Origin of the sequence: Aquamicrobium lusatiense, assembly GCF_014201615.1 — a bacterium.
GTDB classification, from domain to species: Bacteria; Pseudomonadota; Alphaproteobacteria; order Rhizobiales; family Rhizobiaceae; genus Mesorhizobium; species Mesorhizobium lusatiense.
Genome location: NZ_JACHEU010000001.1, coordinates 777,480 through 834,373, shown reverse-complemented (window position 1 = coordinate 834,373; position 56,894 = coordinate 777,480). Strand labels below are relative to the sequence as shown.

General features: G+C 63.8%; 52 protein-coding genes and 1 tRNA gene (2 of these 53 cut by a window edge). 27 read left to right on the top strand and 26 right to left on the bottom strand.

Annotated elements, in window-relative coordinates:
* From argH to HNR59_RS04045, 4 genes are all read left to right on the top strand, one after another.
* Positions 1-367: the 3' end of an argininosuccinate lyase gene (gene argH, locus HNR59_RS04060; protein ID WP_183826327.1), read on the top strand. The gene continues 1,034 nt to the left of window position 1, outside the view; the window shows 367 of its 1,401 coding nt (coding positions 1,035-1,401); the start codon falls outside the window, past its left edge; it ends in the stop codon at positions 365-367.
* Positions 368-434: 67 nt separating this feature from the next.
* Positions 435-641: a lipoprotein gene (locus HNR59_RS04055; protein ID WP_183826324.1), complete on the top strand. Its 207-nt coding sequence runs from the start codon at positions 435-437 to the stop codon at positions 639-641.
* 16 nt (positions 642-657) lie between these two features.
* The gene (gene lysA / locus HNR59_RS04050; protein WP_183826321.1) at positions 658-1,923 is read left to right on the top strand and encodes a diaminopimelate decarboxylase; all 1,266 of its coding nucleotides are present in this window, start codon (positions 658-660) and stop codon (positions 1,921-1,923) included.
* 156 nt (positions 1,924-2,079) lie between these two features.
* Positions 2,080-4,665 carry a TIGR02302 family protein gene (locus HNR59_RS04045; RefSeq protein ID WP_183826318.1) on the top strand — a complete coding sequence of 862 codons (2,586 nt, stop codon included), beginning with the start codon at positions 2,080-2,082 and terminating at the stop codon, positions 4,663-4,665.
* Here HNR59_RS04045 and HNR59_RS04040 read toward each other — a convergent pair whose 3' ends face one another.
* From HNR59_RS04040 to HNR59_RS04030, 3 genes are read right to left on the bottom strand one after another with little or no spacing between them, the layout of a single operon-like run.
* The gene (locus tag HNR59_RS04040) at positions 4,666-5,049 is read right to left on the bottom strand and encodes a response regulator (protein ID WP_183826315.1); all 384 of its coding nucleotides are present in this window, start codon (positions 5,047-5,049) and stop codon (positions 4,666-4,668) included.
* Between the two features lie 59 nt (positions 5,050-5,108).
* Positions 5,109-5,651, bottom strand: a complete 543-nt coding sequence (hpt, locus tag HNR59_RS04035; protein ID WP_183826313.1) for a hypoxanthine phosphoribosyltransferase — start codon at positions 5,649-5,651, stop codon at positions 5,109-5,111.
* 37 nt (positions 5,652-5,688) lie between these two features.
* The gene (locus HNR59_RS04030) at positions 5,689-6,354 is read right to left on the bottom strand and encodes a hypothetical protein (RefSeq protein WP_183826311.1); all 666 of its coding nucleotides are present in this window, start codon (positions 6,352-6,354) and stop codon (positions 5,689-5,691) included.
* A gap of 183 nt (positions 6,355-6,537) precedes the next feature.
* On the opposite strand from HNR59_RS04030, the gene ftsE reads away from it, so the two are divergent.
* The 4 genes from ftsE to HNR59_RS04010 all read left to right on the top strand — a co-directional run bounded on the left by ftsE (position 6,538) and on the right by HNR59_RS04010 (position 9,912).
* Positions 6,538-7,197 carry a cell division ATP-binding protein FtsE gene (gene ftsE / locus HNR59_RS04025; protein WP_183826308.1) on the top strand — a complete coding sequence of 220 codons (660 nt, stop codon included), beginning with the start codon at positions 6,538-6,540 and terminating at the stop codon, positions 7,195-7,197.
* Positions 7,190-8,182, top strand: a complete 993-nt coding sequence (locus tag HNR59_RS04020; RefSeq protein WP_183826305.1) for a cell division protein FtsX — start codon at positions 7,190-7,192, stop codon at positions 8,180-8,182. Before ftsE ends, HNR59_RS04020 begins: the two co-directional genes overlap by 8 nt.
* Before the next feature lie 110 nt (positions 8,183-8,292).
* Positions 8,293-8,979, top strand: coding sequence for a YdcF family protein (locus HNR59_RS04015; RefSeq protein WP_425291475.1), 687 nt, complete (start codon positions 8,293-8,295; stop codon positions 8,977-8,979).
* 141 nt (positions 8,980-9,120) lie between these two features.
* The gene (locus HNR59_RS04010; protein ID WP_183826299.1) at positions 9,121-9,912 is read left to right on the top strand and encodes a lysophospholipid acyltransferase family protein; all 792 of its coding nucleotides are present in this window, start codon (positions 9,121-9,123) and stop codon (positions 9,910-9,912) included.
* A gap of 84 nt (positions 9,913-9,996) precedes the next feature.
* Here HNR59_RS04010 and HNR59_RS04005 read toward each other — a convergent pair whose 3' ends face one another.
* Positions 9,997-12,531, bottom strand: a complete 2,535-nt coding sequence (locus tag HNR59_RS04005) for a heavy metal translocating P-type ATPase (protein WP_183826296.1) — start codon at positions 12,529-12,531, stop codon at positions 9,997-9,999.
* A 161-nt stretch (positions 12,532-12,692) separates the two neighbouring features.
* Between HNR59_RS04005 and HNR59_RS04000 the strand changes: the two genes are divergently transcribed.
* The 5 genes from HNR59_RS04000 to HNR59_RS03980 all read left to right on the top strand — a co-directional run bounded on the left by HNR59_RS04000 (position 12,693) and on the right by HNR59_RS03980 (position 19,825).
* Positions 12,693-15,488 carry a [protein-PII] uridylyltransferase gene (locus HNR59_RS04000; protein WP_183826293.1) on the top strand — a complete coding sequence of 932 codons (2,796 nt, stop codon included), beginning with the start codon at positions 12,693-12,695 and terminating at the stop codon, positions 15,486-15,488.
* 167 nt (positions 15,489-15,655) lie between these two features.
* Entirely contained in the window at positions 15,656-17,242 is a 1,587-nt protein-coding gene (murJ, locus tag HNR59_RS03995; protein ID WP_183826291.1) for a murein biosynthesis integral membrane protein MurJ, read from the top strand.
* Between the two features lie 161 nt (positions 17,243-17,403).
* Positions 17,404-18,471, top strand: a complete 1,068-nt coding sequence (gene trpS / locus HNR59_RS03990) for a tryptophan--tRNA ligase (protein WP_183826288.1) — start codon at positions 17,404-17,406, stop codon at positions 18,469-18,471.
* An 86-nt stretch (positions 18,472-18,557) separates the two neighbouring features.
* Positions 18,558-19,049: a universal stress protein gene (locus HNR59_RS03985; protein ID WP_183826285.1), complete on the top strand. Its 492-nt coding sequence runs from the start codon at positions 18,558-18,560 to the stop codon at positions 19,047-19,049.
* Between the two features lie 206 nt (positions 19,050-19,255).
* A complete protein-coding gene (locus HNR59_RS03980; protein ID WP_183826281.1) occupies positions 19,256-19,825 on the top strand; it encodes a NifU family protein in 570 nt (189 codons plus the stop codon).
* A 139-nt stretch (positions 19,826-19,964) separates the two neighbouring features.
* Here the strand turns inward: HNR59_RS03980 and HNR59_RS03975 are convergent, their stop codons facing one another.
* Positions 19,965-20,579 (bottom strand): L,D-transpeptidase, encoded by a 615-nt coding sequence (locus HNR59_RS03975; protein WP_183826278.1) that lies wholly within the window; start codon positions 20,577-20,579, stop codon positions 19,965-19,967.
* 199 nt (positions 20,580-20,778) lie between these two features.
* On the opposite strand from HNR59_RS03975, the gene cueR reads away from it, so the two are divergent.
* Entirely contained in the window at positions 20,779-21,183 is a 405-nt protein-coding gene (cueR, locus tag HNR59_RS03970) for a Cu(I)-responsive transcriptional regulator (protein ID WP_183826275.1), read from the top strand.
* A 54-nt stretch (positions 21,184-21,237) separates the two neighbouring features.
* Positions 21,238-21,738 carry an MmcB family DNA repair protein gene (locus HNR59_RS03965; protein ID WP_183826272.1) on the top strand — a complete coding sequence of 167 codons (501 nt, stop codon included), beginning with the start codon at positions 21,238-21,240 and terminating at the stop codon, positions 21,736-21,738.
* A 9-nt stretch (positions 21,739-21,747) separates the two neighbouring features.
* On the opposite strand, the gene HNR59_RS03960 is transcribed toward HNR59_RS03965, so the two are convergent.
* From HNR59_RS03960 to HNR59_RS03925, 8 genes are all read right to left on the bottom strand, one after another.
* Positions 21,748-22,311 (bottom strand): ActR/PrrA/RegA family redox response regulator transcription factor, encoded by a 564-nt coding sequence (locus HNR59_RS03960; protein WP_183826269.1) that lies wholly within the window; start codon positions 22,309-22,311, stop codon positions 21,748-21,750.
* Between the two features lie 183 nt (positions 22,312-22,494).
* Positions 22,495-23,817, bottom strand: a complete 1,323-nt coding sequence (locus HNR59_RS03955) for an ActS/PrrB/RegB family redox-sensitive histidine kinase (RefSeq protein WP_183826266.1) — start codon at positions 23,815-23,817, stop codon at positions 22,495-22,497.
* Positions 23,814-24,320 carry a GAF domain-containing protein gene (locus HNR59_RS03950; protein ID WP_183826263.1) on the bottom strand — a complete coding sequence of 169 codons (507 nt, stop codon included), beginning with the start codon at positions 24,318-24,320 and terminating at the stop codon, positions 23,814-23,816. The genes HNR59_RS03955 and HNR59_RS03950 overlap by 4 nt, the downstream gene beginning before the upstream one ends.
* Positions 24,321-25,235: a DMT family transporter gene (locus HNR59_RS03945; RefSeq protein WP_183826260.1), complete on the bottom strand. Its 915-nt coding sequence runs from the start codon at positions 25,233-25,235 to the stop codon at positions 24,321-24,323.
* A gap of 164 nt (positions 25,236-25,399) precedes the next feature.
* Positions 25,400-25,651, bottom strand: coding sequence for a hypothetical protein (locus HNR59_RS03940; protein WP_183826257.1), 252 nt, complete (start codon positions 25,649-25,651; stop codon positions 25,400-25,402).
* Positions 25,652-25,781: 130 nt separating this feature from the next.
* A complete protein-coding gene (gene ilvD / locus HNR59_RS03935; RefSeq protein WP_183826254.1) occupies positions 25,782-27,617 on the bottom strand; it encodes a dihydroxy-acid dehydratase in 1,836 nt (611 codons plus the stop codon).
* A 220-nt stretch (positions 27,618-27,837) separates the two neighbouring features.
* Positions 27,838-30,936: an efflux RND transporter permease subunit gene (locus tag HNR59_RS03930; protein ID WP_183826251.1), complete on the bottom strand. Its 3,099-nt coding sequence runs from the start codon at positions 30,934-30,936 to the stop codon at positions 27,838-27,840.
* The gene (locus HNR59_RS03925) at positions 30,933-32,147 is read right to left on the bottom strand and encodes an efflux RND transporter periplasmic adaptor subunit (RefSeq protein ID WP_183826248.1); all 1,215 of its coding nucleotides are present in this window, start codon (positions 32,145-32,147) and stop codon (positions 30,933-30,935) included. Before HNR59_RS03925 ends, HNR59_RS03930 begins: the two co-directional genes overlap by 4 nt.
* Before the next feature lie 125 nt (positions 32,148-32,272).
* Here HNR59_RS03925 and HNR59_RS03920 point away from each other — a divergent pair, with 125 nt between their 5' ends.
* Positions 32,273-32,860, top strand: a complete 588-nt coding sequence (locus tag HNR59_RS03920; protein ID WP_183826245.1) for a TetR/AcrR family transcriptional regulator — start codon at positions 32,273-32,275, stop codon at positions 32,858-32,860.
* A gap of 36 nt (positions 32,861-32,896) precedes the next feature.
* On the opposite strand, the gene HNR59_RS03915 is transcribed toward HNR59_RS03920, so the two are convergent.
* From HNR59_RS03915 to HNR59_RS03885, 7 genes are all read right to left on the bottom strand, one after another.
* Complete coding sequence (locus tag HNR59_RS03915) at positions 32,897-33,133, bottom strand: formate dehydrogenase subunit delta (RefSeq protein WP_183826243.1); 237 nt, start codon at positions 33,131-33,133, stop codon at positions 32,897-32,899.
* Positions 33,123-34,010, bottom strand: a complete 888-nt coding sequence (gene fdhD, locus HNR59_RS03910; RefSeq protein WP_183826241.1) for a formate dehydrogenase accessory sulfurtransferase FdhD — start codon at positions 34,008-34,010, stop codon at positions 33,123-33,125. The genes HNR59_RS03915 and fdhD overlap by 11 nt, the downstream gene beginning before the upstream one ends.
* 68 nt (positions 34,011-34,078) lie before the next feature.
* On the bottom strand, positions 34,079-36,952 hold the full coding sequence (gene fdhF / locus HNR59_RS03905; RefSeq protein WP_183826238.1) for a formate dehydrogenase subunit alpha: 2,874 nt from the start codon (positions 36,950-36,952) through the stop codon (positions 34,079-34,081).
* A gap of 41 nt (positions 36,953-36,993) precedes the next feature.
* Entirely contained in the window at positions 36,994-37,215 is a 222-nt protein-coding gene (locus tag HNR59_RS03900) for a DUF4287 domain-containing protein (RefSeq protein WP_183826236.1), read from the bottom strand.
* On the bottom strand, positions 37,212-38,768 hold the full coding sequence (locus tag HNR59_RS03895) for an NADH-ubiquinone oxidoreductase-F iron-sulfur binding region domain-containing protein (RefSeq protein WP_183826234.1): 1,557 nt from the start codon (positions 38,766-38,768) through the stop codon (positions 37,212-37,214). The genes HNR59_RS03900 and HNR59_RS03895 overlap by 4 nt, the downstream gene beginning before the upstream one ends.
* Positions 38,765-39,244, bottom strand: coding sequence for a formate dehydrogenase subunit gamma (locus HNR59_RS03890; protein ID WP_183826233.1), 480 nt, complete (start codon positions 39,242-39,244; stop codon positions 38,765-38,767). Before HNR59_RS03890 ends, HNR59_RS03895 begins: the two co-directional genes overlap by 4 nt.
* 152 nt (positions 39,245-39,396) lie before the next feature.
* Positions 39,397-40,296, bottom strand: a complete 900-nt coding sequence (locus HNR59_RS03885) for a LysR family transcriptional regulator (protein ID WP_183826231.1) — start codon at positions 40,294-40,296, stop codon at positions 39,397-39,399.
* Between the two features lie 182 nt (positions 40,297-40,478).
* Between HNR59_RS03885 and HNR59_RS03880 the strand changes: the two genes are divergently transcribed.
* From HNR59_RS03880 to HNR59_RS03870, 3 genes are all read left to right on the top strand, one after another.
* Entirely contained in the window at positions 40,479-41,120 is a 642-nt protein-coding gene (locus tag HNR59_RS03880) for a DUF47 domain-containing protein (protein ID WP_183826228.1), read from the top strand.
* A 6-nt stretch (positions 41,121-41,126) separates the two neighbouring features.
* Entirely contained in the window at positions 41,127-42,131 is a 1,005-nt protein-coding gene (locus HNR59_RS03875) for an inorganic phosphate transporter (RefSeq protein ID WP_183826225.1), read from the top strand.
* Between the two features lie 190 nt (positions 42,132-42,321).
* Positions 42,322-43,488: an Mrp/NBP35 family ATP-binding protein gene (locus HNR59_RS03870; protein WP_183826223.1), complete on the top strand. Its 1,167-nt coding sequence runs from the start codon at positions 42,322-42,324 to the stop codon at positions 43,486-43,488.
* 39 nt (positions 43,489-43,527) lie between these two features.
* Here the strand turns inward: HNR59_RS03870 and HNR59_RS03865 are convergent, their stop codons facing one another.
* A complete protein-coding gene (locus HNR59_RS03865; RefSeq protein WP_343060641.1) occupies positions 43,528-44,367 on the bottom strand; it encodes an ABC transporter substrate-binding protein in 840 nt (279 codons plus the stop codon).
* A gap of 245 nt (positions 44,368-44,612) precedes the next feature.
* Here HNR59_RS03865 and HNR59_RS03860 point away from each other — a divergent pair, with 245 nt between their 5' ends.
* Positions 44,613-45,308 carry an SH3 domain-containing protein gene (locus HNR59_RS03860; protein WP_183826217.1) on the top strand — a complete coding sequence of 232 codons (696 nt, stop codon included), beginning with the start codon at positions 44,613-44,615 and terminating at the stop codon, positions 45,306-45,308.
* 53 nt (positions 45,309-45,361) lie between these two features.
* On the opposite strand, the gene HNR59_RS03855 is transcribed toward HNR59_RS03860, so the two are convergent.
* Entirely contained in the window at positions 45,362-46,108 is a 747-nt protein-coding gene (locus HNR59_RS03855; RefSeq protein WP_183826214.1) for an SDR family oxidoreductase, read from the bottom strand.
* Positions 46,109-46,371: 263 nt separating this feature from the next.
* Between HNR59_RS03855 and zwf the strand changes: the two genes are divergently transcribed.
* From zwf to edd, 3 genes are read left to right on the top strand one after another with little or no spacing between them, the layout of a single operon-like run.
* Positions 46,372-47,841: a glucose-6-phosphate dehydrogenase gene (gene zwf / locus HNR59_RS03850; protein WP_183826211.1), complete on the top strand. Its 1,470-nt coding sequence runs from the start codon at positions 46,372-46,374 to the stop codon at positions 47,839-47,841.
* A gap of 2 nt (positions 47,842-47,843) precedes the next feature.
* Positions 47,844-48,581 (top strand): 6-phosphogluconolactonase, encoded by a 738-nt coding sequence (pgl, locus tag HNR59_RS03845; protein ID WP_183826208.1) that lies wholly within the window; start codon positions 47,844-47,846, stop codon positions 48,579-48,581.
* Between the two features lie 60 nt (positions 48,582-48,641).
* Entirely contained in the window at positions 48,642-50,468 is a 1,827-nt protein-coding gene (gene edd, locus HNR59_RS03840; protein ID WP_183826205.1) for a phosphogluconate dehydratase, read from the top strand.
* Between the two features lie 9 nt (positions 50,469-50,477).
* Here edd and HNR59_RS03835 read toward each other — a convergent pair whose 3' ends face one another.
* Positions 50,478-51,395, bottom strand: coding sequence for a bifunctional methylenetetrahydrofolate dehydrogenase/methenyltetrahydrofolate cyclohydrolase (locus tag HNR59_RS03835; RefSeq protein WP_183826202.1), 918 nt, complete (start codon positions 51,393-51,395; stop codon positions 50,478-50,480).
* 109 nt (positions 51,396-51,504) lie between these two features.
* A complete protein-coding gene (locus HNR59_RS03830; RefSeq protein WP_183826199.1) occupies positions 51,505-52,458 on the bottom strand; it encodes an AI-2E family transporter in 954 nt (317 codons plus the stop codon).
* Between the two features lie 241 nt (positions 52,459-52,699).
* Here HNR59_RS03830 and HNR59_RS03825 point away from each other — a divergent pair.
* Positions 52,700-52,784: transfer RNA gene (locus HNR59_RS03825), tRNA-Leu, on the top strand.
* A 139-nt stretch (positions 52,785-52,923) separates the two neighbouring features.
* Here the strand turns inward: HNR59_RS03825 and HNR59_RS03820 are convergent.
* Positions 52,924-53,661, bottom strand: coding sequence for an SIS domain-containing protein (locus tag HNR59_RS03820; protein ID WP_183826197.1), 738 nt, complete (start codon positions 53,659-53,661; stop codon positions 52,924-52,926).
* Positions 53,662-54,094: 433 nt separating this feature from the next.
* Between HNR59_RS03820 and HNR59_RS03815 the strand changes: the two genes are divergently transcribed.
* Positions 54,095-54,766 (top strand): ankyrin repeat domain-containing protein, encoded by a 672-nt coding sequence (locus HNR59_RS03815; protein ID WP_183826195.1) that lies wholly within the window; start codon positions 54,095-54,097, stop codon positions 54,764-54,766.
* 37 nt (positions 54,767-54,803) lie between these two features.
* Here HNR59_RS03815 and HNR59_RS03810 read toward each other — a convergent pair whose 3' ends face one another.
* Complete coding sequence (locus HNR59_RS03810; protein ID WP_183826193.1) at positions 54,804-55,442, bottom strand: helix-turn-helix transcriptional regulator; 639 nt, start codon at positions 55,440-55,442, stop codon at positions 54,804-54,806.
* Positions 55,443-55,586: 144 nt separating this feature from the next.
* On the opposite strand from HNR59_RS03810, the gene HNR59_RS03805 reads away from it, so the two are divergent.
* Both HNR59_RS03805 and HNR59_RS03800 read left to right on the top strand, forming a co-directional pair.
* Positions 55,587-56,768 carry an amidohydrolase gene (locus HNR59_RS03805; protein WP_183826191.1) on the top strand — a complete coding sequence of 394 codons (1,182 nt, stop codon included), beginning with the start codon at positions 55,587-55,589 and terminating at the stop codon, positions 56,766-56,768.
* Between the two features lie 109 nt (positions 56,769-56,877).
* On the top strand, positions 56,878-56,894 hold the beginning of the coding sequence (locus HNR59_RS03800; RefSeq protein ID WP_183826189.1) for an ornithine cyclodeaminase family protein. Its footprint extends 955 nt past the window's final position; only the first 17 of its 972 coding nucleotides appear in the window; the start codon lies at positions 56,878-56,880; its stop codon lies beyond the right edge, outside the window.

Here is a 56,894-nt window from a genome sequence, read left to right as displayed (position 1 = left end):
GGCGGCGATGACGGGCATGGTCCGCGACCTGACGGTCAACGAAGCCGCGATGAAGCGCGCTGCCGGTTCCGGCTACTCCACCGCCACCGACCTTGCCGACTGGCTGGTGCGGGAACTGGGCATTCCCTTCCGCGAGGCACATCATGTCACCGGGCGTGCGGTTGCGCTGGCCGAAGAGAAGAAATGCGGCCTCGAAAAGCTGACGCTGGAGGATCTGAAGTCCATCCATGAGGGCATCACCGCCGATATCTTCTCCGTGCTGTCGGTGCAGAATTCGGTGAAAAGCCGGCAGAGCTTCGGCGGCACCGCCCCCGCCGAGGTGCGCCGTCAGGTGCGTTACTGGAAAAAGCGACTGGCCAAGGCTTGAAGCCGGGTGCATTGATCGCCAAACTTGGATAGAACCCGGTCAAGGGTAATCACGGACGGATGAAACGATGACCGCAGGCAGACTGGTTACGATGCTGGCGCTGGTCGCCACGATGGCGACTGTTTCAGCCTGCGGGCGCAAGTCGGGCCTCGACACGCCCTATGAGGCAGCCGTCGAAGCCCGCAAGGAAGCGCAGCGCAACAAGGAGCCGCTGCCGCCGGAACCGCAGAAACCGGACAACGACAAGCCGTTCATCCTCGACAAGCTGATCTGATTTCCGGAAGCTCGCCTTGAACCATTTTGAATATCGCGACGGCATTCTTCACGCCGAGGATGTTTCGATCCCGGCGATTGCGGCTGCGGTCGGCACACCGTTCTATTGCTATTCCACGGCAACGCTGACCCGTCATTTCAACGTGTTCAGCCAGGCTTTCGCCGGGCTCGACACGCTGGTTTGCTATGCGCTGAAAGCCAATTCCAATCAGGCCGTTCTGAAGACGCTGGCAAAGCTCGGCGCAGGAGCCGACACGGTCTCGGAAGGCGAGATCAGGCGCGCGCTTGCCGCCGGGATACCGGCCAGCAGGATCGTGTTCTCTGGCGTCGGCAAGAAGGCCGGCGAGATGGATTTCGCGCTTGAGGCCGGCATCTACTGCTTCAACGTGGAATCCGAGCCGGAACTGGAGCTTCTGTCGCAACGCGCCACGGCGCTGGGCAAGGTGGCTTCCGTCTCGTTGCGCATCAACCCCGATGTCGATGCGCGTACCCACGCCAAGATCTCCACCGGCAAGTCGGAGAACAAGTTCGGCATTCCGATTTCCCGCGCCCGCGAGGCCTATGCCCGCGCAACAGCCCTTCCCGGCATCAGGGTGAGCGGCGTCGATGCACATATCGGCAGCCAGATCACCGACCTCCAGCCTTTCGACGACGCCTTCACGCTGATGGCGGAACTGGTTAGCCAGCTCAGGGCAGACGGCCATGACCTGACCCATGTCGATATGGGCGGGGGACTTGGCGTTCCATATCAGCACGACAATTCCCCGCCGCCGCTTCCCGTGGCCTATGCGGAGATCGTGCGCAGGCATTTCGCCGATATCGGCGCCAGGCTGGTGTTCGAGCCGGGGCGGCTGATCGTCGGCAACGCCGGCATCCTCGTCACCGAGGTGATTTACCTCAAGGAAGCTGAAGCCAAGAATTTCCTGATCGTCGATGCGGGCATGAACGACCTGATCCGCCCGACGCTCTACGAAGCCTATCACGACATCCGCCCGGTGACGGAACCGGCCGCCGATGCCGAATGGCTCAAGGCCGACGTGGTCGGGCCGGTGTGCGAGACCGGCGATTATCTCGGCCTCGACCGCAACCTGCCGCGCATGGCACCGGGCGATCTGGTCGCCGTCTACACCGCCGGCGCCTATGGGGCGGTGCAGTCGGGCACCTACAACACCCGCCCCCTCATCCCGGAAGTTCTGGTCGATGGCGACCGCTTCGCCGTCGTGCGCAGACGCCAGACCTATGAAGAACTGATCGGCCTCGACACACTTCCGGACTGGCTCTGAAAGCGGACCGGAACAGTGCGGGACGCCGTGCCGGAGGGGCGGCGATCCGATCACGTTTTCGGGAACCCGCCTCGCCTTCGCCGTCTTTGCTGGTAAACTCGGCAAGCTATCACTGGCAAAGAGGCCATGCCTTCGTGGCCGGCAGCGGAAAGGCCGATGACTGACCGTCCCGATGCAAGCACCCCTGCGAGACTGACCCCGGGATTACCGGGGCGTCTTGTTCTGAGCCGCATGGGCACCCGCGCGGCCATGATCGCGGAGCGGTTCTGGCCGCTGGTGCTGCCGCTCGTTCTGGTCGCCGGGCTGTTCGTCAGCCTGTCTTGGTTCGGCCTCGTGGCCAGCCTTTCCGATTGGCCGCGGGTCGCGGTGATGAGCGCGTTCGCCCTCGCCGCGCTGGTTGCGCTGTGGCCGCTGCGCTTCTTCCGCCTGCCCTCGACCGCTGAAGTCGATCGCCGCATCGAAGCGGCGAACGGGCTTGCGCACAGTCCGTTGCGGACGCTCACCGACCGGCCGAGCGGAACGCAGACGGCCTTCAGCGAAGCGCTGTGGCGCGAGCATCAGAAACGCATGGCCGGCCGGCTCGGCAATCTCGATGCCGCCCTGCCCGTTTCCAGAGTGCCGGATCGCGACCCATGGGGCCTGCGCGCCGTGGTGGCGCTGTTGCTGTTCGTATCCTACGCCTTTTCGCTCGGCCCCATGGGCGGCAGCCTTTCCGACGGTTTCCGCCCGACTGCCGTGCGTGAAGCGCTGGCGGCGCGCATCGACGCCTGGGTGACGCCGCCTGCCTATACCGGCAAGGCGCCCATGTTCCTGAATGCAGACGCCAATCGCGCTGTTTCCCTGTTCACGGTGCCCGCCGGGAGCACGGTTTCGCTGCGCGTCACCGGCGGATCGGGCTCGGAGACGCTGAGCTTCATACCTGCCGACGGCAAGGAAACGCCGATCGAGCCGGCTTCGCCGGCAGCCGGGGATGGGAACGGGAACGTCGGGCCGGCTGCTGACGGCGTGAGGCAGTTTGCCGGAACGCTCGGTCAGGACGGCGAACTCGTTCTGCGCTCCGGGCGCAGCGAGGTCGCGCGCTGGACCTTCGCGGTCACGCCGGATACCCCTCCGACCATTCGCTTTGCAGGCGAGCCGAAGCGGGCCGCCAATGGCACGCTCGAACTGCAATACGAGATCGAGGACGATTACGGCGCAGCCTCCGCGGCGGTCGAGTTCAGGCAGGCCGCGCCGCCGGCGGCCGGGGCGCGTCCGCTCTATGACGAGCCGGAGATGGCGCTGAACCTGCCCCGGCGCGGCTCGAAGGCCAATGCGGCGAAAACCTCGAAGAACCTCACCGAGCATGTCTGGGCCGGCCTGCCCGTCACGCTGACGCTGGCTGCCACCGACGACGCCGGGCAGACAGGGCGCAGCGAGACCGTCACCATGACGATGCCGGAAAGGACCTTCACCAATCCCCTGGCCCTTGCGGTGATCGAGCAGCGCCGGCTGCTTGGCCTCGACGCCAATGCGAAGCAGCGCGTGCTTGACCTGATGGACGCCGTGACCCTTCGCCCCGAGGATACGTTCGACAGTCCGACCGCCTATCTGGGCCTGATGAGCGCGCGCAGCCGGCTCCGGCTGGCGTCCGGCGACGATCAGCTTCGCGACGTCGTCTCCTATCTGTGGCATGTGGCGCTCGGCATCGAGAATGGCAGCCTTTCGGATGCGGAACAGCGCCTGCGGCAGGCGCAGCAGGCCTTGCAGGATGCGCTGCAAAACGGGGCATCGGATGAGGAAATATCGCGGCTGATGCAGGAACTGCGTCAGGCCATGAATGATTTCCTGCGCGAATTCGCCCAGCGCAACCAGAACCAGAACAATGCGCGGGCGCCACAGAACGGGCAGGAGCTGCGCCAGAGCGATCTCGACCGCATGATGGATCAGATCGAGAATCTCGCCCGCTCCGGCAACAGCGAACAGGCGCAGGAACTGCTGTCCCAGCTTCAGGAGATGATGAACAACCTCCAGATGGCGCAACCGGGCCAGCAGGGTCAGGGCCAGCAGGGCGACGAGTTCAGCCAGCAGATGAACAAGCTGGGCGAAATCATGCGCCGCCAGCAGGAGATGATGAACGAGACGTTCCGCATGGACCAGATGCAGCGGGGCGATAATGGCCGGATGGGAGACGACCAGCAGGAAGGGCTGGACGGCAACCAGAACCAGCGTGGACAGAGCGGCCAGCAGGGACAGGGCGGCATGACGCCCGAGGAACTGGCTGACGCGCTCAGGCAGTTGCAGGAGGGGCAGGACCAGCTCCAGAAAGACCTGCAGCAGCTCGGCAAGGATCTCGAAGGCATGGGCATGCAGCCCAATGAGGGGCTCGGGCAGGCCGACAAATCCATGGGGCAGGCCGGCGAATCGCTCGGCGAAGGCGAAGGCGACCGCGCCGTCGGCCATCAGGGCCGGGCGCTGGAAGCCCTGCGTCAGGGCGCACGCGACATGATGCAGCAGTTGCAGGCCATGCAGGGCGAGGACGGCCAGCAGGGGCAGGGCCGGCGCCAACAAAGCGCGGACCGCGATCCGCTCGGTCGGCCGCGCGGCACGCAGGGGCCGGACTTCGGCAATTCGGTGAAGGTGCCGGACGAGATCGACGTTCAGCGCGCCCGCGAAATCCTCGACGCCATCCGCAAGCGGCTGGGAGAAGCGATGTCTCCGGAGGTCGAGCGCAGCTATCTGGAAAGATTGCTGGAACTGAAGTGATCAGGCGGCGCGGGTCAGCTCGACGCAAAGCGCTGCTTCGACCCGGCTGCGGATTTCCGCCAGCGAAAACGGCTTGTTGACGACATCGATGATGACGCTGCTGAGGTCGTCGGCTCGCTCGCGCTGGTCGGCATAGCCGGTCATCAGCAGGATGCGAAGGCCGGGACAGGCCCGGGCAGCACACATCGCCATCTCGATGCCGTCCATCTCCGGCATGCGGATATCGGACACGACCAGATCGTAATCGCTGTCGGCGGCGCAGATCATGTCCAGTCCCTGCGCCCCGTCTGCAGCGACATGAATCTGGTGCCCGGCGCGTTCCAGCGCACGGGAGACGAACATACGGACGGACTCATCGTCCTCAACGATCAGAAGCTTTGCCATGGGCAGGACTCTGACCGCCAAAAGTTAATTTTGCCGAATCCGGCATGGTAAGAAAAAGGTTACGCGTCGCCCTTGACGATTCCGACGAAAGGCAGCTCGCGGAAAGCGTGGCCGACATCCATTCCGTAACCGACGACGAAATGGTCAGGGCAGTCGAAGCCGACATAATCGGCTTCCAGATCGATCTGGCGGCGCATGCGCTTGTCGAGCAGGACGGCCAGCGAACAGCTCTTCGCGCCGCGCGACAGCATCAGGTTGCGCGCGAATTGCAGCGTCTTGCCGGACTCCAGAATATCGTCGATCAGCAGCACGTCGCGCCCGGCAACTTCATTGTCGATGTCGCGCAGGACGCGCACCTGACCGCTTTCCGTGCCCGCGCCATAGGAGGAGATGAAGATGAATTCCACCTCCGGGGCGAGCCCCGCATCATGCATGGCGCGAATCAGATCGGCGGCGAAGATGAAGGACCCTTTCAGGATCGAAATCACCAGAAGGTCGTTGTATTCGCGACCCGCTATGTCCTTGGCGAGCTCAAGGTTGCGGCGGGCGATCGCCGAAGCCGAGAACAGGACTTCAATGTCCTTGCCGCGCACGATTGGCATTTGGCGATACTCCCGCTGGGTGCTTTCTGGCTCTGTACTATCCGGTAAAGGCTACGGATACGGATTTCACTCCGCTTCTAGGCACCTCGACCCGCCCGGAAAAGCTGAATCTTTCGCCCGGGGCGAGCGAGCGCCCGGATGTCCCCAGCCTGTAGCGGGTGATGCGCCCGTCTTCGCCGGTGACGCGGATCTCCAGCGGCGGCACTTTTGCGGCGCCTGCGCCGTCATTTCCCGCTTCACCATCGACGAGGAGAAGCGGCCGGGCACCCGAATCATCGACCCTGGACGTGACGGCGGAGATCGAAAGTGCTGTCTGCGGCGCCTCCCTGAACATCTCCATGTCCATGACCAGCGCATGCCCGCCGCCGATCCAGAATGCGGTGCCGGCAATCAGAATTCCCGCCAGCCAGAATACCGGCCCGCCACGTGTGGAAAAGGGTCGGGCATGCGATCGCCTGTCCTTGCGCAGCACGGCCATGCCCTGCATTTGCGCGGGTTCCAGACCGATGGCCGCGCTGCAATCCTTCGCGGCGGCATCCTTATGAGGGGCGCGATGAGGCGGACCGGACAAGGTGACGAAATCGGCATCCACGATGTCGCGCGAAAGCCCCGCCGGCAGAGGGCGCATCCCTCGCGCGTCACCTTCGTCCGGGCCGGTCATGATTTCGCCGGAAACCGGTCGTGCCATCGTCTGGGCGGCCATGCTGGTCCCCGTTCGCACTCTCGTTTTCTTCTGGTAGACGAAGAATGGTTAATGCTTCGCGACCCGAAGCCACAGACTGGTAGGGATTGTGCCGGAATTTAACTTGCTGTTAACCACGCCTGACGATTTTCGCCGTGAGGAAACGGTCGGTGCTTCGCCCGTTCAGCATTCAGGTCGTTCAACGTGATCCGCTTCGAAAATGTCGGCCTGCGCTATGGCATGGGTCCGGAAATTCTCCGCGATATCTCCCTGCACATACCGGCGGGGTCGTTCCAGTTTCTGAGCGGGCCTTCCGGTGCCGGCAAGACCACGCTTTTGCGCCTTCTGTTCATGTCGCTGCGGCCGACGCGCGGGCTCATCACCATCTTCGGCAAGGACCGCGCCCGCATCTCGCGCGCCGAACTGCCGCTGCTGCGCCGCCGCATCGGCATCGTGTTCCAGGACTTCCGCCTGCTCGACCACATGACCACCTATGAGAATGTGGCGCTGCCGCTGCGCGTGCGCGGCCGCGAGGAGGCCAGCTACCGCACCGATGTGATCGAGCTGCTGAAATGGGTGGGTCTGGGCGAGCGCATGCATGTGCTGCCGCCGGTGCTGTCGGGTGGAGAGAAGCAGCGCGCGGCGATCGCGCGCGCGCTCATCGAGCAGCCCGAAATCCTGCTCGCCGACGAGCCGACCGGCAATGTCGACCCCCAGCTAGCCCGCCGACTGCTCAGGCTGTTCATCGAGCTGAACCGGCTGGGCACGGCCGTGGTCATCGCCACCCATGATCTGGCGCTGATGGATCAGGTGGATGCCCGCCGCCTGATTCTCGCCAATGGAAGGCTGGACATCTATGATTGACGCTCCTCAGCCTCGGCCGGATGAAGAAGAAGGTTTCGAGCGCCCCGCGCCGCCCGAGCGCGCGCCGCGCAAGACCGCGCCCATCGTACCGGCGCAGAACATTGCCGGCCGGGCGCTCGTCGTGGTCATCGCCATCATGACTTTCCTGTCCTGCGTCACCTTCGGTGCGGTCACGCTGGTGCGCGATACGGCATCGGTGTGGGAAAACCAGATCTCGCGTGAGGCGACGATCCAGATCAAGCCCACCGAGGGCCTCGACATGGAGATCGCACTTGCCACCGCCGCCGGCCTCGCCGCCGAATTCGACGGCGTGAAAGGCACGCGCATTATCGACAGTGCCGCCACCATGCGCCTGCTGGAGCCATGGCTGGGGTCGGGCTTCGACATCGGGCAGCTTCCGGTGCCGCGCCTCATCATCGTCACCATCAACGAGGACAGCCCGCCCGATTTCAAGGACATGCGCGAGGCCATCACAACCGCCGTGCCCAGCGCCACGCTGGACGATCACCGCACATGGGTCGACCGGCTCGTCGCAATGGCCCATACGACGGTAACCATCGGCATTGCCGTGCTGGGCCTGATGCTGTCGGCAACGGTAATGACCGTTGTGTTCGCCACACGCGGCGCCATGGCCGGCAACGGTCACATCATCGAGGTTCTGCACTTCGTCGGCGCCGAGGCGCAGTTCATCGCGCGCCAGTTCCGCACCCGCTTCCTGTTCACCGGCATGAAGGGCGCTGCGGCCGGCGGGGTCGCGGCCATCGTCGTCTTCATCCTGTTCTCATGGTGGTCTTCGCGCAACATGGCCACGCCGCAGGGCGATCAGGCCGCCGCCCTGTTCGGCAATTTCGCTATCGGCTCTGCCGGCTATCTGGGCGTTCTGATGATGGTCATCATCATCGGCGCGCTTACGGCAGCCACCTCTCACGCCACGGTGGTCGCCTATCTCAGCGACCTCGAAGGAGGGCAGACGGATGGCGGCTGAGAAAGATCACAAACCGAAATAATCGGTAATGCAATGTGTGACGGTGGCTCCGCCAAAGCGCGCGAATCACGGTTTACCATACACGCATGATTGGGAAGGAACTGGGTGTGATGGCCGATATGGTGCCAGCATCGCGCATAGGGAGGCGCGCGCGGGGTCGCGTGCGCCATGCCGTGCGCATTGCGGCCATACTCATGCTTGGTTTCGCGACCTGTTTTCTGGCCGGCTTTGGCTGGTTTTCAGGCCATGTCAGCCGCCTCAGCACGCCGGCCGACCCGCAGGCCGCCGACGCCATCATCGTTCTCACCGGTGGCCAGGCACGCCTCGATGCGGCGATGGGGCTGCTCGCATCCGGCAAGGGGGAGCGGCTGCTGATCAGCGGGGTTCACCCTGCCGCGAGCCGCAAGCAGCTTCAGATTGCCATGGGTGGCGACAGCGCCCTGTTCGACTGCTGCGTCGACATCGACCGCGCCGCGCTTGATACCATCGGCAATGCCGAGGAAAGCGCCAAATGGGTCGAGGAGCATGGCTATGGCAGCATCATCATCGTCACCAACAACTACCATATGCCGCGCAGCCTTCTGGAAATGGGGCGCCTGCTGCGCGACGCGCGGCTGGAGCCTTATCCGGTCGTGAATTCCAAGCTCGATGATGGCCGCTGGCTGGTGAAGCCACAGGCGCTCAGGGTGCTGTTCACCGAATACAACAAGTATCTGGTCGCGCTGGTGCGCAGCGTGCTGCCATTGCGGCTGCAGCATGGCGGCTTGTCGCTGGCGGATGCTTCCCTGAAGGAATGACCTGAGCCCCTGCTGGCTGTTTCCTTTTTCTGCGCAGCTGGTGTAACGAAGGCGCCTGTTTCCGCGCATTCATGCAGGTGCGGGCGCGAGGGCACCATCTTGCCTTTCCCGAACTGCTCAGATTACGGGCTTGCTCCGCCTATGCTTCAACTTCGCTCGCTGGCTTTCAATGCCGCCTTCTATGCCAGCCTGATCTTCCAGATGTTCTTCTGGGCGCCGTTCTATTTTCTGGCACCGCGACACAGAGCCTGGCTGGTGCCGAGGTTCTGGTCGCGCTCGAGCATGTGGCTCTACGAAAAGATCGCGCACACGCGCAGCGAGATCACCGGACAGGAAAACCTGCCGGAAGGGTCCTTCATTCTCGCCCCCAAGCACCAGTCTTTCTGGGATACGATCGCGTTCTTTCCCTATCTGAAAGACCCGATCTACATCCTCAAGCGCGAGCTGATGTGGATTCCCTTCTTCGGCTGGTATCTTCTCAAGATGCGTATGATCCCGGTCAACCGCGGCAGCCGCGCCAAGGCGCTGAAGGCGGTGTCGGCGGCGACAAGAGCCGAGATGGAGCGCAATCCGCGCCAGCTCATCATCTATCCCGAAGGCACAAGGCGCGCGCCGGGCGACGTGCCAAACTACAAATGGGGCATCGTCGAGCTCTACACCCAGCTTGGCGTTCCGGTCGTGCCCGTCGCCCATGTGGCCGGGCTCTACTGGCCGCGCCGCAAGTTCCTGCGCTATCCCGGAACCATCAAGGCGCGTTTCCTCAAGCCCATTCCGCCGGGGCTCGACCGGGACGAATTCATGCGCCGCCTGATTACCGAAACGGAAGCGGCCTGCGATGAACTGCTCATCGAGGCCGCCACAGCACCGAATGCGCCGCCCCTGCCGTCAACGGCCGTCAAACGGCTGAAGGAACTCGGCGTTACCATCTCCTGACAGACACAAAAGGGCCTATGACGAAAAGAGGGCGCAGCCGAAGCCGCGCCCCTTCCAGAGGCATCTCGCATAAGCGGAGCCCGATCAGAGCCTGACGGTGCGCAATCTCAGCGCATTGGCGATCACCGAGACCGATGACAGGCTCATGGCGGCTGCGGCCAGCATCGGCGACAGCAGCGTGCCGGTGACCGGATAAAGCACGCCGGCCGCCACCGGAACGCCAAGCGCGTTGTAGAGGAAGGCGAAGAACAGGTTCTGCCTGATGTTGGAGAGCGTCTTCTCAGCCAGATGGCGCGCCCGCACGATGCCGGTGAGGTCGCCCTTGACCAGCGTGATGCCGGCGCTTTCAAGCGCTACGTCGGCGCCGGTGCCCATGGCGATGCCGACATCGGCGGCGGCAAGCGCCGGCGCATCGTTGATGCCGTCGCCGGCCATGACCACGACTGCGCCCCTGCCCTTCAGCTCCGCGACCAGATCGGCCTTGGCCTGCGGCAGCATGCCGGCGCGGATCTCGGAGATGCCGAGCTTTGCGGCGATCGCCTTTGCCGTGCGCTCATTGTCGCCCGTCGCCATGACGATACGCATGCCGGAACGGGTCAGTTCGCGCAGCGCCTCGGCGGCGGTCGGCTTGATCGGGTCGGAGACCGCAACCACGCCGGCCGGCTTGCCGTCCACGGCGACGAGGATGGCCGAGCGGCCGTTTTCGCGCAGCGCATCGGCGTGCTGCGAGGTCAGGGCCGCGTCGATGCCATGCTCCTGCATGAACAGCGCGTTGCCGAGCACCAGTCTGCGCCCGCCGACCGTGCCGGAAACGCCCTTGCCGTTGACCGCCTCGAAATCGCCGGCAGCCGGAATGGCCAGACCGCGCGCCTTTGCCCCGGCGACGATGGCCTCGGCCAGCGGGTGTTCGGATCCCTGCTCGATGGAAGCCGCCAGCGCCAGCACCTCGTTTTCCTCGAAGCCCTGTTCGGCACGCACGTCGCTCAGTTCCGGCCTGCCTTCGGTAAGGGTGCCGGTCTTGTCGACGATCAGCGTGTCGACTTCCGCCAGCCGCTCAAGTGCCGCCGCCTCGCGGATCAGCACGCCGGCCTGCGCGCCGCGCCCCGTGGCGGTCATGATCGACATCGGCGTCGCCAGACCGAGCGCGCAGGGGCAGGCGATGATGAGGACCGACACCGCCGAGACGATGGCGTAGACGAGGCGCGGCTCGGGGCCGAACACCATCCATGCTGCGAAGGCCAGAATGGCGATCAGAACCACCGTCGGCACGAACCAGCCGGACACGCGGTCGGCGAGGCTCTGGATCGGCGCGCGGCTGCGCTGCGCCTTCGCGACCAGTTCCACGATGCGCGACAGCGTCGTCTCCGACCCCACCTTCTCGGCGCGCATGACCAGCGTGCCGTTGCGGTTCAGCGTGCCGCCGATGAGACCGTCGCCCTCGCCTTTCTCGACGGGGATCGGCTCGCCGGTGATCATCGATTCGTCGATGGTTGAGCGGCCCTGCTCGACGATGCCGTCGACCGGCACCGATTCGCCCGGACGGATGCGCAGGCGCTCGCCGGCCTTCACCTCTGCAAGCGGCACGTCGTGTTCAGAACCGTCGGCGTCCACCCGCCTTGCCGTCTTGGGCGCCAGATCGAGCAGGGCGCGAATGGCCGAACCGGTCTTCTCGCGGGCCTTCAGTTCCAGAACCTGCCCGAGGAAGACCAGCGCGATAATGACGGCGGATGCCTCGAAATAGACCGGCACCGAATCGCCGTGGCCGCGCACCTCATGCGGGAACAGATCCGGGAACAGCATGGCCACGACGCTGTAGAGATAGGCAGCCGAAACGCCGATCGAGATCAGCGTCCACATGTTGGGGCTTCGGTTGCGAATGGACGCCCAGCCGCGCTTGAAGAAAGGATAGGCCGCCCACAGGACGACCGGTGTCGCCAGCGCGAACTCTGCCCACACGGCGACCCTCTCGCCCAGCCAGTCGCGCACCGGAAGGCCGACCATCGGCCCCATCGAGATGATCATCAGCGGAATGGCCAGCGACAGGCTGACCCAGAAACGCCGCGTGAAATCGATGAGCTCCGGATTGGGGCCCTCGTTGCCGGTCGGCACGCCCATGGGCTCCAGCGCCATGCCGCAGATCGGGCAATCGCCGGGCTCGTCGCGGATGATCTCGGGGTCCATCGGACAGGTGTATTTGGTGCCTTGCGGCATCGGCTCTGGCGCCGGGCGATCGCCTAGATATTTTTCGGGCTCCGCCTCGAATTTCTCCAGGCAGCGCGCCGAGCAGAAATAGTATTTCCCGCCCTGATGGCGCAGGAAATGGCGGGCGCTGGCGCGGTCCACATTCATGCCGCAGACGGGGTCTTTCGCGGTCAGGTAGCTTTCGGGATCGGCGGCGAATTTGGTGCGGCAGCCTTCACAGCAGAAATGATAAGTATGGCCTGCATGTTCATGGCTGGGCTTGCCCGCCTGAGGGTCGACCGTCATGCCGCAGACAGGATCGCGCACGAGCGTTTGCGTCTGCGCCGGTGCGGATCCCGAGCAGCAGGAGCCGCCCTTCTTATGGACGTGATCGCCATGATTGTGGCTGTGATTATGCGTGTGGTCGGAATGTGCCATGACCGCCTCTTTCAACTGCTTTGGCCTGAGATAGGGCTTCCAGTGACTGGAAGGTCAAGAGCTATGTGCCGATGCCGGAACCTTGCAGGCAAAACCATACCGTTGCAGCATAAAACAGGATATAGGACGCTTCTCCCTAAGCTGAAGGATAGCCGGCACGCATGGCAAAGATCGCGCTCAGGCTGGACGAACTCATAGATGGCGCGGCATTGCGCAGCCAGCTGTCGGCGCTGGCCGGCAAGGGCACGGCGAATTCCTCCGACACCCGCAATGCGGTGCTTGCCCTGCTCAAGCAGCAACGACAGGAAGGTCTGCGCATCGCCGAGGAGATGCTGCGCCAGGACGGCAGCGGCACCGCGTGCGCAGAACGGCTGTCCCATGTCATGGACGAGATCGTGCGGGCGCTCTACGATTTCACCGCGAGCCGCGTCTACCCGGCCGACAATCCCTCGACGGCCGAGCGCATGGCGGTTGTGGCGGTGGGCGGCTACGGGCGCGGAACCCTGGCGCCCGGCTCCGACATCGACCTGTTGTTCCTGCTGCCCTACAAGCAGACGCCGTGGAGCGAGCAGATCGCCGAGTATATGCTCTACATGCTGTGGGACATGCGGCTGAAGGTCGGCCACGCCACACGCAACATCGATGAGTGCGTCCGCCTCTCCCTGTCCGACATGACGATCCGCACCGCGCTTCTGGAAAGCCGGTTCCTGTGCGGCGACGAGGCGCTGAGCCGCGAGATGGTGGAGCGGTTCGACCGCGAGGTGGTGGCCACCACCGGCGCCGAGTTCGCGCAGGCCAAGCTGGCCGAGCGCGACGTGCGCCACGCCAAGTCCGGCGAAAGCCGCTATCTGGTCGAGCCCAACGTCAAGGACGGCAAGGGCGGCCTGCGCGACCTGCACACGCTGTTCTGGATCGGCAAATATTACTACCGGGTGCGCAGCGGCGGCGAGCTGGTGGGCAAGGGCGTGTTCACGCAGGGCGAGTACCGGCAGTTCCTCAAGTCGGAGGATTTCCTGTGGGCGGTGCGCTGCCACATGCATTTCCTCACCGGCAAGGCGGAGGAGCGCCTGCATTTCGACATTCAGCGCGATATCGCCGAGCGCCTCGGCTACACCAGCCATCCCGGCCTGTCGGCTGTCGAGCGCTTCATGAAGCACTATTTCCTCATCGCCAAGGATGTCGGAAACCTCACCCGCATTTTCTGCGCCGGACTGGAGGAGGAGCAGGCCAAGCAGGTTCCCGGCATGGCCGGCATGCTCACCGGCTTCACGCGCCGACGGCGCAAACTGGCCGGCACCAGCGATTTCGTGGTCGACAACCACCGCCTCAACGTGGCCGACGACAAGGTGTTCGAGCGCGATCCGGTCAATCTGCTGCGCCTGTTCTGGTTTGCCGACCGCCACGGGCTGGAATTCCACCCGGATGCGCTGAAACTGGTGACGCGCTCGCTGCGGCTGGTCGACAAGACGCTCCGCCGCAACCATGAAGCCAACCGGCTGTTTCTCGACATCCTCACCTCGGACCGGCATGCCGAGCTCAATCTCAGGCGCATGAACGAGGCCGGGCTTCTCGGGCGACTGATCCCCGATTTCGGCAAGATCGTCGCCATGATGCAGTTCAACATGTACCACCACTATACGGTGGACGAGCATCTGATCCGCTGCGTCGGCATTCTGGCGCAGATCGAAAGCGGCGCTGGCGAAAAGGCGCATCCGCTGTCGCATTCGCTCATGCCCGAACTGGCAAAGCACCGCGACGCGCTTTATGTAACGGTGCTCCTGCACGACATCGCCAAGGGTCGCCCGGAGGATCACTCGACGGCCGGCGCGCGCATCGCACGGCGCATATGCCCGCATATGGGCCTGTCGAAAAGCGACACCGAAACCGTCGCCTGGCTGGTGGAGCACCACCTGCTGATGTCGATGACCGCCCAGACGCGCGACCTCAACGACCGCAAGACGATCGAGGATTTCGCCACCATCGTGCAGTCGGTGGAACGGCTGAAGCTGCTTCTTATCCTGACCGTCTGCGACATTCGCGGGGTGGGTCCCGGCGTCTGGAACGGCTGGAAGGGACAGCTTCTTCGCACCCTCTATTACGAGACGGAACTGCTGCTTACCGGCGGATTCTCGGAAATGTCGCGCTCACAGCGCACGGCCGACGCACGCGCCGAGCTGATCAAGGCGCTGGACGGTTGGACCGAGGACGAGAAGGTTGCCTATGTCGGCCTTCTTTATCCGAACTACCTGCTTACCGTTGCTCTGGCCGATCAGCTTCGCCATGCGAAATTCGTGCGCGAGGCCGATGCCGCCGGCCGCAAGCTCGACACCATGGTGCGCACCCATGAATTCGAGGCCGTGACCGAAATCACAGTGCTGGCGCAGGACCATCCCCGCCTGCTTTCGGTGATCGCGGGCGCATGCGCCGCCGCCGGCGCCAACATCGTCGATGCCCAGATCTTCACCACAGCCGACGGGCGCGCGCTCGACACCATATTGATCAGCCGCGAGTTCGAGCTGGACGAGGATGAGCGCCGCCGCGCCGAACGCGTCGGCAAGCTGATCGAGGATGTGCTGTCGGGGCGCAGCTGGCTGCCGGAGGTGATCGCAAAGCGCAGCAAGGCCAAACGCAGCGCCAAGGCCTTCCGCATCACGCCGCGCGCCGAAATCCGCAACACGCTGTCGCACCGGTTTTCGGTGATCGAGGTGAAGGGCCTCGACCGGCCCGGCCTGCTGTCGGAAATCACCGGTGCCCTGTCCGACCTTTCGCTCGACATCGCATCGGCCCATATCACCACCTTCGGCGAGAAGGTGATCGACACTTTCTATGTCACCGACCTGACCGGGCAGAAGGTGGAAAACCCGGCGCGCATCGCGGCAATCAGCAAGCGGCTGGTCGAGGTGCTGAAGGGAAACGGGCTCACCGAGCTTTACAAAGCCCGCTCGGCGGCGGAATAGGCAGGCATGAATTTGCAGCTTCCCGTCCCTGCCCGCTCCGGGGCAAGACATCGTTCCGCAGCCTGCGCTCCCCCCGCCTGTCCGATGGCGGTCCGGTGCCAGCCGGCTTCTGACGCAATGGCGGGATCGCCTCGCAAACACAGCCGCCTTGCAGGAGCATCGGTCCAGTGAGCCTTGTCAGGAAATTCGCGACCGTCGCTTCCGGCACATTGATGAGCCGCATCCTGGGCTTCGCCCGCGAAATGCTGATGGCGGCAGCCCTTGGCACCGGGCCGGTGGCCGGCGCCTTCTACGCCGCGTTCCAGTTCCCCAACACCTTCCGGCGCCTGTTCGCCGAAGGGGCGTTCAACAGCGCTTTCGTGCCGCTGTTCGCCAAGGAGATCGAAGCCGGCGGCATCGACGGCGCGCGCCGCTTCTCCGAGGAAGTGTTCGGCGTGCTGTTCTCGGTGCTGACCGGCCTGACCATCCTCATGGAACTGGCCATGCCGCTTCTGGTGCGCACCATCATCGCGCCGGGCTTCTACAGCGACCCGCAGAAATACGAGCTGACCGTGGCGCTCGCCACCATCATGTTCCCCTACCTGATGTGCATGTCGCTGGCGGCGATGATGGCGGGGATGCTGAATTCGCTGCGCCGCTATTTCGCGGCCGCCGTGGCGCCCGTTTTCCTCAACATCATCCTCATCGCGGTGCTCGGACATGCCTGGTACACCGGCGCCGATGGGCTCAGCACAGGCTATGCCATGGCCTGGGGCGTGATGGCGGCCGGCGTCGTGCAGCTTGCCATCGTGTGGATCGCGGCGCGCCGCGCCGGCATTTCCATCGGCTTCAGATGGCCGCGCATGACCCCCAATGTGAAGCGCCTTCTCTGGCTGGCGCTGCCAGCGGCGATCACCGGCGGCATCACCCAGATCAACACGCTGATCGGCACGGCAATCGCCTCGGGGCAAGACAAGGCCGTGCCTGCCCTCGCGCAGGCGGACCGCTTCTACCAGCTTCCGCTCGGCGTGGTCGGCATTGCCGTCGCCATCGTGCTTCTGCCTGAGCTGGCGCGGGCGCTGAAATCCGGCAATCTGGTCGAGGCCGCCAGCCTCCAGAACCGCTCCGTCGAATTCGTTCTGTTCCTGACCCTGCCGGCAACCGCCGCCCTTCTTGCCATTTCCGAGCCGATCGTCAGGGTGCTTTACGAGCGCGGCGCCTTCACTGCCGACGACACGCTGCTGGTGTCCTCGATCCTTGCCGTCTTCGGGCTCGGCCTGCCTGCCTTCGTGCTGATCAAGGCCTTCACGCCGGGCTATTTTGCGCGGGAAGACACGAAGACACCGATGGTGTTCGCCGCAATTTCGGTGGCGATCAACATCACCATCGCGCTCAGCCTGTTCCCGTTCATGGGTGCGCCCGGCATTGCCGTCGCCTCCGTCGTCGCCGGCTGGGTCAATGCAACGATGCTGCTTGTCGTGCTGGTGCGGCGCGGACACTGGGGTCATGACGCACCGCTGATGAAGCGCATTCCACGCCTCGTCCTGTCGTCGGCGCTGATGGGAGCGGCCCTTTATGGCGCGGCCAGATGGCTTGCGCCATGGCTAGCCTCATCCGCCTCGCTGCTGTCGCAGACCGGAACGCTGGCCCTGCTGTGCGGCGGCGGCGCGATCGTGTACTTCGCGCTGGCCTTCGCCACCGGCGGCGCCGACATCGCCATGATCCGCCGCAACATCAGGCGTGGCGATGCCGCACCGGCACCCATCGAAGAGTGAAGGCTCCGCAGACGATGCCCCCTTGATTGTGCAGGGGGCTTCGTTCATAAGCCCGCCTCGTTGAGCCTCGTCATGCGGGGTTTCCACATGCATGATTCCACCGTCCAGCCGGGCGCTTCCGGGTCATGCCCGAACGGCCCTCCACAAGCCAGGGAGACATCATGACCACCTTCAAGCCGCTCGTTTTTTCCGGTGTCCAGCCAACCGGCAATCTGCATCTCGGCAATTATCTCGGCGCCATCCGCAAATTCGTGGCGTTGCAGGACAGCAACGACTGCATCTACTGCGTCGTCGACCTGCACTCCATCACAGCGCAACTCGTGCATGACGATCTCGCCTCGCAGACGCGTTCGATCACGGCCGCCTTTCTCGCCGCCGGCATCGATCCGAAGAAGCACATCGTCTTCAACCAGTCGCGCGTCATGCAGCACGCCGAGCTTGCCTGGATCTTCAACTGCGTGGCGCGCATCGGCTGGATGAACCGCATGACGCAGTTCAAGGACAAGGCCGGCAAGGACCGCGAGAATGCCTCGCTCGGCCTGCTTGCCTATCCGAGCCTGATGGCGGCCGACATTCTGGTCTACCGCGCCACCCACGTTCCGGTCGGTGACGACCAGAAGCAGCATCTGGAACTGACCCGCGACATCGCCCAGAAGTTCAACAACGATTTCTCCGCACGCATCGCCGAGCTTGGGCTGGGCGTGGAGATGCAGATGGGCGACGAGACCGTCAACGGCTTCTTCCCGCTTACCGAGCCGATCATCGGCGGCCCGGCGGCCCGCGTCATGTCGCTGCGCGACGGCTCCAAGAAGATGTCGAAGTCGGACCCCTCCGACCTGTCGCGCATCAACCTGACCGACGACGCCGACACGCTGTCGAAGAAGATCAAGAAGGCGAAGACCGATCCTGAGGCCCTGCCGGGCGAAGTGGACGGGCTGGCCGGCCGCCCCGAAGCCGACAATCTCGTCGGCATCTATGCCGGCCTTGCCGACACGACGCGCGAAGCGGTGCTGAAGGAATTCGGCGGCCAGCAATTCTCGGTGTTCAAGCCCGCCCTTGCCGATCTGGCGGTTCACAAGCTGGCGCCGGTTGCCGATGAAATGCGCCGCCTGATCGCCGATCCCGGTCATATCGACGCCGTGCTGCGCGACGGCGGCGAGCGGGCCGGCGCCATCGCCGAAGAGACCATGCATTCGGTACGCGACATCATCGGTCTTCTGCAGGACTGACGTTTCGTCACTGCCGGACATCTTGCCGCCGGCTTCGGCCGGTGGCAGATTGCGCCGGTTCAAAGCCAGCGAGGCGGATCACGCATATGGTATCCAAACGTCTCTCCCGCGAGGCCGGCCATCGCCGCAAGTTTCTGGCGATTGTCGACGACACGTCCGAATCCGAACGGGCTGTCACCTATGCGTCCATCCGCATGCAAAGCACCAATGGCGTTCTGGTGCTGCTCTATGTGATCGACACCGAAGATTTCCAGCATTTCCTCGGCGTCGAGAAGATCATGCGCGAGGAAGCGACGGCCAACGCCCATGCGGCCCTTGATGCGCAGGCCGCGCGCATCCGCCAGAAATACGGCATCGAGCCCGAGCTGGTTGTGCGCGAGGGCGATAGGATCGAGGAAATCCACAAGCTGATCGAGGAAGATCAGGACATCGCCATCCTGGTTCTGGCTGCAGGCTCGGGCAAGGAAGGCCCCGGCCCGCTCGTCGCCTCCGTGGTCGGCAAGGGCGCGGCATTCCCCATCCCCGTGACCATCATTCCCCAGACCCTCTCCGACGAGGATATCGAAAGCCTCGCCTGAGACCAATCGTCCGGCGGCAAGGGCATGTCTTGAACCGCGCAGGCTGCGGGTTTATCTGTAGGGAAGGAATTTCCCGAAGCGTATCGCGATCTTTCACAATCGCTCCCTGCGCTTTGAGTTTTGTTTTTTCGCATGTCATTGTTCCGAAACCGGTTCCCAACTTCGGGCGACATGCTTTAAGGCCGATATCGGCCATGGAGACGGCCATGTTCATCCAGACCGAGGCGACCCCGAACCCCGCCACGCTGAAATTCCTGCCCGGGCGCGAGGTTCTGCGCGAAGGCTCCGCCGATTTCCGCGATGCCGAAACGGCGCGCCAGTCCTCACCGCTGGCCGGTCGCCTGTTCGACATTCCCGGCATCACAGGCGTCTTCTTCGGCTATGACTTCATCACCGTCTCCAAGGAAGGAGCCGACTGGCAGCATCTGAAGCCTGCCGTGCTCGGCACCATCATGGAACACTTCATGTCGAACCAGCCGGTCATGGCCGGCGCCGGCCCTGCTCCCGAAAGCAGCGAGACCGAGGAGTTCTACGACAAGGAAGACGAGGAGATCGTCCTCACCATCAAGGAGCTGCTCGACACGCGCGTGCGGCCGGCTGTCGCTCAGGACGGCGGCGACATCACCTTCCGTGGCTACGAGAACGGTGTCGTCTTCCTGCACATGAAGGGAGCCTGCGCCGGCTGTCCCTCGTCAACCGCGACACTGAAGCATGGCATCCAGAACCTGCTGCGCCATTTCGTTCCGGAAGTGCAGCAGGTCGAGCAGATCGCCTGATCTGCATCTTCGCCTTCAGATCATAGGACAACAAAAAACCGGGCTTCTGGCCCGGTTCTTCGTCGGGGACGTCCGTGTTGCCTGGACGGTCCGCATAAAAACTTTCACGCCCTGCCTGCCGGGCGCTTGAACTGCATCTCTACAGCACGATCACCTTGGCACCTTTTTCGGTACGCTCATAGAGGTCGATGATATCCTGATTCATGAGGCGAATGCAGCCGGATGACATCGCCTTGCCGATCGAGGCCCACTCCGGGGTGCCATGCAGGCGGTAGCCGGTGTCGCCGCCCTTGTTGTAAAGGTAAAGCGCACGCGCCCCGAGCGGGTTGCCGAGGCCGGGCTTCATGCCATTGGCGTGTTTGGCCAGTTCCGGCTGACGCTTGATCATCGCCGCTGGCGGCGTCCATGTCGGCCATTCGCGCTTCATGGCAACGCGGGCGGTGCCGCGCCATTCGAAACCTTCGCGGCCAACACCGATGCCATAGCGCATGGCCTTGCCGTTTTCCTGCACGAGATAAAGGAACTTGTTGCTGGTATCGACGATGATGGTGCCCGGCGCTTCACTGGTATCGTAACGCACGATCTGGCGGTGATACTTCCGGTCCACCTTCTCGATGGGAATGCGCGGCAGGCTGTATCCGGCATCGCTGACCGCGCCGTAGCTGCTTGTGAACATCGGCATCGGGCCGATGGTGCTGCACCCGGCTACGGATGCACTGAGTGCAAGGACAGCAAGTATCGTTCTGAACCGCATCGACTGAACCTGCCTCCCGATTGTTCTTGTGAAGCCGATTCGGCTCGCGCAGTATTGATGACGGCTTTTCTTTGCCTGCCAAGCAAGCAGCTCCTATATGACGGCTGTTGATCGCGCGTAAGCTGCATACTGTTGCCATATCGCAACAGTATGTGGCCTGAACATCACATCTGATCAGAACTCCGAAAGGTCTTCATCCATGAATGTCGGAGATGCCGCCCGCCGCACCGGGCTTCCCGCCAAGACGATCCGCTACTACGAAGAGATCGGTCTGATCCTGCCGCAGCGCTCGGCCAACGGTTATCGCGACTATTCGCCCGAAGATGTGCACCGGCTGGCGTTCCTGAAGCGGGCCCGCAATCTCGGCTTCCCGATCGAGGACTGCCGCCAGCTGATGGCGCTCTACCGCGACCGTTCGCGCGCCAGCGCCGACGTGCACCGCATCGCCTCAAGCCATGTCGCGGCGATCGAGGAGAAAATCCTCGAACTGCAATCGATGCGCGCCACGCTCAACAAACTCATCCATGCCTGCCACGGCGACGACCGCCCCGACTGCCCGATCCTCGAAGAGATGGCAGGCAGCAAGGCGGACGCCACGGCCTGACAGGCGATCACGAAAACGGGTTCAAACCGTGAACAAAATCGGCGATAATGGCTGATGCCCATTGTGTCCCCGATTCTCCGAAATCCTCTTGCCGACGGCCGCCAGTCCGAGCGCGCCATGATGGTGCGGCGCGGCGTTCAGCGCCTGCTCATGGAGATGGGTACGCATGTGCTGCCGGAACTGTCGCTCGCCACCGGACGCCGCGCCGACCTCGTGGCGCTGACCCGGCAGGGCGACATCTGGATCATCGAGATCAAGTCGTCGGTGGAGGACTTTCGCGTCGACCGCAAATGGCCTGACTACCGGCTGCATTCGGACCGGCTGTTCTTCGCCACCCATCCGGGCGTGCCCGCCGAAATCTTTCCGCAGGACTGCGGCTTCATCCTCTCTGACGGCTATGGCGCGGAAATCATGCGCGATGCGCCGGAACACCGGATGGCGGCAGCCACGCGCAAGGCGCTGATGCTGCGCATCGCCCGCGCCGGTGCGGCACGCCTGCTGGCGGCCGAGCTTGCCGGCGTGTCCGTTCCCGTTCTGGACGACGAAAGCGAGTGAAATCAGGCCTCAGCGCGGGGCGCGCTTGGCCAGAATGCGCTGCAAGGTGCGCCGGTGCATGTTGAGGCGGCGCGCCGTTTCCGACACGTTGCGCTCGCACATCTCGTAGACGCGCTGGATGTGCTCCCATCGCACCCGGTCCGCGGACATGGGGTTTTCTGGCGGAGCGGCGCGCTCGCCGGACTGCCGGGTCAGTGCTGCGAAAACGTCATCCGCGTCGGCCGGCTTCGACAGATAGTCGACCGCGCCGAGCTTCACCGCCGTCACAGCGGTAGCGATGTTGCCATAGCCGGTCAGGATAACGGTGCGCGCATCCTCGCGCTTCTCGCGGATGGCCGCGACCACATCGAGACCGTTGCCATCGCCGAGGCGCATGTCCACCACCGCATAGGCTGGCGGATTGGCGCGCGCCTTGGCGACCGCTTCCTCGACGCTTTCGGCCGTATCGACGACGAAGCCGCGCGTTTCCATGGCTCGTGCCAGGCGTGTGAGGAAAGGCTTGTCGTCATCCACGACCAGCAGCGAGGTGTCGTCACCTGTCACCAGGCCGCCATTGCCATCTTCGCCTGTCATGATCCTCAACCCCACTTCAATTGCACGCGACAAATCGTCCTTGTACGGAAATATATGTGTTGAGCGCCGCTGTCCAATTTTTGAGCGCGCCCGAGATCATCATTCCCCTGCCGAACGCATGATTCGCGATTTCTTGCCCTGTTTTCATGCAGAACCGGCACGAAAGACCCCGTCCGCTCCGGCTCACGCTTTTCGCAGCGGCAAGGTGGTGCTTTCCTCGGCATAGACGAAATCACTGCGCGGCCAGCGCACCCTGACCATGGCGCCTTCCCCCGGCTTGTTGGAATTGCCGAAGCTGATGGTTGCGCCGGAACGCTCAAGCAGCGTCTTGGCGATGAACAGGCCAAGCCCCAGCCCGCCGCCCGGCTCCGCGCCCTGCCGCGTGGACATATAGGGCTCGCCGATGCGATCAAGCACTTCGACAGGAAAGCCCGAGCCATCGTCGAGAATGGACAGCGACACGAAATTGTCGTCCCAGCCCCAGCGTATGCTGACGCTGGTATGGGCAAAATCAACCGCGTTCTCGACCAGATTGCCAAGGCCGTAGAGCACACCCGGATTGCGGCGCCCGACCGGCTCCGGTCCAAGGCAATCGCCGGGCTGGAGGCGGATGGTGATGCCGAAATCGCGGTGCGGGGCACTGACTTCCTCGACCAAGGAGGTCAGCGGCAGACGCGCCATTTGCGGCTCGCCCTCCGAGGACAGGCTGGTCAGGCGCTTGAGGATTTCCCGGCACCGCTCGCTCTGGCTGCGCAGCAGGGTCACGTCCTCGCTGTATTTCGGATCCTTGCCGAGCGCCTTTTCCATCTCGCGCGCAACCAGAGAAATTGTAGCGAGCGGCGTGCCGAGTTCATGGGCGGCGGCAGCCGCCAGACCGTCCAGCGCGGACAGATGCTGTTCGCGCTGCAGCACCAGTTCGGTGGCGGCGAGCGCATCGGACAGGAGGCGAGCTTCCTCCGCCACCCGGAAGGCATAGATGGCGGCGAAAGCGGTCGCCGACAGCACAGCCATCCACATGCCGGCGACATAGACGAACGGCATCATCAGTTCCGTGCCTTCGGTCCACGGCAGCGGCCGGTGGAAGAAAACCAGCAGCGAGGCAACGGCAATCACCAACACGGCCTGAAATGCGGTCAGCCTGAGTGGCAGGGAAGTGGCTGAAATAACCACCGGAACGATGAGCAGCAGCGAGAAGGGATTGGTGAGCCCGCCGGTCAGGTAGAGCAGCCCTGCAAGCTGGAAGGTATCGAAGGTCAGCAGCCCCATGGCCGCCAGAGGTGTGAGCCGGTGCGCGGCCGGGTAGCGGAAGGCCAGCCACAGATTCATCCATGCCGAGGCGGCAATCAGCGCGAAGCACAGGCCGACCGGCAGCGGAAACTCCAGCCAGTAGGCGACGATGAGCACCGCAACGCTCTGGCCAAAAATGGCGAGCCAGCGCAGCCGGATCAGCGTGTTGAGCCGCAGGCGATAGCTTTGGCGAAGGTCCGGTGAGTTCAGGCCCATCATTGCGTCCCTTCCGTGGCGCCGCAGGCGGCGAGATAGATGGCAACGAGGCGCTCGACACCGGCCTGATCATCCGCATCGAAGCGGCCGGGAACCGGGCTGTCGAGATCGAGCACGCCAAGCACAGCACCGTGGCGGATCAGCGGCACCACCAGTTCGGAGCGCGAATCAGGATCGCAGAAGATGTGGTTCTCGACCTCGGTGACATCGTGGACGCGAATGGAGCGCCGCTCGGCAACCGCCGTTCCGCACACGCCGCGACCTACCGCGATGCGCACGCAGGCCGGCTTGCCCTGAAATGGCCCAACGACCAGCTCCTGCGGCGACCGCAGGAAGTAGAACCCGGCCCAGTTCAGCTCCGGCATGGCCTGAAAGATCAGAGCGGCCGCATTGGCCGCATTGGCAATCTCATCGCTTTCGCCCGAAAGCAGCGCCGTCATCTGCTCCGCGAGCTCCCGGTAGAAGGAGGGTTTGTCGGTGCTGTCGATGCGGCTTGCTTCAAACATTCAGTTGACGCCTTTGGGTACGTTTTCTGGCGGCACCGTATCCTTGACGTTCTGGCGATGGAAGATGAACAGACCGGCGAGCACGACGATGGCCGCGCCGATCAGGATACGCGGACCGGGAATATCATTGAAGAAGAGAATGCCGAACACCACAGCCCACAACAGCAGCGTGTAGTGCAGGGGCGCCAGCGTCGAGGCGGGCGCCATCTTCAGAGCGCGCGTAATCATCAGATGCGCCGCGCCGGAAACCACACCGAGCAGGAGCATCGCGCCATAATCGACAGGCGCGGCATGGTGCCACTCGCCTATAGCCATGATCCCGCCGCACAGGCCGACGCCGATGGTCTGCCAGGTCACCAGCGCCGTGTCGCTGGTGCCGCGCAGCAGGCGGCTCAGCACGATTGCCACGGCAAACGAGATCGATCCGATCAGCGCATAGAGCGATTCGATCGACAGGGCAGCCGTTGACGGCTTGAGCATGACCAGCACGCCGCAGAAGCCGATGACGATGGCTAGCCACCGGCGCCAGCCGACCTTCTCGCCAAGGAACATGTGCGAAAGCGCCGCGACATAGATCGGACCGGCCATGTAGAAGCTCATCACATCGGCCAGAGGCAGGTGAACGACGGCGGCGTAGAACAACAGCGTATCGAGCGCGGTTGCGACGACACGGGCGATCTGCAGGCCGATGCGGTCGAGATTGAACAGCCGCGCAGCCCCCTGCCGCGCGATCATCGGGCCAAGGATGATAAAGGCCCCGAGGGAGCGGACGAAAACCACCTGTCCGACGGAAAAGCTTGCAACGAGCCATTTGCCCATGGCGTCGTTGAGCGCAAACATGAAGTCGCCAGCCAGCATCAGAAGAATGCCGGCAACGATCAGATTGCGGTTTACGAGTCCGGACAGGCGAGACATGGCGCATTTCCCTGGAAAGGCCGATCCGGCCCATAATGCGCTGTTATCCGCGCCGCACCGATTTTGCGAGCAAATTCGACTGGTGCAGAGCCACACCAGTGTCGGGAGTTCGCTTTAACGCGATTGCGAACACACCCCGGTTTCGAACGCTCGCCGGAACTTCCTTACTTCGGCTGCACCGGCACATAGACGGGGCGGTAGATCACCCGCGGGAATGGATCCACATAGCGGTTCTCGCGTGCGGCCGCCCGCCGGTCGAGTTCCAGCCTTTGCAGGCATTCGGCAAAGGCATCGTTCTTGCGGGTGAAGCCATAGGAGCGGCACTTCTCCTCATCGGCGGTGCGCTGCTGCTCGACGGTCATGCAACCGGAAAGAAAAAGACCGAGACCAATGACGGTTATCGTTCGCAAAAGCATCTCAAGATCCTCGAATGGTCCCTGCCCGGGAACGATTCCTATATCACCATCCGATTGTGGCAAATAGCGGATCTTCTTTGCCCGCGAAGACAAAACGCCCCGCTGTATGAAAAAGCGGGGCGTTAAAACTTTATTCCGGAACGTGGCGAACAGCGCCCTTGTCGGCACTGGTGGCGAAAGCGGCATAGGCCCGAAGCGCCTGCGTAACGTTGCGCTTGCGCTTTTCGGCCGGCTTCCAGCCTTTTTCATCCTGTTCGGCGCGGCGCTTGGTAAGCTCGGCTTCGTCCACCAGCAACTCGATGCTGCGTCCGGGAATATCGATCGCGATGATATCGCCTTCGCGCACAAGCCCGATGGTGCCGCCAAGGGCTGCTTCCGGCGAAACATGGCCGATGGAAAGGCCCGATGTGCCACCGGAAAAGCGCCCGTCGGTCAACAGCGCGCAGGCCGCGCCCAGCCCCTTCGACTTCAGGTAGCTGGTCGGATAGAGCATTTCCTGCATGCCCGGTCCGCCCTTCGGTCCCTCATAGCGGATGACGACCACGTCGCCCGCCTTGACCTCATTGCCGAGAATGCCCTTCACCGCCGAATCCTGGCTCTCGAACACTTTGGCCGGGCCGGTGAATTTCAGGATCTTCTCATCGACGCCGGCGGTCTTCACGATGCAGCCGTCGAGCGCGATGTTGCCACGCAGCACCGCAAGCCCGCCATCCTTCGTGAAGGGGTGCTCGACGGAACGGATGACACCCTTTTCGCCGTCCATGTCCAGCTCGTCCCAGCGCGCCTCCTGGCTGAAGGCGGTCTGGGTCGGGATACCGCCGGGAGCAGCGCGAAAGAACGTGCGCACATTCTCGCTGGTGGTGCGGGTGATGTCCCAGCGGTCGATGGCGTCGCCCAGCGTCTCGGCATGCACGGTCGGCGTGTCGCGATGGATGAGGCCGCCGCGATCAAGCTCGCCGAGAATGCGCATGATGCCGCCGGCCCGGTGCACGTCTTCCATGTGGACGTCGGCCTTGGCAGGGGCAACCTTGGACAGGCACGGCACCCGGCGCGACAGCGCGTCGATGTCGTTCAGATCGAAGTCGATCCGGCCCTCATGCGCCGCGGCAAGAATGTGCAGAACGGTGTTGGTCGAGCCACCCATGGCGATGTCGAGCGACATGGCGTTCTCGAACGCCTTCTTGTTGGCGACCGAGCGCGGCAAGACGCTGGTATCGTCCTGCTCGTAGTAGCGGCGGGCGATGTCGACCACGAGATGCCCCGCCTCGACGAAAAGGCGCTTGCGGTCGGCATGGGTGGCCAGCGTCGATCCGTTGCCCGGCAGCGACAGGCCGAGTGCCTCGGTCAGACAGTTCATGGAATTCGCCGTGAACATGCCCGAGCAAGAGCCGCAGGTCGGGCAGGCGGACCGCTCGATCGCCCTGACGTCGTCGTCGGACATGTTGTCGTCGGCGGCTGCAACCATGGCGTCGACCAGATCGAGAGCATGTGCCTTGCCCTTCAGCACCACCTTTCCGGCCTCCATCGGTCCGCCTGAAACGAATACGGAGGGAATGTTGAGGCGCATGGCGGCATTCAGCATGCCGGGCGTGATCTTGTCGCAGTTGGAAATGCAGACCATGGCGTCGGCGCAGTGGGCGTTGACCATGTATTCGACCGAGTCGGCGATGATCTCGCGCGACGGCAGCGAATAAAGCATGCCATCATGACCCATGGCGATGCCGTCATCCACGGCGATGGTGTTGAACTCCTTGGCAACGCCGCCGGCGCGCTCGATTTCGCGCGCGACAAGCTGACCAAGGTCCTTCAGATGCACGTGGCCCGGAACGAACTGGGTGAAGGAGTTCACCACCGCGATAATGGGCTTGCCGAAATCCGAATCCTTCATGCCGGTAGCACGCCATAGCCCGCGGGCTCCCGCCATATTGCGGCCGTGGGTGGTCGTACGTGAACGATAGGGAGGCATTCGAATTTCCTTGGCTACTAGGCTACAGCGATGACGCGTCCTGACTGGCGGCAGGCAGCATAGGACCGGGGCGTCATATATGCCAATCTTTTCTGTCGCAACGTCACCGCGTCGCACCCTGCCATGCTAGCCCGCGAAAAGCAGGAAGCCCGGCGGATTGCCGGGCTTCCTGGACTTTTTCTGACCTGCATCCGGCAGCGTCACCGGCAGGGCTGTTGTCCTAATGGCCGGCAGCCGGCTCTGCCTCCGGCGCGGCCGGAGCCGTTGCAGGCTCGTGCTCATAGGCATCACCGTGATCCTTGCTGGCAAGGAAGGTGTAGAACATGGGCACCACGAACAGGGTGAACATGGTGCCGATGAGAACACCGGAGAAGATCACCAGACCCATCGAGTGACGGGCAGCGGCACCCGCTCCCTGCGCCATGATCAGCGGCACGACGCCGAGCGCCATGGCTGCCGTGGTCATCAGGATCGGGCGCAGGCGCACCTTGGCGGAAGCGATGATGCCCTCGCGCCGCGACAGGCCCTGCTCGCCGCGAAGCTGGTTCGCGAACTCCACAAGCAGAATACCATGCTTGGTGATCAGACCTATCAGCGTGATCAGGCCCACCTGCGTGTAGATGTTGAGCGTCCCAAGCCCCAGATTGAGCGGCACGATCGCCCCGAAGATCGAAAGCGGCACCGACATCATGATGATGAGCGGATCACGGAAGCTTTCGAACTGTGCGGCCAGCACCAGATAGATGACCACCACCGCAGCCGCGAAAGCGATCATAATGGTGTTGCCCTGCTCCTTCTCAAGACGCGTCTGACCGGAATAATCGATGAAGAAGCCGTCCGGAAGTGCCGCCCGCGTGATCTGCTCGATGGTCTCCACACCCGTGCCCGTGGTGACCCCCGGAACCGGCAGCGCCGAGATCGTTGCCGAGTTCAGCTGGTTGAACTGGTCGATCGAAGCGGGCGACGAGTTGGTTTTAATGGTGATCACCGCCGAAAGCGGCACCATCTCCCCGGTCGTCGCGCGGACGTAGAAGTCGCCCAGACGTTCGGGATTGTTGCGATACTCCTGCGGCACCTGCGGAATGATGTCATAGGACTTGGAGTCGCGGTCGAACTGCGCAACTTCCGCACCGCCGACCAGCAGGCCAAGCGTCTGTCCGATCGCGCTGATGGGGATGTTCATGGCCGCGGCCCGGTCGCGGTCGACCGTGACCGTCACCTGCGGCGCGTCGAAGGACAGCGAGTTCTGCACGATGATGAACCGGCCCGAGGCCTGCGCCTCCTGCCTGATCTTCTCGGCAACCTCATAGACCTGGCTGGCCTCGCCCGTAGACTGGATGACGACGGAGATCGGCAGACCGCCGCCGGCACCCGGCAGCGAAGGCGGCGCGAACACCAGCGCTTCAACGCCGGCAACCTTGCCCAGACGCCCCTGAATGTCCGCCTGAATGTCCTTCTGCGAGCGGGTGCGCTGTGCCCAGTCCTTGAACGCCCAGATGGCGAAACCGCTGTTGGTGCCGCCACCGATGCCGACCACCGAGAAGGCGGCCCGCAGTTCGGGCAGGTCCTTCGTGACCTCGTAAATCTGATCGAGATAAAGGCTGGTGTAATCCGAGGTCGCATAGCGCGGTGCGGTGACCAGAGAGAACAGCGCGCCGACATCTTCCTCCGGCGCCAGCTCGCTCGACGTCTTCATGAACATGAAGCCGGTGACCGACACCAGTGCGATGACCACCATCAGCGTCACCGGCCGGTAGTTCAGCGAACCGGCAACGAGGCGCTCATAGCGATTGGCGATGCGATCGAAGGTTCTGTCGATGAAGGCCGCGAACCGGCTGTGGCTGCCGGACTTCAGCAGCCGCGCCGACATCATCGGCGTGACCGTGATCGCCACCACGCCGGAAATGACCACCGCCCCCGCCAGTGTCAGCGCGAACTCGCGGAACAGCGAGCCGGTGAGGCCGCCGGTAAAGGCGAGCGGCGCGAACACGGCAGCCAGCGTGATCGTCATGGAGACGACCGGACCGGTGATCTCGCGCATGCCGACGAACGCGGCATCCATCGGACTGAGCCCCTCCTCCATGTGACGGTGGATGTTCTCCACCACCACGATGGCGTCATCGACGACGAGGCCGATGGCCAGAACCATGGCCAGCAGCGACAGAAGGTTGATCGAATAGCCGGCAAGGAAAAGCAGGAAGCCGACACCGATCAGCGACAGCGGAATGGTGATGACCGGCATCACAACCGAGCGCAGCGACCCGAGGAACAGCAGGATCACCAGAATAACGATGATCACCGCTTCGCCGATGGTCTTGAACACCTCCTTGATCGACGCGCTGATCTGCTCGGTCGCGTCATAGACCAGGGTGATGTTCATGTCCTGTGGAAGGCTTTCCTGAATGGCAGGCAGTTCCTTTTCCACGGCAGACGCGGTGTCGAGCGGGTTGGCCGACGGCGTCGGGAAAATGCCGATGAAGGTGCCAGGCTCACCGTTGAAGACAACGCGCGTATCGGTGCTTTGCGCGGCCAGATCGATTTTCGCGACATCGCGCAAGCGAACGATGCCGTCGCCGTTGCTCTTCAACGGCAGCGCACCGAATGTTTCGGGCGTCTGCAGCGTCGATTCCATGGTGATCGACTGCGCGACATATTCGTTCTCGGTCTTGCCCGGAGCGGCGAGGAAGTTCGAATTGTTGATCGCGCCCAGCACTTCAGCGGCGGTCAGACCATGAGCGGCGAGCCGGATGGGGTCGATCCACACGCGCATGGAGTAGTTGGCGGCGCCCAGCACCTGAACCTGCGCAACGCCCTCAATCGTGGACATGCGCGGGCGCAGCACCCGGTCGATATATTCCGTCACCTGCTCGGAGGTCATGTGCGGGCTTTGCACCGCCAGATACATGATCGCGAACTGCTGTCCGGTACCCTTGACGATGGTGGGGTCCTTGGCGCCGCTGGGCAGCTTGCTGCGCACCTCCTGCACCTTGGACATCACTTCGGTCAGGGCAGTGTCAGGGTTGGAGCCGAGCTTCATCTGCACGGTCACCACCGACGAGGACGGCATGCTCTGGGAGCTGACGTAGTCGATGTTTTCCGTGGTCGCCACCGCTTCCGCGATGGGCGCGGTGATGAACCCCTGAATCAGATCCGGGCTGGCGCCGGCATAGACCGTGGTGACGGTGATGACCGTCTCGTCGACCTTCGGATATTCACGCACCGAAAGGTTGAACAGGCCCTGAAAGCCAAGCAGCAGGATCAGCAGCGCGACAACGGTCGAAAGGACCGGTCGCCTGATGAAAAGTGCGGAGAAATTCATTCGCTCTTGCTCCCGGGCTGTCCGGCCTTGGACGGATCGACCGCGTTGTCGATGAAGACGGCTGAGCCATTGTTGAGGCGGTTCTGGCCGGCAGTCACGACCTCATCGCCGGCGGAGATACCCTTGATGATCTCGATACGGCCGTCGCTGCGACGGCCGATGGTCACGAACACCTGATTGGCGACCAGAGACTGCTTGTCATCCGCCTTGGCCGGTTCGGCAGGCTTGGCTGCATCAGCCGCGGCGGCCTCCTCCTTGGCAGGCTCCGTACCGGCAGCGGCAGCACCGGCCTTCCGCTCCGCGGCAGGGCGCACCACATAGACATAGTCGCCATAGAGGCTGGTGATAACGGCCGTCTGCGGCACGGCGATGATGTTTTCCTCGCTCGGCAGAACCACACGCACCTGCACGAACTGGCCGGGGCTCAGCTTGCCGTCGGGATTGGAGATTTCAGCGCGGGCCGAGGCCAGACGGCTGGCGGGGTCGATCTTGGGATCGATGCCGGTGATGGCGCCCTTATAGGGCATGTCATCGCCATCCAGCCCGAACAGGACTTCACGTCCGATCTGAAGGTCGGGGAAACGCTGTTCGGCAACGCTGAAATCGGCGCGCATCGTGTCGAGGTCCTGAAGCGTCGTCACAGCATTGCCCGGCGCGACATACTGGCCTTCCTCGATCCGCGGAATGCCGATGGTGCCGGAGAATGGCGCCTTCAGCAGCTTCTGGTCGAGAACGGCCTGCAGCTTCGCGACCTGCGAAATCGAGGTCTGCCAGCTGGCGCGCGCATTGTCGAGGGTAGCATCGGTGCCGACGCCACGCTTCTGCAGCGCCACGGCACGGTCGAGCGCCTGCTTGTCGAGCGCTTCCTGCGTCTTCGCAGCTTCGAGGTCGGCCTTCTGAACGGCATCGTCGAGCCGCACCAGCACCTGACCCTGCTCGACCTTGTCATTGGCCTTGAACAGGATTTCCTTGACGATACCCGTCGTTTCCACGGTCAGGTCGACGCCCTGCGCGGCCGCGACCGTGCCGATGGCCTCAAGCTTCGGCGTCCAGGTGATCGGCTCGACCTTGAAAGTCGACACAGCCACGGGATTGACCGGCATGTTGGCGAAGAAATCCTGAATCGCCTTGTCGCGGAACAGGTTGAATCCGACTATGCCGCCGCAGACGACCACAAGCAGGATGAATGCGATGATGAAGCGCTTGATCAAGGTAGTCCCTCTCGGTCGGCTGGTCTGGAACAGGCTTTCGGACGGCGTGGGGTAAATTCGGGAATCTCTACTGTACCGTCCGGACGGTATTGTCAATTGGGTTCAGGCTTCGTATGGGAAAGCTCATGAAACCCAGAAAGTCCAATTCACGCGATAAAATCCTTGCTGCAGCAGCGGATGTAGCGCGAGAAGCCGGCCCCGGCAATCTCTCGCTCGACGCTGTTGCCAGCCGTGCGGGTATATCGAAAGGCGGACTGCTTTACAATTTCCCGAGCAAGGCAAAACTCATGCAGGCGCTTGTGGAGCAGCATTTGCAGGACTTTCAGGCTTCTCTGGAAGATGCTCACGCTGCCGATTCGCAAAAAAACCTGCTGCGCGCCTATATCCGGCTTTCGATGGAGGAGTGTCAGGAGGCTGAAGCTTCAGCCTCCTGGATTTTCTCCGCAATCGCCCAGGATCCCGAATTCCTGACGCCAATCAAATCCTTCAAGCGCCAGCTTTTCGAACGGCTGAAGACGAAAACGCCGGATCTGCAAGCCCTGCTTGTTGTCTATCTGGCAATCGAGGGCCTGCGCAGCATGACGCTGTTTGAATTTCACGCGCTCAGCGAAAACGAGCGGCAGATCCTTCTCGATGCGCTCATCGCCATGGCGGACAGCGCCCCGAATCAAATTGGCGTGAAGGACGCTCCGGAACCGCCTCCGGCCGGATAGATCCGGGCCGATCCTTTTGCGAAACCTCCGATGGCGTCAGCCAGCGACCTTTTCGGCTGCCGGGGGCGGACGGATATGCGCAGCGGCCTCGACGACCAGAGTGTCGAAACCCGCATCTCCAGCCCTGATGAGCTCGAAGAACTGGCGGCGCATGCGCGGCTCCCAGAACTTGTTGATGTGCTCGGCAATGCCGGCGACACCCTCTTCATGCGGCTTTGAGTGAAAGAACCGGGCGATCTGATTGGCCTGGTAGACGAGCTTGTCAGGCGACATGCCGGGCACCTCCGGTAACGACGCGATCGGGATGGGTGAAGATGTCGAAATCATCGCCGCGCACCAGCGCGATCAGCGTCATGCCTGCGGCTTCGGCGGTTCTTATAGCAAGCGCCGTCGGCGCGGAGACGGCGATGATGAAGGGCGCGCCGATGGCAGCGGTTTTCTGCACCATTTCGACGGAAACGCGCGAGGTCACGACCACCGCACCACCCTGCCCGGAAATGCCTTCCCGTGACAGCGCACCGGCGAGCTTGTCCAGCGCGTTGTGGCGGCCCACATCCTCGCGGGCCATGACCACGCCCTTGCCTGGCAGATAGAAGCCCGCTGCATGAACGGCGCCCGTTTGCCGGTGCATCGGCTGCAGGCCCGACAGAAGCCGCACCGAGCGGGTGATGTCATCGGGCGTCAGCCTGAGCTGCGAGGCATCCACCTCGTCCACGCTGCGCATCGCCTCCTCGATCGACTCGATGCCGCACAGGCCGCAGCCAACCGGGCCGGCGAGCCGGCGACGCCGGGCTTCGAAGCGCCTGTTGGCGCTGTCGCGCAGGCGGATCTGGATGTCGATGCCAGCTCCCAGATCCTGAACCTCCACCGCGTCGATCTCGCCGGCCGCCGCGACAATGCCCTCGGTTATGGAAAAGCCGAGCGCGAAATCCTCGAAATCGGCGGGCGAAGCCATCATCACCGCATGGGTGGTGCCACCATACGAGAGCGCGATCGGCGTCTCCTCCGGCACCATGCGATCGGCTGCCGCGATACCCTCGGCACGGTGGGTGATGCGCCGCGTCGCGGTGACGACAGGGCGCGGGTCTTCAACGCCATCGGACGTGGCTGGAGAACAGGTTTGGGAAAGCACAGTGTCAGAACGTGTCATGGCGCAACCATAGCATCATGCACCGTCCTGCGTCTTCCCTGCCCCGCCGCACCTGTTCACCCGCTTTTTCACTCGGCAGCGGCCAGCGGCGCGATGCGCCGGCTGCGGCGGGCCTGCTCCTCATACTCGACCTGCCAGTCGCTCGGGCCGTTGGACGGCATGATCTGCACGGCAGTGACCTTGTATTCGGGACAGTTGGTCGCCCAGTCCGAATAGTCGGTGGTGACGACATTGGCCTGTGTCAGCGGATGGTGGAATGTGGTGTAGACCACGCCCGGCGAGACCCGGTCCGTGATCAGCGCCCGCAGCGTCGTCTCGCCGGCGCGGCTTGCCACGCGCACCCAGTCGCCGTTGCGGATGCCGCGATGCTCGGCATCGTGGGGATGGATTTCCAGCCGGTCCTCGTCATGCCACACGACATTGTCCGTGCGCCGCGTCTGTGCGCCGACATTATATTGCGACAGAATGCGGCCGGTAGTGAGCAGCAGCGGGAAGCGCGGACCCGTCTTCTCGTCGGTCGCCACATATTCGGTGCGGATGAATTTGCCCTTGCCGCGCACGAAGCCGTCGAGATGCATGATCGGCGTGCCTTCAGGCGCGCTGTCGTTGCAGGGCCACTGCACGGAGCCCATCTTCTCCAGCAGCTCGTAGGACACATTGGCGAAGCTCGGCGTCGTGGCCGCGATTTCATCCATGATCTGCGAAGGGTGGGTGTAGTTCCAGTCGAAACCGAGGGCGCGCGCCAGTTCCTGCGTCGCCTCCCAGTCCGCATAACGGGCTTTCGGCTCCATCACCTTGCGCACGCGGTTGATGCGGCGTTCGGCATTGGTGAAGGTGCCGTCCTTCTCCATGAAGGTCGAACCCGGCAGGAACACATGGGCATAGTTGGCGGTCTCGTTCAGGAACAGGTCCTGAACCACCACGCATTCCATGGCCGCGAGGCCGGCGGCGACGTGATGCGTGTCGGGATCGGACTGGAGAATGTCCTCGCCCTGCACATAGATGCCCTTGAAGGTGCCGTCGACGGCGGCATCCAGCATGTTGGGAATGCGCAGGCCCGGCTCGTTGTCGAGCTTGACGCCCCACAGTTCCTCGAAAATGGCGCGGGTGGCATCGCCTGAGATGTGGCGATAGCCCGGCAGCTCGTGCGGGAACGAACCCATGTCGCAGGAGCCCTGCACATTGTTCTGACCGCGCAGCGGATTCACGCCGACGCCGCGGCGGCCGATATTGCCGGTCGCCATGGCGAGGTTGGCGATGGCCATCACCGAGGTCGAGCCCTGGCTGTGCTCGGTCACGCCGAGGCCGTAATAGATCGCGCCGTTGCCGCCGGTGGCGTAGAGGCGCGCGGCCCCGCGGATGTCTTCGGCAGGCACACCGATGTAGTCGGCGATTGCTTCAGGGCTGTTGGCTTCGTCGGCGACGAATTCGGCCCAGTCCTGAAAAGCATCCCATTCGCAGCGCTCGCGTACGAACTGCTCGTTCACCAGACCTTCGGTGACGATGACATGGGCAATCGCGGTGAGCATGGCGACATTGGTGCCGGGCCGCAGCGCCAGATGGTAATCCGCCCTGATATGCGGGCTCTTGACGAGATCGGTGCGGCGCGGATCGATGACGATCAGACGCGCGCCTTCGCGGATGCGCTTCTTCATGCGCGAGCCGAACACGGGATGCGCATCGGTCGGATTGGCGCCGATGACGACGATGACATCGCTTTCCTCAACCGAATCGAAGTCCTGCGTTCCTGCCGATGTGCCATAGGCCTGACCGAGGCCATAGCCGGTCGGCGAATGGCAGACGCGGGCGCAGGTGTCGACATTGTTGTTGCCGAAGCCCTGACGCACCAGCTTCTGGACGAGGTAGGTTTCTTCGTTCGTGCAGCGCGAGGAGGTGATGCCGCCGATGGAGGCGCGGCCGTACTGATACTGGATGCGGCGGAACTCGCTTGCCGCGTGGCTGATCGCCTCCTCCCAGCTCACCTCGCGCCACGGATCGGAAATCCGCTCGCGGATCATCGGCTTCAGGATGCGGTCTCTGTGCGTGGCATAGCCATAGGCGAAGCGGCCCTTGACGCAGCTGTGGCCATGATTGGCCTCGCCGCCCTTGTAGGGCACCATGCGCAGCACCTCATCGCCCTTGACCTCAGCCTTGAACGAGCAGCCGACGCCGCAATAAGCGCAGGTTGTGACCACGGAGCGCTCCGGCATGCCGTGTTCGAGAACGGTCTTTTCGCGCAGCGCATCGGTGGGGCAGGCCTGCACGCAGGCGCCGCAGGACACGCATTCGGACTCCACGAAGTCCTCGTGCATGCCGGGGGTGATGCGGGAATCGAAGCCCCGGCCATCGATGGTCAGCGCGAAGGTGCCCTGCACGTCCTCGCAGGCCCGCACGCAGCGCGAGCAGACGATGCACTGGGAAGGATCATAGGTGAAATAGGGGTTGGTTTCGTCGCGGACCAGATAGTCGATGTTAAGTGATCCGTTGCCGGGCGCAACGTGGTTGCGCCCATCCAGACCGTAGCGATTCTGGTCGAGCCCGACGGTGGCCGCCACCTTGTCGAATTCGCTCTGGCCGGTGCCGCGCTGTTCATTCCAGCCGCTGGGATGATCGGAAACGTAAAGCTCCATCACACCCTTGCGGATGGCATCGAGCCGGTCGGAGCGGGTGTGGACGACCATGCCTTCGCCCACCGGCGTGGTGCAGGAAGCGGGCGTTCCGTTGCGGCCCTCGATCTCCACCAGGCAGATGCGGCAGGAGCCGAAGGAGTCCAGCATGTCGGTGGCGCACAGCTTCGGAATCTCGACCCCCGCCTCCATCGAAGCGCGCATGATCGAGGTTCCTTCCGGAACCGTGACCGGCTTGCCGTCGACAATCAGCGTGACCTGCTTTTCGGCCCGCGATTCAGGTGTGCCGTAGTCGGTTTCGTGAACGAGACCCATGTCGAGACTCCCCTTGAAAGCAGCGCTCTTCCGGCGCCGGTTCAGTCTTTGCCTTTGCGTGCCGCGAGCGTATCAGCGACAAGCGCGTTGGCGTGGCCATGGCCGAGGCCATGCGTTTCCTTCAGCCAAGCGACAAGCTCCATGTGCTTCTTGCCGGTCTGGCTTTTGATAAGGTCTTTCCAGTGCGAGATCGGCTTTCCGTACTTTTGCTCGATCGACGGAAAGTAGGAAGCCGGACCCCTGACCTTATCCTGCGTCGTCATTCAGCGGCCTCCCGCATCGGCGCCGGCCTGAAATCTTCGGGGAAGTGGGTCAGCGCACTCATGACCGGATAGGGCGTAAAACCGCCCAGCGCGCAGAGCGAGCCGAACTTCATGGTGTTGCACAGGTCGGTGACGAGTTCGATCTGGTTGTCCGGCGCAATCCCGGCGGCCAGCTTGTCCAGCACCTCGACACCGCGCGTGGAACCGATACGGCAGGGCGTGCACTTGCCGCAGCTCTCTATCGCGCAGAACTCCATGGCGAAGCGCGCCTGCTTCAGCATATCGGCACTGTCGTCGAAGACGGTGATACCGGCATGGCCGATCAGGCCATCCTTGGCCGCGAAGGCCTCGTAGTCGAAGGGCGTATCGAACAGATCGCGCGGGAAATAGGCGCCGAGCGGTCCGCCCACCTGCACCGCCTTGACCGGGCGGCCGGTCGCGGCGCCGCCGCCGATGTCGTCGACGATTTCGCCGAGCGTCAGGCCGAAGGCGGTTTCGAACAGGCCGGGATAGCGGATGTTGCCGGCGATCTGGATCGGGATGGTGCCGCGCGAGCGGCCCATGCCGAAGTCCTTATAGTAGGCGGCGCCCTTGTCGAGAATGATCGGCACGGAGGCGAGACTGATGACGTTGTTGATCACCGTCGGCTTGCCGAACAGGCCCTTGTGGGCCGGCAGCGGCGGCTTGGCGCGCACCATGCCGCGCTTGCCCTCGAGACTGTCGAGCAGCGCCGTTTCCTCGCCGCAGACATAGGCGCCGGCGCCCTCGCGCACTTCCATGTCGAAGGCGCGGCCCGAGCCCATCACATCCGGCCCCAGGATTTTCGCGCGCCGTGCGATTTCCACGGCCCGGCGCATGGCGGCTATGGCATGCGGATATTCGGAACGGGTGTAGAGGAAGCCCTTGGTCGCGCCGGTGGCAAGGCCGGCGATCGCCATGCCCTCGATCAGCACGAAGGGATCGCCCTCCATGATCATGCGATCGGCAAAGGTGCCGGAATCGCCTTCGTCGGCGTTGCAGACGATGTATTTGCGCACATCATCCGTATCGAGCACCGTTTTCCACTTGATGCCGGTGGGGAAGCCGGCGCCGCCGCGCCCGCGCAGGCCCGATTCCGTCACCTCGGTCACGATGTCGAGGGGAGCCATCGCGGCAGCCTTGCGCAGGCCGGCAAGCCCGCCATGGCGCTCGTAATCCTCCAGCGAAAACGGATCGGTGATGCCGCAGCGGGCGAAGGTCAGCCGCGTCTGGCGCGCGAAGAACGGGATTTTTTCCGGGTCGCCCAGCGACAGCTCATGTGCGCCGCCGGTCAGGAAGCCGGCATCGAACAGGCCCTTTACCTGAGACGGGCGCACCGGACCGTAAGCGACACGGCCCGCATCGGTCCCGACCTCGACCATGGGCTCCAGAAAGTAGGCGCCCCGCGAACCGTTGCGCACGATCTTTGCCTCGATGCCGCGCTCCTTCAGCTCGGCGGAAATGGCTGCTGCGACCTTGTCGGCTCCGAGTGCCAGCGCGCCTGAATCGCCGGGGATGTAGATGACTGGCTTCACCGGCGCACCTCCGCGATGATCTCGTCGACGCGCGCGGCATCGATGCGGCCGATGACCTCGCCGTCGAGCATGGCGGCCGGCGAGCAGGCGCACATGCCGAGGCAATAGACTGGCTCCAGCGTCACCCGCCCATCGGGGGTGGTCTGGTGAAAGCCGATGCCGAGCGCCTGCTTGAAACGTGCAGCGACCTCGTCAGAGCCCATCGACTGGCAGGATTCGGCCTGGCAGACCTTCAGCACATGGCGGCCGGCCGGCTCCCTGCGGTAGTCGTGATAGAAGGAAACGACGCCATAAACCTCGGCACGCGACAGGTTGAGGGCCTTGGCGATAACCGGCAGGGCTTCCTGCGGCACATAGCCGAACTCCTCCTGCACCTCGTGCAGGATGGGCAGAAGCGGCCCCTCCATGCCTCTCATGCCATCGACGATCGACGCAACCTGCGCTTCGATCCCGGTACCTGCGCTCTGCATGACCATGCAGCGCCCTCCCTGAATTCCCGGCGATCTCCCTTCGCCATAGCGTTATGCAATCAGAGAATAACGCTCTGATCAATAGTCACTTTCCGTCAAGTGATAGAAGTTTCCTATCAACAGTCAGTGAAATAACATAACTACAAGGAAATACTGAATTATCTTTCGCGCTGAAAAAACCGGGCCAGCGCCCTTGCCTCGTCCAGCAGGCCCGAAACCAGAGGCGTGTGCGGCAGGCGTGGTCCCACGACGAGACCGACAATGTGGCTGGCATCCGGTTCCACAATGGGAATCGCACGGATCGGCTCGGCGAAGCCAAGGGTCTCGGTGAGGGTGAGCGGCATGATCGACGACCATTTGCCGGTGCGGATATGCGAGAACAGCACGATCATGGAATTCGATTCCAGCGTGGGCCGCATCTGCACCCCGGCCTCGGCCAGATGCTGGTCGATGATGCGGCGGTTCTGCATATCTGGCGTCAGCAGACAGAGCGGCAGCCGGCTAACCTCCTTCCACGTCACCTTCTCCCGCTCGGCCAGCGGATTGCCGGCCGAGGTGATGAGCTGATAGCGCTCATGATAGAGCGGCACGCTGGTCACGCGGCCAAGCGGCTCGTTGTCGAGATAGGTGATGCCGGCGTCAATCTCGAAATTGCCGAGCAGCGACAGGATTTCGATCGACGTGCGCGACATGATCGAGAACGTCACGCCCGGATGCTTTTCGCGGAACGGCGTCGTCAGGCGCGGCATCATCGCCAGCGCGGTCGGGATGGCGGCTATGCGGATGCGCCCCGACAGGCCGTGCCGCGCCGCGCGCATTTCCTCGCGCATGGCGTGTGCGTCGCCGACGATGCGGCGAGCCCACACCAGTACCTGATCGCCCTCCGCCGTCAGCCCCTGGAAGCGCGAACCGCGCTTGACCAGCATGACGCCGAGCTGGTCCTCAAGCTGCTTGATCGCCGCCGAAAGGGTGGGCTGCGTGACGCCGCAGATTTCAGCCGCGCGGCCGAAATGCTCCTCACGGGCAAGGGCGATGAAGAATTCCAGCTTGTCGATCATGCGAACCCGAAGCCTGACTGGCGATCTTTGCCTCTAGGGTCTGTGAAATTGCCCGGCTTCGCAAGTCATCCGTCAAAAGACGAAATTTGAGCCGAACTTCCACATTTTTCAGCCGACTATGTGTTTGCGTTCCGGCAAACCGGCGTTAAGGGGAAACATCGATAACCGACGAAAGATCCGACATGCTTGGCTGGTTCCGGAAAATGCTTCCGCGCGAGGACAAGTTCTTCGATCTCTTTGAACGTCATTCCCATGCTGTTGTGGGGGCCGCCGAAGCCCTGCAGCAACTGCTTGCCGGAAAAGATGTCGACAGGAATGCCGACGAGATCGTGCGTCTGGAGAAAGAGGCCGACCTCATCACCGCCGAGGTGATGCTGGCAGTGCGCCGCTCCTTCATCACACCCTTCGACCGCAGCGACATTCAGGATCTCATTCAGTCGATGGATGACGCCATCGACATGATGCACAAGACGGTCAAGACCGTACGCCGCTTCGAGCAGACCGAGTTCGATCCGCTGATGCAGGAAATGGGCGTCGCCGTTGTCGAAGCCGCGAGGCTGGTCGCCGAAGCCGTTCCCCTGCTCAACAAGGTCGGCCAGAACGTGCATCGCCTCAGCGAGATCGCTGAGGAAGTGGTGAAGGTGGAAGAGCGCTCCGACGATCTGTATGAGCGCGGATTGCGCGACCTCTACCGCCGTCACGCGAAGGGGGACGCACTGGCTTATTTCGTCGGCTCGGAACTCTACAACCAGCTTGAAAAGGTCGTGGACCGTTTCGAGGACGTGGCGAGCGAGATTTCCGGCATCGTCATCGAGAACGTCTGATCCGACATGGACGCCACAATCGCCCTCCCGCTGCTGATCGGCCTGATCGGCGTCGCCCTGTTCTTCGATTTCCTCAACGGGCTGCACGATGCCGCGAACTCCATCGCGACCATCGTCTCCACGCGGGTGCTGCGGCCGCAATATGCGGTGATGTGGGCCGCCTTCTTCAACTTCATCGCCTTCCTGTTCTTCGGCCTGCATGTGGCCGAGACGCTGGGAACCGGCATTGTCGATGCCGACATCGTCACGCCCGGCGTGATCTTCGCGGCCCTTGCAGGGGCGATCGCGTGGAACATCATCACATGGCTTGCCGGCATTCCATCGAGCAGTTCGCATGCGCTGATCGGCGGCCTGCTGGGGGCGGGCATCGCCAAGGCCGGAACCGGCGCCGTGGTGTGGACGGGTGTTCTCAAGACCACGTCCGCCATCGTGCTGTCGCCGCTCACCGGCTTCGTTCTCGCTCTTGTGCTGATCCTGATCGTGTCATGGCTCTTCGTGCGCCAGACCCCGTTCGCGGTCGACCGCTCGTTCCGCGTGCTGCAATTCATTTCCGCCTCGCTCTACTCGCTCGGCCATGGCGGCAACGACGCGCAGAAGACGATGGGCATCATCGCCGTGCTGCTCTACTCGCAGGGCATGCTGGGCGATACCTTCTACGTGCCGCTGTGGGTGGTGCTGAGCTGTCAGGCGGTTCTGGCGCTGGGCACGCTGTTCGGCGGCTGGCGCATCGTGCACACGATGGGTTCCAAGATCACCCGGCTGAACCCGATGCAGGGGTTCTGCGCCGAGACCGGCGGGGCGATCACCCTGTTCGGCGCCACCTGGCTCGGCATTCCGGTTTCGACCACCCACACCATCACCGGCGCCATAATCGGCGTGGGTGCGGCGCGCCGCGTTTCGGCGGTGCGCTGGGGCATTGCCGGCAATATCGTAATCGCCTGGGTGGTGACGCTTCCGGCAACGGCGATCATTTCGGCCGTCACCTATTATCTGATACAGCTGGCAGGATGACGCAGCCGGCAGCGCTTGGAGCGGGCCGGCTTATGCAGTATCTCATCACTGGCTAGAGCATCGGACCGAAAAGTGGGATCCGGTTTTCGGCTATACCGATGCTCCATCAATAATTCAGATCGTCCTTTGTGCGTCCGGACGGACGCACGGCGATCTGGCGGCAACAGGCCCCAGGCATGAGGTACAAGCAATGTCCGTCACCAAGGAAGTTGTCACCGAGCGACTGAGAAGCGTGAGCGGGCCGGATTTTTCCGGCAACATCGTCGATCTCGGCATGCTGTCGGAGATTTTCATCGCCGACGGCAAGGTGTTTTTCTCCATCACCGTTCCGGCCGAACGTGCCGACCACATGGAACCGTTGCGGGCCGCAGCGGAGCGCGTGGTGAAGGCCATTCCCGGCGTCAACGGCGCAGTGGTGACGCTGACGGCAGAGAAGAAAGGCGGCGGCATGGAAGCGGCGCCACCTGCACGTCCGACCCCGCAACCTCGCCCGACACCTTCCTCAGCGCGCGCGCCGCAGCCGGCGCCGCCGTCGCGCAGCCCGGGCAAGCGCGGCGTTCCCGGCATCGGGGCCATCGTCGCCGTCGCCTCCGGCAAGGGCGGGGTCGGCAAATCGACCACGTCGGTGAACCTCGCGCTCGGCCTTGCCGCCAACGGGCTGAAGGTGGGCGTGCTCGATGCCGACATCTATGGCCCGTCGATGCCCAAACTGCTCGGCATCCATGGCCGCCCCGAGAGCGCCGACGGCAAGATCCTGAAGCCGATGCAGAATTACGGCCTCAAGGTCATGTCGATGGGCTTCCTCGTCGACGAGGAAACGCCGATGATCTGGCGCGGGCCGATGGTCGTCTCGGCGCTGACCCAGATGCTGCGCGAGGTGGAATGGGGCCAGCTCGACGTGCTGGTGGTGGACATGCCTCCCGGCACCGGCGACGCACAGCTGACCATGGCCCAGCAGGTGCCGCTGGCCGGCGCCGTCATCGTCTCGACGCCGCAGGACCTTGCCCTGATCGACGCCCGCAAGGGCCTCAACATGTTCCGGAAGGTGGACGTGCCGCTGCTCGGCATCGTCGAGAACATGAGCTATTTCATCGCCCCCGATACCGGCAAGCGCTACGATATTTTCGGCCATGGCGGCGCGCGGCGCGAAGCGGAGCGGCTTGGTGTCGCCTTCCTCGGCGAGGTGCCGCTCGAAATGGGCATCCGCGAAAGCTCGGACGCCGGAAAGCCGGTTACCGTCAGCCGTCCGGAGGGGCCGGAAGCGCGCATCTACCGCGACATCGCCGCAAAGGTCTGGCAGCGCCTAGAGGAGGAAAAGAACGCCGGCTCCGGCGGTCCCGCTATCGTCTTCGAATGAAAAGTAAGCTGTTGCTTACTTAGAAAAGGCTTACGGACCTCAGTAGAAGCCGACCGGGAAATAGCGCAGGTAGAGTTCGGCAAAAGTGCCTTTCGCCGCAATGTCCTGCAATGCGTAATCCAGAGCCGCAGGCAGCAGCGCATCGCCGGCGCGGGTGGCAATCGCCAGCCCCGTGCCGAGATATTCGGGCGCGATCAGCGGGCCACCCGCAAAGCGGCAGCATTTTTCCGAAGCCGCATCGGCCAGCCAGAACGACAGGCGCATGCCGTCGCCAAAGGCGGCATCGATGCGCCCGGCCTTCAGCTCGGCTTGCAGGGCATCCTCGTCCGGCAGGGGAACGACCGTGACCGCTCCAAAGTAATCGCGCAGCATGCGCTCATGCGCCGAGCCCGCCACAACGCCGACCGGCCTGCCCCTGAGACTGTCCTGCACAGGCTCCGATGGAGCCCGCGATTTCTGCACGGCAAACCGCGCGGGAAACTGCAGATAGGGGCGCGAGAAGGCGTAGGCGGTGCGTGTTTCCGCTGTCGCGGCCAGGCCCGCGATGATGGCCTCACCCTCGCCCAGTTCCAGCGCGCCCTGCAGTTCGTCCCATGGAACAGCCTGTATCTGGCATTTGTCGGCAAGCTCCAGCCGGGCGCAAATGGCGCGGGCAAGATCGACATGAAAACCCGACAGCCGGCCCTGACCGTCGAGGAAGTTGAACGGCGGAAAATCCGTCGTGGTCAGAAACCGCAGCCGCGGCAATGCCGACAGATCCGGTTTTGAGAGCCGTTCCTTTGCATCCCACAATTGCGGAATGACAGGCTCCTGCGCCTTTGCAGCGGGCAGCAAAGCGGCAAGAAAAACGACGACAACTGCGGCAAGCCGGAAACGCACGATTCGACATCCGATCGATCTGGAACTCTGCGCTTTTCCTATGAAAACGCCACGGCCACAAGTTTTGCTACGATTATGGCTGTAATTGGCATGGTTCATGCGCAGTGATGCCACAATTTACTTTAACATGACGCCCGTACGTGATCTGTTGCAGCCAAAGCGCGGCGACATTCAGGTACATCCAGGACCGCTGCACAGGAGGACGGGGCTCTTGTGCGGACGGCCGGTTCTTTGGAGTCTGCGAAGTGAGAGGTCTACCGGTTTTCGGCAAACCGAGACGGCAGCGTTCGGTTCAGTATGGGTATAGTGCACCACCATCTGGCTGGCACCAGATCAAGGAGCATTCGCATCTCGTCATTGCCGGGATCGGCAGCCTTGTCTTCATCGCCATTGCAGTCACTGCTTTCTGGTTCACGCTGCCCCGCGCGGACAAGCCGGTTCTGGCCCGGGCAGCGCCACAGGAAATAGCACCAGAAGCAGCGCCAGTGACCGCACAGAACCCTGCAGCGCCGGATCCTGCCCCGCTGGCACCCGTTGCGGTGGCCGACACGGCCCCCGAGCCCGAAATCCAGCCGCTGGCCCTGATGCCGGAGCCAAAGGTTCCCGAGATCGACCAGCAGGCAGCCGCTGCCATAATCGTCCCCGATGCCGGGCAAGAACCGGCCACGCCTCCCGAATCGGAGAGCACCGGCACGCAGACAGCCGCTATTCCGGCAACCCGGCCGAGCCCACCGGCTCAGAAGGCCGCCGCTCAGAAAACGGCTGCCGGCAATGGCCGCATCATCCGCGGCGTCACCTTCCGCGCCGGCCCCGGCGGCGATGCCATCGGCACCATTCCCGGCGGAACCGAGGTCAAGGTGATCTCCTGCGATTCATGGTGCGAGATCATTCACAAGGATCAGCGCGGCTTCATCTACAAGGACTTTCTGGACCGCGACTGAGCAGGGCGACCGGCATCCATTCAAATGCCTTTTGGCGTCCGGGCTGAGATGTTTCAGACGCAGCGGCCGCCATCGACCTCCAGCGCCACGCCGGTGATGAAGGCCGCCTCGTCGGAAGCCAGCCACAGCGCGGCGTTGGCGACATCGAGCGGCGTCGACAGCCGTCCCAGCGGCACCGAAGCACGAAACTTCTCGCGCAGCTCCGGCGTGTCGGAGCCCATGAAACGCTCAAGCATCGCCGTATCGCCCGCCACCGGGCACAGGCAGTTGACGCGGATGTTATGCGGCGCAAGCTCCACGGCCATCGACCTGGTGGCGGTGATCGCCCAGCCCTTGGAGGCGTTGTACCATGTCAGTCCCGGACGCGGCCGCAGGCCGGCCGTCGATGCCGTGGTGAGGATGACGCCGCCACCCTGCCGCTGCATGGTCGGCACCACCGCCAGCGTGCTGTAATAGATCGCCTTCATGTTGACCGCCGTGATCAGATCGAAGGTCGGCTCGTCGACATTCAGAAGATCGCCGTTGCGATGGGTGAAGCCGGCATTGTTGACGACGATGTCGACCCGGCCGAAGGCGTTCTTGGCCGCATAGATCATCTGTTCGACATCGGCGCGCTTGGAAACGTCGGTGGTGACGGCGATCGCGTCGTGCCCGATGTCATCGGCCAGCTCGGCCGCGCCGCGCGCATTGAGATCGGCGACAACGACTTTCGCGCCCTCTTGCGCGAACCGCCGGGCGATGCCCTCGCCAAATCCTGCTGCTGCCCCGGTCACTACCGCGACCTTGTCCTTCAATCTCATGTCCTGCTCTTTCATTCTGACTGACGATTATTCATCGACTGCTGCACGCTGCCACTGGCACCATGTCGCATGTTCTCTCTGGTTCCGGCCTTGCCGCGCCCTAGAATAACGGGATGACCGGATCGCGCCGGCATCCGCTATCATCGAATCCGCTCAGCGGGATTCGTAACAATCGCAGCAATGCGACGCCATGGCACTGGCCAAATTAAATCGATTAGATTATATCAGCGTCATCGCCCGACGCGAGACAGAACGGATACGTCATGACCAGTCAGATCATCCCCGTCGATCCCTTCGATTTCATCATCTTCGGCGGCACCGGCGACCTGTCGGAGCGCAAGCTTCTGCCCTCGCTCTATCACCGGCAGCGCGACCACCAGTTTTCCGAGCCGACGCGGATCATCGGCACCTCGCGCACGAAGATGAGCGACGACGAGTTCCGCACCTTCGCCCGCAAGGCCATCGAAGAGCATGTCGCGCCCGAATATATCGACAAGGCGGAGCTGGATGAGTTTCTTGCCCGCCTCTCCTATGTAGCCGCTGATGCGGTCAGCGGCGACGGCTTCGACAACCTGAAGGCCGCGATCGGGGACAGCAAGACGATCCGCGCCTTCTATCTGGCGGTGGCGCCGTCCCTGTTCGGCGACATCTCGCGCAACCTGAAATCACACGACCTCATCACGCCCGCCTCGCGCATCGTGCTGGAAAAGCCGCTCGGACGCGACCTCGATTCGGCGCGGGAACTCAACGATCTCGTCGGCGAGAACTTCCGCGAAAGCCAGATCTTCCGCATCGACCACTATCTCGGCAAGGAGACGGTCCAGAACCTGATGGCGCTGCGCTTCGCCAATGCGCTCTACGAGCCCCTGTGGAACTCGGCCCATATCGACCATGTGCAGATAACCGTGGCCGAGACGGTGGGGCTTGAGGATCGCGTCACCTATTACGACAAGGCCGGCGCGCTGCGCGACATGGTGCAGAACCATCTGCTGCAACTGCTCTGCCTCGTCGCCATGGAGGCGCCCGCATCGATGGAGGCCAATGCCGTGCGCGACGAGAAGCTGAAAGTGCTGCGCGCGCTGAAGCGCATCAACGGCAACGAGGCCCCAAGGCACACGGTGCGCGGCCAGTACCGCGCCGGCGCCTCCGCCGGCGGCCCGGTCAAAGGCTATGTCGAGGAGCTGGGCAGCGAGAGCGGCACCGAAACCTTCGTCGCCATCCGCGCCGAGATCGAGAACTGGCGCTGGGCGGGCGTGCCGTTCTATCTCAGGACCGGCAAGCGGCTGGCCACCCGCGTCTCCGAGATCGTCATCGAGTTCAAGCCGATCCCGCATTCCATCTTCGGCGACGGGGCGGGACCGATCTTCGCCAACCAGCTCGTCATCCGCCTGCAGCCGGACGAGGGCGTCAAGCAGTTCATCATGATCAAGGATCCCGGCCCCGGCGGCATGCGGCTGCGGCAGATTCCGCTCGACATGAGCTTTGCGCAATCCTTCAAGGGCCGCGCGCCGGATGCTTACGAGCGCCTCATCATGGATGTGGTGCGCGGCAACCAGACCCTGTTCATGCGCCGCGACGAGGTCGAGGCGGCGTGGAGCTGGATCGATCCGATCCAGCAGGCATGGGAAGGATCGCGGCAGGAGGTGCAGGGCTATACTGCCGGCACCTGGGGCCCATCCGCCTCCATCGCGCTGATCGAGCGCGACGGGCGCACCTGGCACGAAAGCACCTGACGATGACGGCGCAGGAGACAGCACAAGCGGCGACACAGGGCTACGACTGGACCGCGTTTTCGGACCGCGAGGCACTGGCCGAAACTCTGGCCGACCGGGTGGCGGAAACACTTAGCGCAGCCATCGAACGCCGCGGTGCTGGCTTTCTCGCCGTCTCCGGCGGCACCACGCCGGGGCGCTTTTTCGCAGCACTTTCCAGCCGCCCGATCGCATGGGACAAGGTGACGGTGACGCTGGTGGACGAACGCTTCGTGCCGCCTTCCTCGCCGCGCTCAAATGCGGCGCTGGTGGCCGATACGCTCCTGCGCAATGCGGCCTCCGCCGCCCGCTTCGCGCCGCTTTATCATGCGGCAGACAGTGCGGCCGATGCAGCAATTGCCGCCGAAGCGGAACTCGCCACGCTGCCATGGCCGCTCGACGCAGCCGTGCTCGGCATGGGGACGGACGGCCACACCGCGTCCTTCTTTCCCGACGCCGACACGCTCCCCGACCTGCTCGACCCGCACAATGCGCGCATCGTGCTGCCGGTCGAAGCAGCCAGTGCGGGCGAGCCGCGCCTGACATTGTCCATGCCCCGGCTGACCGGAGCAGGCTTTCTCGCCCTCCACATCGAGGGCGCCGAAAAGCGCGCGGTCTTCGAAGCGGCCATGCAGGCGGCCATTCAGGGCGACGACAGAAAACCGATCCGGGCGGTGATCGAGGCATCGCCACGCCCGGTCAATGTGTTCTGGGCCCCCTGACCGCGACAAGGGCTAGGTGCATGCCGCCGGCACAGGGCGGCCCACGAAAGGATCAATCCGATGACAGCCAGAAGCGACATCCAAGCCATCACGGACCGGATCAGGGAGCGCTCGCGCGCCAGCCGCGAGGCCTATCTCGGCCGCATCTCCGACGCAGCCGGCAAGGCGGCCAACCGTTCGGTGCTCTCCTGCGGCAACCTTGCCCACGGCTTCGCCGTCTGCAGCCCGCAGGAAAAGACCGCGCTTTCGGGCGATGCCGTTCCCAATCTCGGCATCGTCACCGCCTATAACGACATGCTCTCCGCCCACCAGCCGTTCGAGACCTTCCCCGCACTGATCAAGCAGGCGGCGCGCGAGGCCGGCGGCATCGCGCAGGTAGCGGGCGGCGTGCCGGCCATGTGCGATGGCGTGACACAGGGAATGCCCGGCATGGAGCTGTCGCTGTTCTCGCGCGACGTCATCGCCATGGCGGCGGCCGTCGGCCTGTCGCACAACATGTTCGACGCCGCCGTCTTCCTCGGCGTCTGCGACAAGATCGTGCCCGGCCTGCTGATCGCGGCCCTCACCTTCGGCCATCTGCCGGCCGTGTTCATTCCGGCCGGACCGATGACCTCGGGCCTGCCCAATGACGAGAAGGCGCGCGTGCGCCAGCTCTATGCCGAAGGCAAGGTCGGCCGCGCCGAGCTGCTGGAAGCCGAATCGAAATCCTATCACGGGCCCGGTACCTGCACCTTCTACGGCACCGCCAATTCCAACCAGATGCTGATGGAGATCATGGGCCTGCACACGCCGGGCGCCTCCTTCGTCAATCCGGGCACGCCGCTGCGCGACGCACTGACCAGGGAAGCGGCCAGGCGGGCGCTCGCCATCACCCGGCTCGGCAACGACTACATTCCCGCCGGGCGCATGATCGACGAGCGCGCCATCGTCAACGGCGTGGTCGGGCTGCACGCCACCGGCGGCTCGACCAACCACACCATCCACCTCATCGCCATGGCGGCAGCGGCCGGCATCCGGCTGACATGGCAGGACATTTCCGATCTTGCCGAAGCCGTGCCGCTGCTGGCGCGGGTCTATCCGAACGGACTTTCCGACGTGAACCATTTCGCGGCCGCCGGCGGCATGGGCTTCCTGATCCGCGAGCTGCTCGACGCCGGCCTGCTGCACGAGGACGTGCAGACCGTGTGGGGCGAGGGTCTGCGCACCTATACGGTGGAAGCTAAGCTCGGTCCCGACGGCTCGGTGGTGCGCGAGCCCGCCCCGCGCGACAGCGGCGACGAAAAGGTGCTGGCGCCTTTCGCCAAGGCATTCCAGCCGACCGGCGGCCTCAAGGTTCTGGCCGGCAATATCGGCCACGCCATCATCAAGACCTCCGCCGTCAAGCCGGAACGGCATGTGATCGAGGCGCCGGCGCGCGTCTTCGACAGCCAGCAGGGCCTCAACGACGCCTTCAAAGCCGGCGAGCTGACCGGCGATTTCATCGCCGTCATCCGCTTCCAGGGCCCGAAGGCCAACGGCATGCCGGAACTGCACCGGCTCACCACCGTGCTCGGCATATTGCAGGACCGCGGCCAGCGCGTCGCGCTCGTCACCGACGGGCGCATGTCGGGCGCTTCCGGCAAGGTGCCGGCAGCTATCCACGTCACGCCCGAGGCGCTGGAAGGCGGGGTAATCGGCAAGATCCGCGACGGCGACGTGGTGCGGCTCGACGCGACCACTGGCACGCTGGAGCTTCTGGTGTCCGCCGCCGATCTGGCACTGCGGCCCGAACCGCATCCGGACCTGTCCGAAAACGAATTCGGCTTCGGGCGAGAGCTGTTTGCCGGCTTCCGGCACCTGGCAGGACGCGCCGACCACGGAGCCAGCGCCTTCGGAAACGCGGCCTGATCGGACGGATCAGAACTCCGGCCGGGCAAGCCCCGCAGCGAGACAGGCCGACACCACCGTGTTAGCCATCAGCATGGCGATGGTCATCGGGCCGACCCCCCCCGGAACGGGCGTGATCGCGCCCGCCACTTCGGCGGCTTGCGCATAGTCGACGTCGCCGACCAGTCTTGTCCTGCCCTCGCCCTTTTCGGGTGCGGGAATGCGGTTGATGCCGACATCGATGACCGTGGCGCCGGGCTTCACCCAGTCGCCCTTCACCATTTCCGGCCGCCCGACCGCCGCCACCAGTATGTCGGCCGTGCGGGCAAGTGCTGCCAGATCCTTCGTGCGCGAATGCGCGACCGTCACCGTGCAATTGGCCGCCAGCAGCAGATTGGCCATCGGCTTGCCGACGATGTTGGAGCGGCCGATGACGACCGCGTTCAGGCCCGACAGATCCCGGCCGCGCACGCGCTCGATCAGCAGCATGGAGCCGGCCGGGGTGCAGGGCACGAAGGCGGTCGCCGCTTCGCCGGCACCAAGCTTGCCGACATTGACGTAGGTGAAGCCGTCGACGTCCTTTTCCGGCGCGATGGCCTGAATGACCTTGCTGCTGTCGATATGGCCGGGCAGCGGAAGCTGCACCAGTATGCCGTGGATGGCCGGATCGGCGTTCAACTCGCCGATCAGCTTTAGAAGATCGGCCTCGCCCGTGTCGGTGGCCAGCGTGTGCTGCACGGAATGAAAGCCGCATTCCTTCGCGGTGCGCGACTTGTTGGCGACATAGACCTGACTGGCCGGATCCTCGCCGACGATCACCACCGCAAGTCCGGGCACCACGCCAAGACCGGGCGCGGAAACCCCTTTCGCGGCGAGATCGGCAGTCAGCGCCTTCACCTTTTCGACCACCTCGGCCGCCGTTTTCCTGCCATCGATGACTGTGCTCATGCCCTTCTCCACTTGTTCGGCCGCCGGTCGCGCCAGGATGCGGCGCGACGCGGTGCCGATGCGTCGGGGGATGCCTAAACCCGAAAGGCGCGTTTCGGAAGACCGGAAATCAGCGCGGGTCGCGCCGGCGGGCCAGATCCTGCGTCGCTGCGCGGAGCTGGCGCAGGCTGGCACGGATTTCTTCCACGGAAGGCGGTTGCGCCGTGGCATAGGCGGCCCTGCCGGATGCGTAAGGCTCGTCATCAACCGGCTGATGGCGGAAAGCGCCAGCAAGCCCGGATGATTCGTCGTCGCCGAGAGGCGGGGGCGGCACAGATACGGGGGAGGACGGCATTGCGGGCGCGGGCGACACGCTCAAAGGCTCTGCCCCTTTTTGCATGCCGCGCACGATTGCAAGCAGGAGCCCGGCGGCAAGGCCGATGATCACGCCCAGCAGAGGCAGAAACGCCATCAGCGCACCATATTGCTTCCACAGCAGCACGGCGCAGGCCACGCCGAGCACGGCCCCCAGAAGCGTCAGCCGATAGATTGCCGGCTTCGAGCGAAAGACACCCTCCCTGAGGCCGATGCGCCGCGCGCGCTCCGCCTGCGGCAGTGGAGCGGCAGGTTCCCGAGGGACATCGCGGCCACCGGAATCCTGATTTTCCGGCTCAACCACACCTGCGCCCTGCACTTCGGCAACGGAGGCTTCGGAAAAAGGCGGCTCAGGAACAACGGCACCTGCGCGAAACGGTGGGACGGGCGCCTCGTGATGATGAGAACGAATCGGCTCTTCGGCATCCGGCACCGGCTGCCCGGCTTCGCTGCGGCCGGCCTCGCGCCGCAGCCGCGCCAGACGATGGCGTTCGGCTGCCATCGCGCGCCACTCGGCATCGTCTTCCATGGCCGTTTTCGCTGCCTCCGCAGGCGGAGCCATCGACAGAAGCGAACCCTTCGACGGAGGCTGCCCCTTCGGCTGGGCCGAACGCTCGGGGCGATCCTCGTCCTCGCCACGCATGGCGCGTGCCAGCGCCGCCAGGGCGCGCTCGCGTCTCCAGTCCTCGGGGCTCAGTCGGTCACTCATCGCGCTTGCCAGTTCATGACCGTCCGCAGCGGCCGGCCAAAGGTTAAGACACGCTAAATGTACAGGGCAAATAAAAGGTTAATTTTTGACGGAACATGCTCAAGGCACCACTTTCCGATGCCCGACCGGACAATCGCAACCGACTTTGCGCATCCTTCCAGCCATGTCACCGGCTAAATCTCGCCAAGGTCAAAAAAGCGCGTTGACAGGATCATCCGGCCCGCTTACATGAGCGCCACCAGCCCAGATGGCGGAATTGGTAGACGCGCACGGTTCAGGTCCGTGTGCCGCGAGGCGTGGAGGTTCGAGTCCTCTTCTGGGCACCATTCCCTTTTCAACCGACAGGTGCGGAACTGCACCTTTATAGTGGTTGAAGGTTTCTCCCGATCTTAGTTCTGAAAGACGACTGAAGGCTTCTGCCCTTGAGGGGAAAAGCATTTCAGCCCGATCGCCAAGCTTTCATCCTTACAGGTGGGGATTGCGTGAGCGGTATCGCGCGATGAGGCTTTCGTTGACCTCCGCCGCGCCGGGCATGTTGGCACTGAGATAAACGGGTGCTGCCGCCTGCGCGGATTGCAGGCGCACGGAAACTTCCGCGAATACCGCATTCAGAAGCGCCGCGCCGATGGACGTGGAGATCGGCCCGACCCGAAGCTTCGAGCCGGGGACGCCGACGACAGCATCGCCGGGCGGTGCGCCATTGTCGAGCACGATGTCGGCAATGTCGGCAACGCGCACGCGCCCATTTGCCGCCTGCCGGGAATAGTCCTGCGAGGTTATGGCAATGACGGTTGCCCCCCGCGCCTTGCCAATCTGGGCCGCCTCGATGGTGGCCGCGTTGACGCCGCTGTTCGACACGATGAACAGAACATCCTTCGCACCGATCGGATAGCGGCTCAGAACCGGCGCGACCGCGCCCGGCAAACGTTCCAGCGCCGTGCTGGCAACGGCTCCTTCATGCAGCATCATCGATGACGAAAGGATCGGTACCGTCAGGGCAAGACCGCCCGCGCGGTAATGCGCCTCCTCGGCCAGCATATGGCTGTGGCCGGTGCCGAAAATATAGGCGAGCCCATCGGCCATCGCGGTGCGCTCCACAGCATCGGCGGCAGCTTCTATGGCATCGGCATTGAGGTGCATGAGTTGCACCATGCGCTGGGCAAGCTCGGCAAGATAGGCGGCGGCAGTCGGCGTGTTGCTCATGAAATTTCCGCGTCGGGCATTTCACGGCATAGTGTGCTGAATGGCACACGCCATCAAGGGGGCGGGTGAGATCAGTTTCGCCATCTGGAGCCACAAAAGGCGGTGGGACGGCACGGCTTCCCGCACGATCCGTCCTTGCCGGGGCGCAGTTTGGCGCGGGCATGACTGTGGAGTTGCCCCATCACCGGAAAGGGAAGCCGGCTTCCGGGCGATGATCTGCGCAGAAACAACTGCCGGCAGCGTGAGGGGCATATCTGAAGAATCGCAGGATGCTTCGATAAAAGAGAGGACGCCCGCGCCGACAGCCTCTGTCATCAGAGACACAAAATAACCGAAGCGTATTCATATTTTACTGGTCTCTAATACGACTTCCGTCTCATAAGCCGTTCCCGGTGGCGGCTGCCGCCTTCATCCTTCCCTCACGAGGTGATTCATGCGCAAGACACTCGCCATCTGCATCGCCTTCTGCTTCGGGCTTCTGGCCTCCCCGCTTATCACTTCTGGACAATCCATGCAGGAAACTGAACTTTTCATCGCCGCCGCCGGCAACGACACGGACACCATCGACCGGCTGCTCGGACAGGACGTCGATATCGATGCGCGCGACAGCGAAGGGCGCACCGCGTTGCTGGCCGCCACCCACGCCAACGCCATCGAGGCTGCACAGGTGCTGATCGAGGCGGGCGCCGACGTCAACGCGAAGGACCGGATCGACGACAGCCCCTATCTCTATGCCGGCGCGCGTGGCCATCTGGAGATCCTCAAGATGACGCTGGTGCATGGGGCGGACCTGAAGAGCACCAACCGCTTTGGCGGCACGGCGCTTATTCCGGCGGCCGAGCGCGGTCATGTCGAGACGGTTCGCACCCTGATCGAGGCCGGCGTCGACGTCGACCATGTCAACAATCTCGGCTGGACCGCCTTGCTGGAGGCGATCATTCTCGGAGACGGCGGCCCGCGTCACCAGCAGATCCTAGACCTGCTGGTCAAGGCGGGCGCCGACGTCAACCTGGCGGACGGAAACGGCGTGACGCCGCTGCAGCATGCCCGCAACGCCGGCTACAGGGAGATGGAGCAGGCGCTCGCCACAGCGGGCGCGCGATAGGGCATATCGTGCCCGAAAAAAGACCGGGAGCGGTGCTTCAGTTCCCGCTGTCGCGCAGATAGTTGTAGACCGTCGCACGGCCCATCTGCAGCACCCGCGAGATATAGGCGGCCGCATGCTTGCCGCTGAAGGCGCCGTCCTGAGCCAATTCGCGCACAAGCTGCTGCTTCTGCATGCGGGTCATGTCCGCGATGGCGACGCCATGGCGGCGCGTCCAGCCGCTGACATATTCGTTGATGCGCTCGTGCCAGTCGTCCTTGAACAGCGCCGTGGGCTTGCCCTGATCGGTCGCCACGCCGGAAAATGTGCTCAGCATCTCGATGGCGGCGTGAATGTGCGACACGTCCATGTTGATGCACAGCACGCCGACCGGCCTGCCTTCCGGTGACCGCAGGACCGCGCTGATCGACTTGATGCGCCTGCCATCCCAGTTGACCTTCTCATAGGGGCCGATCATCCGGTCTTCCGGGCGAAAGTCGATCTCCTGCAACAGTGACGGCTCGCCCAGCGCGCGGCGGGAGAAGTTGTTGGCGATGTAGGCGACGGTCTCGGTGGCCAGATCGTGCAGGACGACTTCGGCATGCGGCTGAAGCAGCAGCGCAAAGGCGTCGCAGACAGGATGGAAGATGGCGAGATGCCCGGCCGCGTCGGAAGAAGGTCGTGGCGCTTTCGGCATGGTTTTCGTCCTGAATTCGCCCTTGCCCGCCCCGAACGCGCTAGGAATGCGACCATCGCGGAATGGCGGGCTATGCGGGCATCGGCTTGGATTTTGTACCCGTATATGCAAATTGGACAGAAAAGTACATCCGGAGTTCTTCCCGTGTCTCACCTGCCTGTGTCTCACCCGCTTGCCGAAGATCGTGAAAAACTGGTCGCCATCCGCCATGCGCTTCACGCGCATCCGGAGATCGCGCGCGAAGAGGCATGGACCGCCGCCTATGTGGCCGAGAGGCTGCGTGAAGCGGACATTCCGTTCGAGGAGAACATCGGCGGCCACGGCATCGTCGCCACGATCGGGGGACAGGGCGAAGGGCAGGCAGTTGCCCTGCGCGCCGACATGGACGCGCTGGAAATCACCGAACTGTCGCAACTGCCCTATGCCTCGCAACAGGCAGGAAAGATGCATGCCTGCGGGCATGACGGCCATATGACCATATTGCTGGCGGCCGGCATCCATCTTGCGCGCAGCCGCGCCTTCGCCGGCAAGGTGCATCTCGTCTTCCAGCCCGCCGAAGAGCGTTACGGAGGCGCGCGCGAAATGGTTGCGGCCGGCATGCTCGAACGTTTCCCTGTGCAGCGCATTTTCGGCCTGCACAACTGGCCGGGGCTGACGGCTGGCGAAGTCGTGGTGCATGACGGACCGGTGATGGCCGGCACCTGCGAATTCACGGTCACTTTCCGGGGCGAAGGCGCGCATGGCGCGATGCCGCACATGGCGGGCGACCCGCTGCTTGCCGGCGGTCACTTCATGACGGGCATCCAGCAGGCGGTGGCACGCGCCGTCGATCCGCATGAGAGTGCTGTGGCAACCGTCGGCTCGTTCCAGGGCGGCCATGCCCAGAACATCATCCCGCAGGAAGCGCGGCTGACCGGGACGCTGCGCGCCTATCGCACCGAAACGCTCAAGCTTCTGCGCTCACGCGTCGAAAGCGTCGCCGCCGCTGCCGCCGCCATTGCCGGCTGCCGCAGCGCGGTCGAGTTCGATGAGTTCCTGTGCCCGCCCGTGGTCAACACCGCGGCCGAGCGCGACATCATGCGGCAGGCGGCTAGCGCGGCAGGCCTCACCCTTGCGCCCGGCGACACGCGCCCCAGCATGGCGGGCGACGATTTTGGCGACTTCCTCGTCCATCTGCCCGGCGCCTATGCGTGGATCGGCAACGGGCCGCTCAGACAGGATGCCGGCCTGCACCAGCCGCTCTACGACTTCAACGACGACATCATTTTGCCCGCGGCCATGCTTCTGGCTCGCTCGGCCGAGATTGCCCTGTCGCAGGCGAGGTAATGGACTAAAAAATTTATTATAGACAACTTAGTCCAAGTCTTGTTAGAAACTGTGTGCAAGGGAGGCACAGGCTCTGCAAGAGCCGATTTTTCAATCATCCGGGACCATCATGATCCAGCTTTCGCG

What these genes read in the sequence shown, in the direction of transcription:
- HNR59_RS04055 (WP_183826324.1), top strand. Translation starts at nt 435, where the DNA reads ATGACCGCAGGCAGACTGGTTACGATGCTGGCGCTGGTCGCCACGATG.
- HNR59_RS04045 (WP_183826318.1), top strand. Translation starts at nt 2,080, where the DNA reads ATGACTGACCGTCCCGATGCAAGCACCCCTGCGAGACTGACCCCGGGA.
- HNR59_RS04040 (WP_183826315.1), bottom strand. Translation starts at nt 5,049, where the DNA reads ATGGCAAAGCTTCTGATCGTTGAGGACGATGAGTCCGTCCGTATGTTC.
- hpt (WP_183826313.1), bottom strand. Translation starts at nt 5,651, where the DNA reads ATGCCAATCGTGCGCGGCAAGGACATTGAAGTCCTGTTCTCGGCTTCG.
- HNR59_RS04030 (WP_183826311.1), bottom strand. Translation starts at nt 6,354, where the DNA reads ATGGCCGCCCAGACGATGGCACGACCGGTTTCCGGCGAAATCATGACC.
- HNR59_RS04020 (WP_183826305.1), top strand. Translation starts at nt 7,190, where the DNA reads ATGATTGACGCTCCTCAGCCTCGGCCGGATGAAGAAGAAGGTTTCGAG.
- HNR59_RS04015 (WP_425291475.1), top strand. Translation starts at nt 8,293, where the DNA reads ATGGCCGATATGGTGCCAGCATCGCGCATAGGGAGGCGCGCGCGGGGT.
- HNR59_RS04010 (WP_183826299.1), top strand. Translation starts at nt 9,121, where the DNA reads ATGCTTCAACTTCGCTCGCTGGCTTTCAATGCCGCCTTCTATGCCAGC.
- HNR59_RS04005 (WP_183826296.1), bottom strand. Translation starts at nt 12,531, where the DNA reads ATGGCACATTCCGACCACACGCATAATCACAGCCACAATCATGGCGAT.
- HNR59_RS04000 (WP_183826293.1), top strand. Translation starts at nt 12,693, where the DNA reads ATGGCAAAGATCGCGCTCAGGCTGGACGAACTCATAGATGGCGCGGCA.
- trpS (WP_183826288.1), top strand. Translation starts at nt 17,404, where the DNA reads ATGACCACCTTCAAGCCGCTCGTTTTTTCCGGTGTCCAGCCAACCGGC.
- HNR59_RS03985 (WP_183826285.1), top strand. Translation starts at nt 18,558, where the DNA reads ATGGTATCCAAACGTCTCTCCCGCGAGGCCGGCCATCGCCGCAAGTTT.
- HNR59_RS03980 (WP_183826281.1), top strand. Translation starts at nt 19,256, where the DNA reads ATGTTCATCCAGACCGAGGCGACCCCGAACCCCGCCACGCTGAAATTC.
- HNR59_RS03975 (WP_183826278.1), bottom strand. Translation starts at nt 20,579, where the DNA reads ATGCGGTTCAGAACGATACTTGCTGTCCTTGCACTCAGTGCATCCGTA.
- cueR (WP_183826275.1), top strand. Translation starts at nt 20,779, where the DNA reads ATGAATGTCGGAGATGCCGCCCGCCGCACCGGGCTTCCCGCCAAGACG.
- HNR59_RS03965 (WP_183826272.1), top strand. Translation starts at nt 21,238, where the DNA reads ATGCCCATTGTGTCCCCGATTCTCCGAAATCCTCTTGCCGACGGCCGC.
- HNR59_RS03960 (WP_183826269.1), bottom strand. Translation starts at nt 22,311, where the DNA reads ATGACAGGCGAAGATGGCAATGGCGGCCTGGTGACAGGTGACGACACC.
- HNR59_RS03955 (WP_183826266.1), bottom strand. Translation starts at nt 23,817, where the DNA reads ATGATGGGCCTGAACTCACCGGACCTTCGCCAAAGCTATCGCCTGCGG.
- HNR59_RS03950 (WP_183826263.1), bottom strand. Translation starts at nt 24,320, where the DNA reads ATGTTTGAAGCAAGCCGCATCGACAGCACCGACAAACCCTCCTTCTAC.
- HNR59_RS03945 (WP_183826260.1), bottom strand. Translation starts at nt 25,235, where the DNA reads ATGTCTCGCCTGTCCGGACTCGTAAACCGCAATCTGATCGTTGCCGGC.
- HNR59_RS03940 (WP_183826257.1), bottom strand. Translation starts at nt 25,651, where the DNA reads ATGCTTTTGCGAACGATAACCGTCATTGGTCTCGGTCTTTTTCTTTCC.
- ilvD (WP_183826254.1), bottom strand. Translation starts at nt 27,617, where the DNA reads ATGCCTCCCTATCGTTCACGTACGACCACCCACGGCCGCAATATGGCG.
- HNR59_RS03930 (WP_183826251.1), bottom strand. Translation starts at nt 30,936, where the DNA reads ATGAATTTCTCCGCACTTTTCATCAGGCGACCGGTCCTTTCGACCGTT.
- HNR59_RS03920 (WP_183826245.1), top strand. Translation starts at nt 32,273, where the DNA reads ATGAAACCCAGAAAGTCCAATTCACGCGATAAAATCCTTGCTGCAGCA.
- HNR59_RS03915 (WP_183826243.1), bottom strand. Translation starts at nt 33,133, where the DNA reads ATGTCGCCTGACAAGCTCGTCTACCAGGCCAATCAGATCGCCCGGTTC.
- fdhD (WP_183826241.1), bottom strand. Translation starts at nt 34,010, where the DNA reads ATGACACGTTCTGACACTGTGCTTTCCCAAACCTGTTCTCCAGCCACG.
- fdhF (WP_183826238.1), bottom strand. Translation starts at nt 36,952, where the DNA reads ATGGGTCTCGTTCACGAAACCGACTACGGCACACCTGAATCGCGGGCC.
- HNR59_RS03900 (WP_183826236.1), bottom strand. Translation starts at nt 37,215, where the DNA reads ATGACGACGCAGGATAAGGTCAGGGGTCCGGCTTCCTACTTTCCGTCG.
- HNR59_RS03890 (WP_183826233.1), bottom strand. Translation starts at nt 39,244, where the DNA reads ATGGTCATGCAGAGCGCAGGTACCGGGATCGAAGCGCAGGTTGCGTCG.
- HNR59_RS03885 (WP_183826231.1), bottom strand. Translation starts at nt 40,296, where the DNA reads ATGATCGACAAGCTGGAATTCTTCATCGCCCTTGCCCGTGAGGAGCAT.
- HNR59_RS03880 (WP_183826228.1), top strand. Translation starts at nt 40,479, where the DNA reads ATGCTTGGCTGGTTCCGGAAAATGCTTCCGCGCGAGGACAAGTTCTTC.
- HNR59_RS03875 (WP_183826225.1), top strand. Translation starts at nt 41,127, where the DNA reads ATGGACGCCACAATCGCCCTCCCGCTGCTGATCGGCCTGATCGGCGTC.
- HNR59_RS03870 (WP_183826223.1), top strand. Translation starts at nt 42,322, where the DNA reads ATGTCCGTCACCAAGGAAGTTGTCACCGAGCGACTGAGAAGCGTGAGC.
- HNR59_RS03855 (WP_183826214.1), bottom strand. Translation starts at nt 46,108, where the DNA reads ATGAGATTGAAGGACAAGGTCGCGGTAGTGACCGGGGCAGCAGCAGGA.
- zwf (WP_183826211.1), top strand. Translation starts at nt 46,372, where the DNA reads ATGACCAGTCAGATCATCCCCGTCGATCCCTTCGATTTCATCATCTTC.
- pgl (WP_183826208.1), top strand. Translation starts at nt 47,844, where the DNA reads ATGACGGCGCAGGAGACAGCACAAGCGGCGACACAGGGCTACGACTGG.
- edd (WP_183826205.1), top strand. Translation starts at nt 48,642, where the DNA reads ATGACAGCCAGAAGCGACATCCAAGCCATCACGGACCGGATCAGGGAG.
- HNR59_RS03835 (WP_183826202.1), bottom strand. Translation starts at nt 51,395, where the DNA reads ATGAGCACAGTCATCGATGGCAGGAAAACGGCGGCCGAGGTGGTCGAA.
- HNR59_RS03830 (WP_183826199.1), bottom strand. Translation starts at nt 52,458, where the DNA reads ATGAGTGACCGACTGAGCCCCGAGGACTGGAGACGCGAGCGCGCCCTG.
- HNR59_RS03820 (WP_183826197.1), bottom strand. Translation starts at nt 53,661, where the DNA reads ATGAGCAACACGCCGACTGCCGCCGCCTATCTTGCCGAGCTTGCCCAG.
- HNR59_RS03815 (WP_183826195.1), top strand. Translation starts at nt 54,095, where the DNA reads ATGCGCAAGACACTCGCCATCTGCATCGCCTTCTGCTTCGGGCTTCTG.
- HNR59_RS03810 (WP_183826193.1), bottom strand. Translation starts at nt 55,442, where the DNA reads ATGCCGAAAGCGCCACGACCTTCTTCCGACGCGGCCGGGCATCTCGCC.